Consider the following 56,268-nt stretch of genomic DNA (forward strand, 5'->3'; position numbering starts at 1 on the left):
GTAAGCTAGTAAGATCCCTGAAAGATGATCAGGTTGATAGGTTCGAGGTGGAAGCATGGTGACATGTGGAGCTGACGAATACTAATAGATCGAGGACTTAACCATATAATATGTAGCAAATGTTATCTAGTTTTGAAAGAATATAAAAAACTTGTTGACTTTCGAGGTCAAATGAGTTAAAATGATTCTTGTCTTAAATGAATACAGTCTGGTAATGATGGCAGAGAGGTCACACCCGTTCCCATACCGAACACGGAAGTTAAGCTCTCTAGCGCCGATGGTAGTTGGGACCTTGTCCCTGTGAGAGTAGGACGTTGCCAGGCAAAATGGAGGATTAGCTCAGCTGGGAGAGCACCTGCCTTACAAGCAGGGGGTCGGCGGTTCGATCCCGTCATCCTCCACCATATATGTCGGAGGGGTAGCGAAGTGGCTAAACGCGGCGGACTGTAAATCCGCTCCTTCGGGTTCGGCAGTTCGAATCTGCCCCCCTCCACCATTCTTAATTAATGGGCTATAGCCAAGCGGTAAGGCAACGGACTTTGACTCCGTCATGCGCTGGTTCGAATCCAGCTAGCCCAGCCATTAAGAGCCATTAGCTCAGTTGGTAGAGCATCTGACTTTTAATCAGAGGGTCGAAGGTTCGAGTCCTTCATGGCTCACCATTTTAATGAAATATGCGGGTGTGGCGGAATTGGCAGACGCACTAGACTTAGGATCTAGCGCCTTTGGCGTGGGGGTTCGACTCCCTTCACCCGCACTTTTAATAAAATAACTCATACATGTCTTGCGGAAGTAGTTCAGTGGTAGAATACAACCTTGCCAAGGTTGGGGTCGCGGGTTCGAATCCCGTCTTCCGCTCCAATTTTCAATATGACATGCCGGGGTGGCGGAACAGGCAGACGCACAGGACTTAAAATCCTGCGGTGGGTGACCACCGTGCGGGTTCGACCCCCGCCCTCGGCACCATATGCGCCCGTAGCTCAATTGGATAGAGCGTTTGACTACGGATCAAGAGGTTAGGGGTTCGACTCCTCTCGGGCGCGCTTTTATTAACGGGAAGTGGCTCAGCTTGGTAGAGCACCTGGTTTGGGACCAGGGGGTCGCAGGTTCAAATCCTGTCTTCCCGATATTCCCAAAAAACATGGGGCCTTAGCTCAGCTGGGAGAGCGCCTGCCTTGCACGCAGGAGGTCAGCGGTTCGATCCCGCTAGGCTCCACTTTATTTAATATATGTCTCGGAGGTATACCCAAGTTCGGCTGAAGGGATCGGTCTTGAAAACCGACAGGCGGTGAGAATCGCGCGGGGGTTCGAATCCCTCTACCTCCTCCATTTTTTCTTTAATGGTTTAGACATATAATAATAAAATATTTATTTTTTCCTTCATGGAGGTATACCCAAGTTCGGCTGAAGGGATCGGTCTTGAAAACCGACAGGCGGCGAGAGTCGCGCGGGGGTTCGAATCCCTCTACCTCCTCCATTTTTTAAAACTTTATATTGTCGCGGGGTGGAGCAGCACGGTAGCTCGTCGGGCTCATAACCCGAAGGTCGCAGGTTCAAATCCTGTCCCCGCAACCAAATGGTCCCGTGGTGTAGTGGTTAACATGCCTGCCTGTCACGCAGGAGATCGCCGGTTCGACCCCGGTCGGGACCGCCATTTATGTTGGCTCGGTAGCTCAGTCGGTAGAGCAGAGGACTGAAAATCCTCGTGTCGGCGGTTCGATTCCGTCCCGAGCCACCATTTTTTTATGCCGGCTTAGCTCAATTGGTAGAGCAACTGACTTGTAATCAGTAGGTTGGGGGTTCAAGTCCTCTAGCCGGCATCATTTAGGGGCATAGTTTAAAGGTAGAACTGAGGTCTCCAAAACCTCCAGTGTGGGTTCGATTCCTACTGCCCCTGTAAAGTATATGGGCCTATAGCTCAGCTGGTTAGAGCGCACGCCTGATAAGCGTGAGGTCGATGGTTCGAGTCCATTTAGGCCCACCATATATTATTCCGCAGTAGCTCAGTGGTAGAGCTATCGGCTGTTAACCGATCGGTCGTAGGTTCGAGTCCTACCTGCGGAGCCATGGCCCGTTGGTCAAGTGGTTAAGACACCGCCCTTTCACGGCGGTAACACGGGTTCGAATCCCGTACGGGTCATACAAAAAAGAGTCAGCATTATGCTGGCTCTTTTTTATTTTGTTAATCCTTTTTATTACGTTACTTTCCAGAAATAAATAAAGGAATTTTGGAAAAGCTATGGTATGTATAAAAAGGAGGAAATAAATAATGACACGAGTTAGAGACTTAATGAGTACCCATATTGTACATTGTACACCGCTAGACAATGTATATGAGGCAGCTGTTAAAATGAAGGAAGAATCAGTTGGATTAATTCCAGTTGTTGAAAATGAGCAAGTTGTTGGGCTTGTTACTGATCGTGATTTAGTCGTTCGAGGGATTGCTGAAAAACATCCTGGATCTAATAAAATTACAAATGTGATGACAACAAATATTATCTCAGTTTCTCCAAATGATTCTATTGAAAAAGCTACAGAGCTAATGGCACAGCATCAAATTAGACGATTACCAGTAGTTGATAGTGGTCAACTTATTGGCATGTTAGCACTAGGAGATTTAGCTATAAGGGAATCAGCAGATGATCAAGCTGGATTTGCCTTGAGTGAAATCTCAGAGCGTACAGAGTAAATTGAAACTTTAATTAACCGAGAGTTTAATGGTCACTCATAAAGAGCTAAATTATATATAAATTTCAGATACATTATTCTAGCATATATGGATTAAACTAATATGTTAGCGTGATGTATCTGAGACATTATATAATAAGGATACGGTTAATAATTTCGACATTTTTTTAAAATTTGTTATTCTTAATTTTTAATAAGAGAAAAGATGATATACTGATAGATATAAGTATTATGATAGATTTTGAATATAACAATATTAATTTTTAGTGGTGCGATAATAAATTAATATTTCCTACATAGATGAAAAGGGAAGGGGAATTATATGAAGGCTGTACAGGGCGATCCAAATTGGAATTTGGTTACAGATACATATATAGAACCAAATAATTTCGCTGAATTATTTTCTTTGCTTGTACCTTGTCACCCAAAAGGTGAGGGGAAAGAACGAACTATATTAGTATGGAAAGAGAAAGAATTTTATAAAGAAGAAAATTTAGCGGCATTTATCGTATATGGCATGAATAAAGCAAAGAAATTACCGCAGTTTCATAAAGATGAAATTCCAACTTTAGTGCGTATTCTTCGCTTATGCCAAGAGATTGGTTGGTATGAAGAGGCAAATGATTTTATGATAGCGCAAGGATTAGCTGAGTTTGTTCATACTTCATTGGAATATGAAACATGGGATCTTTTGACGCAATCAGTTGCTTTAAATTATTTAATTATTAAATATCGTATAGGTGAATTGACAGATAGGGATATTGAAATTTGGGATAGAGTTAAATTTAATGAGAAGTGTATAACCGATTGTAAACATTTATTATCTCATAAAGAAGTATTGGAATTTACATTCTTTTATATGTGCAAGAGAGCGAAATCATTATCAAAAGAGCAATTAAATAGTGATATGATGAGTTTAGCAATGTATTGTAATACTTTTGTATATGATTTGTATACACATGATTTATTACGGAAATATCGTAAGTGTACAGATTTCCTATCATATTATGGACCTAGTCAGGCAGTTTTAGCATGTCAAAGAGCTGTATTATCTCAAATTTCCGATCGCTTAGACCCATTAAAGACAACGCATGTAGATGATTATTTATATGTGATGAAAGAAATGATGGAGCATATGACGATAGGAGTAATGGATCGATACGGTCATTTTATTGGAAAGCTACTATCTTATGTGCCATTTTTCGAAATGATACAAGTTCCACAGCATGCATATTATTGTGAAGAATTACTGTATATTTGTAAGGGCATTGAATATAAAGAAGAAACACTACGCAATTATATATTTATACAATTACATGATTGTTTACCATCATTCTTTAGGCTATTTCTTAAAAATAAGCGTTATGCAACGATTCATGATATTCTTTTCTATTGGTGCGATGACGAACAACGAATGAGCTTAGAGAAAAAATATAATCTGAGCTTTATTTATGAAAAATATGCTTGTGGATAAACAATATTTTCGATATGAAAAATTAATATAAATTAAAAAGGATCTCCAGTTTATGTGAGATCCTTTTTTGTTAGTAAAACAAGGAGAAAGTGATTAAGACAAGAAACAACATTCCATATAGGAGAAGTTGTGCAGTATAACTTCCTTGTATACCAAAAAAAGTATTGGCTTTCTTATACAGATTCAATATGTATTGTATTGGAGTATCTTTGAAAGATTGGTACACAGTGTCTCCTCTTTCTAAGCTTCTTGTTCTTGTTTTTGTTTTTGGTTATAAGGGACATTAATATATCTAGCTACAAATAATAAAACAGCCATAAAGAATACTGGAAATACAGTAGATAAATAAAAGCCATTACTAATTATATTTGTTATGAGAGCACTCAAAAGAAAAATAGCATTATAAATATGGGCAATTTTTTGTTTTAGTTGCACTTGAAATGATTCCATCATAATTTCTAATGCAACAAAAGCAATAATAATAGATAAAAATACAATGTTTGTATTGTAAATGATTAAACAACAGATTAAACCTAAAAAGGCTACGTATTCAATTATAAGAGGTATATTGCGTGGCATACAATTTACCTAACTAAATATGGCAGTGGATTTACTGCATTTGTTTTTTCAAAATTCCATTCTCCATTATGTAATTCAAAATGAAGATGTTGCCCGTATGAATGACCTGTGTTTCCCATATGACCTATTAATTGTCCAGTTTGTACTTGATCACCAGCTTGTACAGTGCGATCCTTCATATGAGCATAAACAGTTGTATATAATTTCCCATTGATTTGATGCGCAATGAAAACAACATTGCCATAGCTAGCTGAATAATAAGATTTCACAACTTTACCTGCAGCAGCAGCTTGGATAGAGACGTTTCCTGGAGCGGCAATATCTATACCATAATGCATTTGTTCCCAGCGTATATCAAAGGTTGAGCTAATTCTTCCTTGAGCGGGGAATTTGAAAGCAACTGGAATTGATGAAGGCTGATCTGTTTTAGCTTGTGGTTGATTTTGTACTACATAGTGTTTTGCTACATATCCGTATCCTGTGCCAAAACGAATTTTATACCAAGTACCTACAGTTTCTACTACTTGTACTTGTGTACCGTTTTGTAATGAACCGAGTAGAGCGCTACTTGTACTAGCGGTGCTACGTACATTTAGATTAGGTGTTGCAACAGTATATTTTGTATTATTTTGAACGGTGATTCCTTTTACTAAGGGTTGTGAACCATTAGAGATGAATGCTTTTTGTACGTAACCTGTTTGGCCATTATGCGATATTTTATACCATTCGCCTTGATCTTCTTGAACGGTAATAAACTTGCCATTTGGTAATACATCTAAAATGGAAGATTCTAAATTAGGTTCAGAGCGAACGTTTAATGCATTAGCATTAACGATGTATTGATCATTAGAATGAAGTTTGTTTTTTAGTAAAATAGCATCTTTTTGTACATAACCTACTTTATTATGAACAGATACTTTATACCACTCATTAGTTGTTTTAAGGATGTTCACTTTTGTATTAAAGCGAATTGTATCAATTGATGTGCTTTTTACGTTATCTTCTGTATGTAATGCTACTTGATCGACTTTGACATACCCAGTTTTAATATTAGATAATTGTTCAGCGTTTGCTTTTTGTACATTTGTTTCACCCATAGAAGGAAGTAAAGAAGCAATCGCTACAGTAGTTGCTGTTAAAGCAGTAGCTTTCATATTCATGGAATAGAGACCTCCTCTAGTTGTATAGTTGTAATTTTATTATAGTATAAAGATATAATATAGTGGGTGTATTCACATAAATGTAATATGAAATCAATATAAAAATAAATTTTTTGAGGATAATGATTCCTTCTTATGCAATTAATTGGGGTTTTATTTTCTAAAATAGAATGTATGTATTGTATAAATTTGATATTCTGTTAATAATTAAGAAAATTAAAAAAGTTGATGATGTCTTATTAGGGTGTTATACTGACAGTGATAATTTTATAGTTTGCTAGGAGAGCTGGTGTTGCCAGCTGAGAGTAGGCCGTAAGCCTTTGATCCTTTTTATTACCTGATCTAGATTATGCTAGCGTAGGGAAGCAATTCGGACACTAACAATGAGTCCCCGTTTCTTTGCGTATAGAAACGGGGCTTTTTTATTTGAAAATTTCATATTGAAACCACTAGGGGTGCTTGATTTGCTGAGAGAGGAATAATCCTTAACCCTTACAACACCTGATCTAGGTAATACTAGCGAAGGGAAGTGGAACATCGAATAAATGTATAACTTTATTTGCTGTAACCACTTCTTATATATAGAAGTGGTTTTTTATTTAGATACATATATTGAAAGGGGATAGAGAAATGAAATTTTGCGATAGATTATTAGAAACTGTGCAACCGGTTTGGGAGATGAGTCATAATCATCCGTTTGTAGTAGGTATGGGAGATGGCACGTTAGAAAAAGATAAATTCCAGTATTATATTATTCAAGATTATTTATATCTGCTAGATTATGCAAAGTTATATGCGATTGGTGTTGTAAAAGCAACGAATCCACAAGTAATGGGAAAGTTCGCTGAACAAATTGATGGAATATTAAATGGCGAAATGACAATCCATAAACAATATGCAAAAAGACTTGGAATTTCTATAGAGGAGATAGAGTCTGCGAAACCATCTGCTAAAAATTTAGCTTATACAAATTACATGATGTCTGTATCTCAAAATGGCACACTTGCGGAATTAATAGCAGCGCTTCTTCCATGTATGTGGAGCTATTGGGAAATTGGAAAGCGTTTAAATGATATTCCTGGAGCAAGTGATCATGAGTTTTTTGGTGAGTGGATTCAAGGATATAGTTCGGAAGAATACGGTAATCTGTGTATTTGGTTAATAGATTTATTAAATGAAATGGCAGTGGGAAAGTCTGAGACAGAACTAGAAAGATTAGAGGAGATTTTCTTAAATTCCAGTCGATTTGAATATTTATTCTGGGATATGTCCTATCGTAAGGAGATGTGGGGATTTGAGGAGCAAGAACATACTACAGTTTCATAATGTTTCTTTTCATTACGATGAGAAACCAATCATCCATGAATTAAATGCTTCTATACATGAGAAAGAGTTTGTCAGTATTATCGGACCGAGTGGATGTGGGAAAAGTACTTTATTTCGCCTTATTACAGGTCTAGAAAAGGTAAGTACTGGACAGATAGAACTGACAGAAACAAAGCACCATCCTGTAGGATATATGCCGCAAAAAGATATGCTTTTGCCGTGGAGAACAATTATTGAGAATGCTGCCCTGCCGCTAGAGTGCCAAGGTGTACAGAAGAAAGAAGCAGAAGTAAAGGCAAAGGAACTGTTACATAAATTTGGTTTGCAAGGGTATGAGAAAAAATATCCGAAAGATTTATCTGGTGGTATGAGACAACGTGTATCTTTTATTCGAACTTTATTAACAGGCGGGGAAATATTGCTGTTAGATGAACCATTTAGTGCGTTGGATGCTTTAACGAAGACCTCTTTGCAAGAATGGTTGTTTGAACAATGGCAAGAGTGGGAAAAAACAATTTTATTCATTACTCATGATGTTGAAGAAGCGTTATTTCTTTCAAACCGAGTTTTAGTAGTGGAACAGCAGCCGATAACGACTTTGACTGAGCGGACTGTACCGCTTGATCATAACAGAACACGAAAAGATTTATATAAACCGGAAGTATTAGCGCTGAAAGATGAGCTTCTTAGTATGTTACAAAGGCAGGTACTTGTGTGATGAACCGATTGAAAGAATTAGTTCCTGCTATTACACTTTCTAGTATTTTACTAGCTGTGTGGGAAATAGGAGCAAGAATTGTAGATGAGATGTACATTTTACCGTCACCTTCTGCGATTGTAATGAAGATATGGAAACTAAAAGACATATTATTTACAGTTCATTTACCTGCAACGTTATACGTCGTTTTAATAGGTGTTGTTATCTCTATCGTATTAGGTGTAGGGCTAGCGATGTTAATGAATGCGAGTACATGGATGGAGAGAGCATTTTATCCATTATTAGTTGCTTCACAAACGATTCCGATTACTGCGCTTGCTCCGCTATTTGTTTTATGGTTTGGATACACAATTTGGAGTAAGGTTGTTGTCACAGTTTTAATTACGTTTTTCCCAATTGCGGTCAATACGTATGATGGACTGCGTAGTACGAAAAAAGAATGGGAGGAGCTCTTAGTTACATATGGAGCAACAAAAAGAGATATTTTTCTTAAATTAAAGTTGCCGTCTGCTCTTCCTTATTTTTTCTCAGCTTTAAAAATTGCAGTTCCGCTTAGTGTTATCGGAGCAGCAATTGGAGAATGGCTCGGTGCACAAGCTGGGCTTGGATATTTCAGTAAGAGAATGATGACGCAGTTAGATGAAGCTGGCGTATTTGCACCTATTGTATTGTTATCATTATTAGCTATTTTCTTCGTCGTAATTATTTCCATATTAGAAAAGAAATTCATTAGTTGGAGGAAGTATTCATGAAATTTTTAAAGCGCATCTTTGTGTTTACATTATTAATTGCAATGATTGCTGGATGTTCTAGTAATTCAGCATCAGATAAGAGTAAAAAAGAAAAAGAAATAACGGTCATGCTTGATTGGTACCCAAATGCGGTACATAGCTTTATTTATGCAGCAATTGAAAAAGGCTACTTTAAAGAAGAAGGTGTAAAGGTGAATATTAAATTCCCTTCCAATCCGACTGACCCATTAACTTTAGCAGCTGCAGGAAAAGTAACGGTTGGCCTATATTATCAACCAGATGTTGTTATGGCAAAAGCAAACGAACAAGTTCCAGTGAAATCAATTGGAGCTGTCGTACGTTCCCCATTAAATCATGTTGTATCACTGAAGTCAGCAGGCATTCAATCGCCAAAAGATTTAGAGGGGAAAACAGTGGGATATTCTGGAACACCTTTAAGTGAGATGTATTTAAAAACGATGGTAAAAGAAGCTGGTGGTAATCCAGATACAGTGAAAGTAGTCGATGTTGGCTTTGATTTAGTACCAGCATTAATTACGAAAAAAGTGGATGCGGTAACAGGGGCATACATTAACCATGAAGTACCTGTTATGCGTCATGAAGGTCATGAACCAGCGTACTTTAATCCAGCAGATTATGGTGTACCGAATTATCATGAGCTTGTATTTGTAACAGGTGATAAAACGTTGAAAAAAGATAAAGAAGCGTTGCAAGCCTTCTTACGTGGTACGAAAAAAGGCTATGATTTCATGAAGAAAAATCCAGATGAAGCATTAAATATTTTATTAAATCATCAAGAAAAAGAAAACTTCCCACTTGTGCCAGAAGTTGAAAAGGAAAGTATGAAAATTTTATTAGAGAAGATGGAAACGAAAGATGAGCCATTCTTATCAGATTCAAAAGAGTCTTGGGAGAAACAAAATAAGTGGCTGAAGGACAAAGGAATGACAAAAGAAACCGTCCCAGCCGATGAACTATTCGAAAATATTTTAAAGTAGGCGAATGAATATGAAAAATGAGCTCCACGTAATCTCAAATGGCCATATGCCATTCGAAGAGTTAGTGAATGTAGCGATGCAAATTGAGAGTGAGATTGATTATTTGCATATTCGTGAGCGTGAGAAGAGTACAAAGGAATTATATGAAGGTGTGGAAATTCTGTTAATGGAGGGCTTTCCGGCTTCTAAAATTGTCATAAACGATCGAATTGATATTGCAATTTTATTAAATATTCCTCGTGTTCAACTAGGATATCGAAGCACAGATGTAAAGTCAGTGAAAGAAAAGTTTTCTTATTTGCATGTCGGTTATTCTGTGCATTCGCTAGATGAAGCGATAGTAGCATTTAAAAATGGAGCGGATTCACTCGTTTATGGCCATGTATTTCCGACAGATTGTAAAAAAGGTATGCCAGCGAGAGGGCTTGAAGAAATTTCGGACATTGCAAGGAGCTTATCGATACCAATTATAGCTATTGGAGGGATTACTCCTGAGAATACAAAGGATATTCTGGCAAGTGAAGTAAGTGGAATTGCTGTTATGTCTGGAATTTTAAGTAGTAGTAACCCGTATAGCAAAGCGAAGTCTTATAAGGAATCAATAAGAAAGTGGGCGGAAAAACATGTGTGAGAAGTATGATGTAGCGATTATTGGTGGTGGTGTAATTGGTAGTTCAGTTGCACATTTTCTAGCAGAAAGAGGACATAAAGTAGCGATTGTAGAAAAGCAAAGAATTGCATCGGAAGCTTCGAAAGCAGCTGCTGGTTTACTTGGTGTTCAAGCAGAATGGGATGCGTATGATCCGCTATTTGAACTTGCTAGAGAAAGCCGAGCTATATTTCCACAACTTGCAGCAGTTTTACGTGAAAAGACGGGTATTGATATTGGATATGAAGAAAAAGGAATTTATCGTATTGCTCAAAATGCAGATGAGAAGGAAAGAATTCTTCACATTATGGATTGGCAGCAGAAAACAGGTGAAGATTCTTATTTTCTAACGGGAGACCATGTGCGGGAAAAAGAGCCATATCTATCCGAATCTATTATAGGAGCAGTATATTATCCGAAAGACGGTCATGTTATTGCACCAGAGCTTACGAAAGCATTTGCACATTCTGCGACAATTTCCGGTGCGGATATATATGAGCAAACAGAAGTATTTGATATCCGTATTGAAAATAATAAAGTGACTGGAGTTATTACAAGTGAAGGTATTGTCACATGTGAGAAAGTCGTTATTGCAGGAGGTTCATGGAGTACGCAGTTACTCAGTTATTTTCACCGTGATTGGGGTACATATCCAGTTAAAGGAGAAGTGGTTGCGGTAAAAAGTAGAAAACAACTTTTAAAAGCACCTATTTTTCAAGAAAGATTTTACATTACTCCAAAGCGCGGTGGACGTTACGTAATTGGGGCAACAATGAAGCCACATACGTTCAATAAAACTGTGCAGCCAGAAAGTATAACTTCTATATTAGAGCGTGCTTATACAATATTGCCAGCTTTAAAAGAAGCAGAATGGGAAAGCACGTGGGCAGGATTACGACCACAATCGAATCATGAAGCTCCTTATATGGGAGAGCATGAAGAAATAAAAGGTTTATATGCTTGCACGGGCCATTATCGAAACGGTATTTTATTAAGTCCTGTTTCTGGCCAATATATGGCTGATTTAATAGAAGGAAAGCAAGAGAATCATTTGCTAGATTCATTGCTTTCTAAAACGGTTTAGAAAGGGGATGGAAGTTTGAATTTGAAAATTAATGGTAATCAAATTGAAGTGCCAGAGAGTGTAAAAACAGTAGCCGAGCTACTTATACATTTAGAGCTAGATAACAGAATTGTTGTAGTAGAGCGTAATAAAGATATTTTACAAAAAGATGATCATACAGATACATCTGTTTTTGATGGAGACCAAATTGAGATTGTAACTTTCGTAGGAGGCGGTTGATTATGTTAAACATTGGACCATTTTCATTTCATTCTAGACTTTTATTAGGAACAGGTAAATTCCCTGATTTTGACGTGCAGCAAAAGGCAATTGACGTTTCTCAAGCTGAAATTTTAACGTTTGCAGTACGTCGTATGGATATCTTTGATGCAAAGCAACCTAATTTATTAGAGAAACTTGATGTGAAAAAATATACGTTATTACCAAATACAGCAGGGGCAAAAAACGCTGAAGAGGCTGTTCGTATTGCAAAATTAGCAAAAGCCTCTGGGCTTTGTGACATGATAAAGGTAGAAGTTATTGGTGATGATAGAACGTTATTACCTGATCCGGTAGAAACGTTAAAGGCATCTGAAATGTTACTAGAAGAAGGATTTATCGTACTTCCATATACATCTGATGATGTTGTATTAGCACGTAAATTACAAGAGCTTGGCGTGCATGCGATTATGCCAGGAGCATCACCAATCGGTTCAGGGCTTGGTATTGTAAATCCATTAAATTTGAGCTTCATTATTGAACAAGCGACAGTACCAGTTATCGTTGATGCCGGTATTGGTAGTCCAGCTGATGCGGCATTTGCAATGGAATTAGGAGCGGATGGTGTGTTATTAAATACGGCTGTGTCAGGAGCAAAAGATCCTATTAAAATGGCACAAGCAATGAAATTAAGTATTGAGGCAGGACGTTTAGGCTTTGAAGCAGGTCGTATTGCACGTAAGCGTTGTGCAACTGCAAGTAGTCCTTTAGAAGGAATGAGCGTAGTTGAATAATCGATATTCTCGCCAAGAACTATTTTCTCCAATTGGAGAAGAAGGACAGCAAAAGATAAGAGAAAAGCATGTGCTTATTATCGGTGCAGGTGCATTAGGTAGTGCAAATGCAGAGATGTTTGTAAGAGCAGGTGTTGGCAAGATAACAATTGTTGACCGTGATTATGTAGATTGGAGTAATTTACAAAGACAACAATTGTATGCAGAGAGCGACGTAAAGAATAATCTTCCAAAAGCTATAGCGGCTAAAAAACGTTTAGAAGAGATCAATAGTGATGTAACAATAGAAGCTCTCGTTCAAGATGTAACAGCTGAAGAGCTAGAAGAACTTGTTACAAATGTTGATGTAATTATTGATGCGACTGATAATTTTGAAACACGCTTTATTGTGAATGATATAGCACAAAAATATTCTATTCCATGGATTTACGGTGCATGTGTAGGTAGTTACGGTCTTTCTTACACAATCCTTCCTAGTAAAACACCATGTTTATCATGTTTATTACAGTCGATTCCGCTTGGCGGGGCAACATGTGATACAGCGGGTATTATATCACCTGCTGTATCTCTCGTCGTTTCTCATCAAGTAACAGAAGCTCTTAAACTGTTAGTAGAAGATTACGAATCACTGCGAGATGGACTTGTGTCATTTGATGTATGGAAGAATGAATATTCATGTATGAATGTGCAAAAGCTTCGTAAACACAATTGTCCTTCGTGCGGAGAGAATGCGATATACCCGTATTTAAATAAAGAAAACACATCGAAAACAGCAGTTTTATGCGGGAGAAATACAGTTCAAATTAGACCACCTCATAAAGAGGAAATAGATTTTGAAAGATATAAAGAGCTGCTGAATGATCGTGTGCAGGATTTAAATGTAAATCCATATTTATTATCATTTTCTGTGGAAGAAAAGAGATTAGTTGCTTTTAAAGATGGTCGTGTACTTGTACATGGAACGAAAGATATAAGCGAAGCAAAAACAATTTATCATCGCTATTTTGGATAGAAAAGGATGAGTGGGATGAAAATAAATAAAGCTTTAACAATTGCAGGATCTGATAGTGGCGGCGGTGCCGGCATTCAAGCAGATTTAAAAACATTCCAAGAGCTTGGTGTGTATGGAATGACGGCTATTACGGCAATTACTGCTCAAAACACGCTTGGCGTTCAAGGGGTATATCCAGTTTCGTTAGAAGGTATTACGGAACAGTTGAATTCAATTGGTACGGATTTAACACCAGATGCTGTGAAACTAGGAATGTTATTTAGCAGCGAAGTTATTCAAATTGTAGCAGAACATATTAATAAATTTGGCTGGAATAATATTGTACTAGATCCTGTTATGATTGCTAAGGGCGGTGCATCATTATTACAACAAGAAGCAGTGCAAGCATTAAAAGAATATTTATTACCAGTAGCAACTGTTATAACACCGAATGTCCCAGAAGCAGAAGTGTTAACTGGGATGGAGATTCATAATGTTGAAGATAGTAAGGAAGCTGCAAAAGTATTGCACGAATTAGGTGCTAAATATGTGCTTATGAAGGGCGGACATGCAGAATATCAAGGTAATGAAGTAATTGATTTCCTCTTTGATGGAGAAAAATTTATTGAGTTTAGAAGCGAGCGAATTCCTTCAAAGCAAACGCACGGAAGTGGGTGTACATTTGCTTCAGCGGTTACAGCAGGACTTGCGAAAGGATACTCAATTGAAGATGCTGTTCAAGAAGCAAAACGATTTATTAGTATAGCAATTGAAGAGCCATTGAATATTGGTAGTGGTCATGGACCGACGAATCATTTTGCATATAAAGTGAATAGAACGCGTGCATAGGTAAGTGAAAAGCCAGTTTTATAACTGGCTTTTTTTCTGTTTACTTTTTCAAAATACAGGAGTAATATATCAGCCAGAATACATTTTTTTGTAAACGCTGAGTCCAATTATATGGAGCGGAGGAACCAATTTGTGCAGTGTCACTCGGGGTGAATCTTTCAAGTTTGAAAGTAGGGCTACTCTCAAAGTCCGAATCCGACAGCTAACTTCGTAAGCGTCTTGAGAGAGGACGGTGCCATGATGGATACATCACTTCATAGATCTGATTAGTATAGGGGAATATCAATTTATGTTTGATTTCTTTTATACTAAGGAGGATGAGGTACATGGAACTAACACTTATTTGTGTTGGAGAAGAAAGTAAGGTAGATAGTTTAAGAGATCTAGTATCATTTCAACATGAGTTAATTATTTTTACAGCAAATGAAGAGATAGCGGCTGAAGTTAGGAATTGTGGGTTTGATTGGACTTATAGCTGCAGTAAGGAGCAGGACTTTACTAGTATTTTTGAGTGTATTAAGAAGGTGATTTTACTAGGGGATGAGCTTCCAATCGTTAGTTTTTTCACAGAACACATTCGCTTTTCTTTTCAAGCACCTATTACTGTTGTTACAAGGAATAAACGATATCCAGCGAGGCTCTATGAAACAATTGGAGCTAAGTTTGTCGTGTTTACAAATTGTGATAATATTTCTTTTTTATTTTTTGAATAGGGCGGGGGAAGAAATGATGAAGGTACTATTACTTGGAGATATAGCAAATCGTTGGGCAGTATCGGTAGAGCGAGTTCAAGAATTGGTTAAGATCGATCCCCTTTTTCCAGGGCCGTATATTATATTACCATCAAAAGATGCTTTGTATTTAGAGGTGGATATTACCGAGTATGAGCAGCTACATGCAGAATTGACACAAGTTTATATTCGTGGGAGAAATTTACGTGCATTTTTACGAGGAGAATAAAGGTTGAATAAAAAAGAGCGAATGCTGAGTGCAACAAGCTATGCACTTCATCTCATTCGCTCTTTTTATTTCATATTTAAAAGGTCATTTTTAAGAAAAGAGAAGAGAAATAAAGAAAATAGATGAAATAATAGTAATAATCTTCAATGTAAGCGTTTAAATGGATGTAAATATTATTATTTTCAGTAATTTAACCCTTTACAAGTGAAATATAGAGGAGTATATTTACTCTCATAAATCATTCATAAAATTTCCAAAAAAACCTAAAATCGCTGAGTTCCAGAAATGGAGCGGGGGAACCAATTTTGTGCATCGTCACTTGGGGTGAATCTTTCAGTTTTGAAAGTAGGGCTACTCTTTAGGCCCGAATCCGACAGCTAACCTCGTAAGCGTTTAGAGAGGAGGTTTACTTTTTGTTGTTCATTTTTTGAACACTGAGTAGAGCTCAGTGTTCTTTTTTAATATTCAAATGGTAAATTTTAACAAAAACAAAGCGAGGGATAGCTATGTTAGATGTTGTAATGGTCGGGATTTTTATTTTATTAGTTGCATCAATGGCAAGTCTTGCAAGTTGGTCAGATAAAGTTGTGAAAGAAGGAAAGCAATCATGATGATTGTCTTATCGGTTATTGTCGCAGCAATTACAGTGTATTTAGTGTATGCATTATTAAATCCAGAGAAGTTTTAATTAGGGGGAATCATTCATTATGATTTGGGTTGCAGTCATTATTACAATGCTCTTGTTTATTTTAGTAGCAAAGCCAATGGGAATTTATTTAGAAAAAGCTTTTCAAGGTAGCAAAATGCTAGATAAAGTATTCGGGCCTTTTGAAAAACTTATTTTTAAAATTACGGGTGTAAAAGAATACAATCAAACGTGGAAACAGTACGTATTATCATTAGTTTTACTCAACGGATTTATGATTGTTATTGTATATTTCATTTTCAGATTACAAGGTGTGTTGCCGCTAAATCCAGCGCATATTGAAGGGATGGAGCCTACGCTCGCTTTTAATACAGCGATTAGTTTTATGGCTGATACAAACTTACAGCATTATAGCGGTGAAAATGGTTTATCCTATTTATCACAATTAATCGGGATTACATTTTTAATGTTTGCGGCACCAGCAACGACATTGGCGCTCGTTATGGCTTTTATAAGAGGACTTGCTGGAAAAGAACTTGGTAACTTTTTCGTTGATTTTACGAGAGCGTTAACGAGAGTGTTTCTTCCTATCGCATTTATTGCGGCACTAGTTTTTGTCGCACTTGGCGTACCGCAAACGTTAGATGGAGCGGTTACAGCACAAACGATTGATGGGGCAAAACAAAGTATATTACGTGGACCTGTTGCATCATTCGTTTCCATTAAGGAACTTGGAAATAATGGCGGTGGATTTTTCGGAGCAAACTCTACGCATCCTTTTGAAAATCCAGGACAAATGAGTAATATTTTGCAAATGATGCTTATGATGTTATTACCAACAGCACTTCCATTTACGTACGGACGAATGGTAGGAAATAAAAAACAAGGTCGCATCCTTTTCGTTTCACTTTTTATGGTGTTTTTACTAGGATTTATAACAATTACGACATCTGAACTAAACGGGAATCCGGCATTAAATGGAATGGGTATCGAACATGTACAAGGAAGTACAGAAGGGAAAGAAGTACGATTTGGAACAGTATTTTCTTCACTATACGCAACGGTAACGACAGCTGCTGAAACAGGCGCCGTTAATACGATGCATGATACGTTAACACCAATTGGCGGTTTAGTTCCACTTGTAAATATGATGTTAAACACAGTATATGGCGGCGTTGGAGCAGGTTTTGTAAATATTATTATGTATGCAATTATTGCAGTGTTTATATCTGGGTTAATGGTTGGACGGACACCAGAGTTTTTAGGTAAAAAGATTGAAGGTAAGGAAATGAAATTAATTGCGGTCACGATTTTATTTCATCCATTGCTCATTTTAGGCTTTTCGGCATTAGCTCTTTCAACAAATTTAGGGACGGATGCTATTTCTCATTCCGGTTTCCACGGTTTAACGCAAGTTGTATATGAATATACATCGTCAGCTGCGAATAACGGATCTGGATTTGAAGGATTAGGAGATAATACACCGTTTTGGAATATTACGACTGGTTTAGTTATGTTTTTAGGACGTTACTTCAGTTTAATTACGATGCTAGCTGTGGCAGCTTCGTTGAAAGAAAAAACGGTAGTGCCAGAAACAGTCGGAACGTTCCGTACAGATAATAGTTTATTTGGTGGCATCTTCATCGGAACAATTGTAATTGTCGGTGCATTAACATTCTTCCCGATGTTAGTACTCGGACCAATTGCAGAATTTCTTACATTGAAGTAATGGAGGGTAAATGATGAGACCGGTAGTAGTAAAAGAAAAACAATTAAATGAGTCACAAATACATGCTGTAGAAGATGAAGTTAGACAAGCGAAAACGATGGATCGTGATATCGTAACACATGCGATGAAGCAATCCATTGCGAAATTGAATCCGAAAGTCATGATAAAGAATCCGATTATGTTCGTTGTGGAAATTGGATTTATCATTACGTTCATTTTATCTTTTCTTCCAAGTAGTTCTAGTAGTATACCAGGTTGGTTTAATATAACAGTTTCTCTCATTCTATTATTTACAGTTTTATTTGCGAATTTTGCAGAGGCATTAGCAGAAGGTCGTGGTAAAGCGCAAGCCGATTCTTTAAAGCAGTCGAAGAAAGATGTGTTTGCAAATGTTGTAAAAGAAAATGGAGACATTGTCCAAGTTTCAGCAACTGATCTTACAAAAGGTGACGTTGTTATCGTAAAACAAGGAGAAATGATTCCAAGTGATGGTGAAGTAATCAAAGGGTTAGCATCTGTAGATGAATCTGCAATTACAGGGGAATCAGCTCCTGTTATAAAAGAAGCAGGCGGTGATTTTTGTTCCGTAACAGGTGGAACGATGGTCGTAAGTGATGAAATTACAATTGTCATTACGAGTAATCCTGGTGAATCATTTATCGACAAAATGATTTCTTTAGTAGAAGGAGCTGCTCGTCAAAAAACGCCGAATGAGATTGCTTTAAATACAGTATTAACGAGCTTAACTCTTATTTTCTTGATCGTCGTTATGACGTTGCCGATTTTTACAAATTATTTAGGTTTTCAAATTGATACTGCTGTGCTAGTTGCATTATTAGTTTGTTTAATTCCAACGACAATTGGTGGGCTATTATCGGCAATTGGTATTGCTGGGATGGACCGGGTAACAAAATTTAACGTGTTAGCGATGTCAGGGAAAGCAGTAGAAGCTGCGGGCGATATTAATACAATTATTTTAGATAAAACAGGTACGATTACTTTTGGGAACCGAATGGCTCATACATTATTACCTGTAGGAAATGAAACGATTGAGCAAGTTGGAAAGTGGGCTGCTATTAGTTCTGTTTTAGATGAAACACCAGAAGGCCGATCTGTTATCGAGTATGTGCAGGGAAAATCTATATCATATAATAGAGAACTTGCAGAACAAGGTGAGTTTGTTCCGTTTAAAGCAGAAACGAGAATGAGTGGTGTTGATTTACAAGACGGAACGAAAGTGAGAAAAGGTGCTGTAGGTGCCGTTATTGAATGGGTTGAGTCACAAGGCGGAACAATTCCGAAAGATGTAAATCAAAAAGCAGACTTAATTTCAAAAGAGGGCGGAACACCACTTGTAGTTGCAGTAGATAATCGTATTTATGGCTTAATTTATTTAAAGGATACAGTAAAACCGGGTATGCGTGATCGTTTTGAACAGTTGCGCCAAATGGGGATTAAAACGGTTATGTGTACAGGTGATAATCCGTTAACAGCAGCAACGATTGCAAAAGAAGCAGGAGTAGATGAATTCGTTGCCGAGTGTAAACCAGAAGATAAGATTGCTGTTATTAAAGCAGAGCAAGATAAAGGGAAGCTTGTAGCGATGACAGGTGATGGTACAAATGATGCGCCGGCATTAGCACAGGCGGACGTTGGATTAGCGATGAATAGTGGTACGACAGCAGCGAAAGAAGCGGCGAACATGATTGATCTAGACTCGAATCCGACGAAAATTATTGAGGTTGTAGGAATCGGTAAGCAATTGTTAATGACGCGAGGTGCGTTAACGACGTTTAGTATTGCGAATGATATAGCGAAATATTTTGCAATCATTCCAGCAATGTTTACACTTGCGATTCCGCAAATGGAGGCATTGAACATTATGAAATTAACATCACCACTGTCAGCGATTTTATCAGCATTAATATTTAACGCTGTTATTATTCCATTACTCATTCCGTTAGCGATGAAAGGTATTGCATATAAACCGATGAGTTCTAATGCATTGCTTAGCCGAAACTTACTTATTTATGGGCTTGGCGGAGTTATCGTTCCGTTCATTGGAATTAAGGTAATTGATATGATTGTCGGCTTGTTTATATAAGGAAGAGGGGAAAAAGATGGAGAAGAAACAAAGTATACTATCACCAATTATCCGTATTACTTTTACATTTCTAGTGTTGTGTGGACTTGTATACCCACTTATTGTTACTGGTATTGCACAAGCAGTGATGAAGGATAATGCGGATGGAAGTCTAATATATAATGATAAAAATGAAGTGATTGGTTCTAAATTAATTGGTCAAAACTTCACGGATCCACGTTATTTTCAAGGGCGTGTTTCTAGTATTGAATATAAGGCTGAAGCATCTGGTTCAAATAACTATGCACCATCTAATCCAGATTTAGCAAAACGGGTAGAGAAAAGTATTGAAGAGTGGAAGAAACAAAATCCAACTGTTCCAGTTACAGAAGTGCCGATGGATTTAGTAACGAATTCAGGTTCAGGGCTAGATCCTGATATTAGTCCGAAGGGGGCGTCCGTACAGGTAGAGCGCATCTCGAAATTAACGAGAATCCCGAAAGAAACGCTGGATCAGTTGATTAAAGATCAAACAGAAGGTGCAGCACTTGGTTTATTTGGAGAAGATCGAGTGAACGTCTTAAAGCTAAATTTGGCATTACAGAAATTAATGAAATAGTAACAGTGCTACCTCAATCTAATGGATTGAGGTAGCGTTGTTTCGAATGAAAGGTAGTGTTTATTTTGTATGCAGATGATTATGAACCGAAGTTTCAAAGGCGAACGCCAGAGGAATATTTAGAATATATTCGTCAGCAAAATCGCGGAAAGTTAAAGCTATATGTAGGAGCAGCTCCAGGCGTAGGAAAAAGTTATAAAATGCTCTATGATGCTAGAGAGATGAAAAAGGATGGTACGGATATTGTAATTGGTTTAATTGAAACGCACGGGAGAAAAGAGACAGAAGACGCAATTGCTGATTTAGAACAAGTTTCTTTAAAAGAAATAGATTATAAAGGGAAAGTGTTTTATGAACTCGATGTGGAAGGAATTATAAAACGGGCACCGCAAGTCGTTGTTGTGGATGAACTTGCGCATAGTAATGTTCCTGGTTCTAAACATAAGAAACGTTATATGGATGTGCAGGAATTGTTAGAGGCTGGTATATCGGTATTATCAGCTTTTAATATTCAACATTTAGAAAGTGTTCATGATATTGTAGCTCAAATTACGAATGTAAAAGTAAGAGAACGAATTCCAGATTTTATTTTACAAAAAGCAAATGAAATTCAGCTCGTTGATGCAACGCCTGAGGTATTAAGGAAGAGACTAATAGACGGAAAGATATATAAAGAAGAAAAAATTCAGCAAAGCTTACAAAACTTCTTTACACTTAATAATTTAGGAGCACTTAGGGAATTATCACTTCGAGAAGTTGCCGATGATATGGACGAGAAAATTAGCCAAACAGTAATAGAACCAATTGGCGTAAAAGAAAAAATTCTCGTTTGTGTACAATACAGTTCAACAGCGGAGAAATTAATAAGACGGGGATGGCGCATGGCTGATCGGTTAAATGCTGAATTGTACGTATTAAACGTTGAGAGGGAAAATATAGATTCTATTTCAGCTGGAAAAAAGCAGACGATTGAAGAGTGGAAGTTGCTAACGAATCAATTTGATGCAAGCTTTGTATTAGAAGAAGCAAAAGGAAGAAAGCCAGCAGATGTTATTATTGAAGTGGCAAAAAGATTACAGGTGACGCAAATTTTACTTGGACAATCGGCAAGAACAAGGTGGGAAGAAATACGAAAAGGCTCTATTGTAAATGAAATTATGAGACAAACAAAATTTATTGATATTCATATTGTTGCGGATCAAAGAGGGTAAAATAGAGCTGACCTTTTTGGGGCCCTATTTTACTTTTTGTACAGCATGAAAGCGTAGCATTTTCATTGCATATAAGATTACAAGTAAAAACATAATTGCGCCTAGGAAGAAAATCCAAAAGTATTTTTGGTTAAATAAAAGAAATCCACCTATAAGTGGCCCTGTACCCATACCAAGATAGCGGATGAAGTTGTACATACCGATAGCTGTTGCGCGTTCTTGTACAAATTCTTCTGTTAATAAAGTAGTATGAGTTGGCATAGAAAGTCCCATACTAAAACCGTACAAAGATGTAACGATAATGATGAACGTGATATTGATGCTATATGTGAAAGAGAATAAAGTGACACATATAATATTGAAGAAACTTGTAATGAATAAAGCTTGCTTTGTTGTGAGGCGTTTTTGCAAAAACTTGTAGCAATAACTTCCTAGCATAATAGAAAGAGACATCGGTACAAACATAAGACCAATTTCACTTGCAGTTAAGTGAAATGAATTTGTTAAAATGCTCGGTAAAAAAACGAGGAAGCAAAAGTAAATACAAAATTGAATGAAGCCAATAAGAGTAATAGAAAATCCAGTTTTATTTTTTAAGATAAACCAGTAATTCTTTTTTGCTTGCGGTTGTTTACTTACAGTTGGTTTTGTTTCTGGAAGTAGTGAAATATTTATCGTTAATAAGAGAATGCCAAGTATAGATAAAAAGAGAAATACGGATACGTGGCCATTTATACTGCCTAGATAACCACCAATGAGAGGGCCGATCGCAGGTGCAAGAGCAAGTAACATTTGATACAGGCTCATTGCTTCTCCTCGTTCTTTTCCTTCAAATAAATCGCCGATAATCGTTGCTGCTACTACAGGTATAGCTGCTATTCCTATAGCTTGAACAGCTCTGAAAAATAGAAATACATATATGTTCGCTGAAAAAGCACATCCGATTGAACCAATTGTACTAATGATCAAACTAGGGATAAGGACAGATTTTCTCCCTCTTGTATCAATCAAAGGTCCATATATGAGCTGCATAATCGCAAGAACGAATGTGAAAAGGGAAACTGTTACATTTACAAGATAAAGAGAAGTGTGAAAAGAACCTTGAATCATGGGCAAGATAGGCGTGTAAATATTTTGAGCGAAGGAACCGAGTAAGGCACTCATACAGACGACATATAAAATGAAATGTATTTTGGATTTTTTCATTATGTTAACCTCCTTGTCATTTAGTTTCCTTGGAAACTAAATTTATTTTAACATGATTTTCTCACTTGTAAATATGAAAAAATGATTTTAAAATGGTATATAGTTAATTTGTTTCTTTAGAAACTCAGGAGGCGAACGGATTGGATTATGCAACGAAACAAATGGAAATACTTTCGGACATTCGTACACTTTTGCATAAAAAAGAAGAACATTTGAAAGGGCAAAATGAGAAATTTCTTCGTGAGACAGGTATAAGTGGTATGTCTTTATCTGAGTTACATGTGATCGAGTGTATCGGGAAAAATGGTTTGATGAATGTAACTGCTATTACGACAGAAATGGGAATGACGAAGGGTGCAATCTCTAAAATTTGTACAAAGTTGTTTCAAAAGAAATTCGTTGAGAAGATGCAAATGTTAGATAATCAAAAAGAAATCTTCTTCCGTTTAACGGAAAGCGGAAATGAAATATATAAAGCTCATGATAAATTACATAAACAAGCTGAAGAAAAGTGGCTGTTATTTTTAGATAGATATACGAAAGAAGAGCAAGATTTTATTCAAAGATTTATAAAGGATGTCTCCAACCATTTGGAAATATAATTGGAAGAAAAAACTCCTTTTTCTCAAGTCTTTTGAATATAATTTCTGAAAGAACTCATATATAATAGAAAAAGATACTTAACATGGTGAATAATTAAAGAGTCAATATATATAGAGGAGAGAGTAACATGCTTGAAAATACGGGGTTAGTATTAGAAGGCGGCGGTATGCGTGGTGTGTACACGGGCGGGATATTAGAATACTTTATGGAACAAGATTTATATTTTCCATATGTAATCGGTGTATCAGCTGGTGCTTGTCATGCAGCGTCGTATCTTTCCAGACAAAGAAATAGAAATAAAACAGTAAATATTGATTATGCATCACACCCAAAATACTTATCGTATAAAAATTTATGGAGAAAACGCCAGTTATTCGATATGGAGTTCATTTTTCATGAGATTCCAGAAAAGCATGTTCCGTTTGATTTTGAAACATACTTTAATAGCCAAGAGCGTTTCCTTGTAGGAACGACAGATTGTGAAACAGGACAGTCTGTTTATTTTGAAAAAGAAGGAACGAATGATGATGCACTAAATTTATTACAAGCATCTAGTTCATTGCCTTTCATTGCACCTGTAGTAAATTACCGTGGTAAGCAATTATTAGATGGCGGGATTTCGGATCCAATTCCAGTTCGTAAAGCACAGGAAGATGGTTTTAAAAAATCAGTCGTTATTTTAACGAGAAATCATGGTTACGCGAAGAAAAAATCAAAGTTTGGATGGGTTGCAGCGAAAGCTTATAAAAAATATCCGAACCTTGTTAACACGATGCTGAATCGTTATGAAGTGTATAATGAAACACTTCACTACATTGAAAAAGAAGAACAAGCTGGGAATTTATTTGTTATTCGTCCAGAAGTGCCGCTTCAAGTAGATCGTATGGAAAAAGATACAGCAAAACTACAAAATCTATATGAGCAAGGCTATGAAGATGCAAAGAGACAGTTTGCAGATTTGCAGGCGTTTTTGCAAAAATAATAATTAGGCTGTGGAGATGGAGTTCTCTGCAGTCTTTTTATTATTGGTTTCAATACCGAATATTGGTTATACACGTTTTTAGATTATGGTATAATATGGATAAAAGTATGTGAAGAGGTGATACATATGGAAAATGTATATAAAGGACTTAGACATACTGGATTTATTATGATGTTTATTTTTGGTAGCGTATTTTTACTTCGCTGGTTTATTCATGATGAAATGTTATTAGATCAACTTATTAGTTTTAGTGTGGGCATAGTAATGGTTATTTCATCAGTTTTCATTCAAAAGTGCAGTAAAGAATTAAAGGTAGAAGAGAAGTATTAAAAGGTTATAACCTTCTTCATATTTTGGAGGTGCCTTTATAGTTTGAATGATTGTTGTAAAAGAAAAGTAGAGCATCGGATTTCGATGCTCTACTTTTTTAATGTGGTAAGAATATTAATTGATAAGCAAACAAAATTCCAAATACATATACAAGTGGGTGAACAGCACGGAATTTACCTTTTGCTACTTTCATAAGTGGGTATGAAATAAATCCAAGTGCGATACCTGTTGCGATACTTGATGTAAGTGGCATGCTTAATATTACTAAGAATGCTGGGAATGCTTCATCAAATGCGTCCCAATCGATGTGACGAACTGAACCCATCATAAGACTACCAACGATAATTAATGATGGGGCAGTAATAGCTGATACACCAGAAACGGCACTTACTAATGGTCCAAAGAATGCTGCTAGTGCGAATAGAACAGCTACTGTAACAGTTGTTAAACCAGTACGACCACCAGCTGCAACGCCAGCAGAAGATTCAATGTAAGCTGTTGATGGTGTTGTTCCGAACATAGAACCGATTGTTGCCGAGAATGAGTCAGATAGAAGAGCTCGTCCAGATTTTGGAAGTTTCCCATCTTTCATAAATCCACCTTGTTGAGCTACCCCAAGTAATGTACCTGTTGTATCGAACAATGTAACAAGGAAGAATGAAAATACAACGCCGTACAATCCGTAGTTAATTACATCAGATACAGCAGTAATTGGATTTGAAACGATAATTCCTTCTGGTAATCCAGGCATTGATGTAACACCATTTGAGAATGTTAATTGTCCTGTGAAGAAAGCGATAATACCAGTTAATAGCATGCCGATAAATAGTGCGCCATTTACATTTAAAGACATAAGGATAATAGTAATTCCAAGTCCAGCTAATGCTAGTAGAACTGGAGCAGAGTGAAGATCACCAAGTCCAACTAAGTTTGCATCATTTTTTGTAACGATACCTGTTAAACGTAAACCGATAAAGGCGATAAATAGCCCGATACCAGCAGTAATTGCATGTTTTAAGTTTTCAGGAATTGCTTCCATTAATTTTGTACGGAAAGATGTAAATGATAGCAAAATTAAAATCATACCTGCTACGAATACAGCAGAGAATGCAATTGCGAAAGTCATGCCTTCATGTGCTTTTACAACAGAGTAAGAGAAGTAAGCATTTAATCCCATACCTGGCGCGATTGCGATTGGTAAGTTTGTAAAGATTGCCATAAATAATGTTCCGACAACAGCAGCAATAATTGTTGCTGTAAATGCTTGTTCAAATGGAACACCTGCATCCCCAAGGATGACAGGGTTTACGACAATGATATATGCCATTGTTAAGAAGGTAATAATACCTGCCATAATTTCAGTTTTAATAGAAGTTTTATGTTTTGAAAGGTTAAACATATAAACATCCTTTCTGTTTACGAATAATTTTCACAACAGTTATATATAATATTCGTTTTTTAACTATTTTGCAATAGTTTTGCATAAAAAGTTTACAACAATTCATATTTTGTGTCTTAAATTCGAATATTAATCGTAATATGATGTGCGAATTCCAGTTTTTATTATGCACATTATAAGAAAAAGGAGTTGAAAGAAGCTATGCCACAGCAAAAAAACTTTGTAACAATGCCGGCGCAACATCAAAATAAACAGCCTGGCATTGAATCATTAATGAATCCTCTACCGCAGTTTGAAGATCCCAATTATAAAGGAAGCGAAAAGTTAAAAGGAAAGAATGTATTAATTACAGGTGGAGATAGCGGAATTGGACGAGCTGTTTCCATCGCTTTTGCGAAAGAGGGAGCAAATATTGCGATTGCGTATTTAGATGAGGAGGGGGATGCTAATGAGACGAAGCAATATGTTGAGAAAGAAGGTGTAAAGTGTGTATTGTTGCCGGGTGATTTAAGTGATGAACAGCATTGTAAAGATGTTGTTCAAGAGACCGTCCAGCAGTTAGGTAGTTTACAGGTTTTGGTAAATAATGTCGCGCAGCAATATCCGCAGCAAGGCTTAGAGTATATTACAGCAGAACAGCTAGAGAAGACTTTTCGTATTAATATTTTTTCTTATTTTCACGTTGCGAAAGCCGCGCTTTCTCATTTAAAGCAAGGTGATGTCATTATAAATACAGCGTCTATCGTTGCATACGAAGGAAATGAAACTTTAATTGATTATTCCGCAACGAAAGGGGCAATCGTAGCTTTTACAAGGTCACTTTCCCAATCGTTAGTGCAAAAAGGGATTCGTGTAAATGGTGTTGCGCCAGGACCAATTTGGACACCACTTATTCCATCAAGCTTTGATGAGAAAAAAGTATCACAGTTTGGGAGCAATGTTCCGATGCAAAGACCTGGTCAACCATATGAATTAGCGCCAGCATATGTATATTTAGCGTCTAGTGATTCATCCTATGTTAGCGGACAAATGATACATGTAAATGGGGGAGTTATTGTAAATGGATAGTTTTCATTTATAAGAGCAAAGTAATGTTAATTCCACTTATTATAGTGAGCACTAGGGGGGATATAGCTGAAAAAGTCATGTTTCGTCATACTATTATTTTTCATCCTACCGGTTAGTGCTTTTGCTAATACAGATCATTTAATATTAGTAAATCTTACGACAAACCAGTTGTCTTTTTTTGAAAATGGAAATTACACAAAAACATTTCCAGTAACGACTGGAAGAGAGCGTACACCTACGCCTGAAGGTAACTTTTGTATTATAACTAAATTTAAAAATAAAGAATACCATCGAAAAAAAATACCTGGGGGTGCACCGAATAACCCTCTCGGTACGAGGTGGCTGGGACTAGATAAGAATGAATATGCGATTCACGGGACAAATCGGGAATGGACGATTGGAAGTAGGGAATCAAATGGTTGTATTCGCATGCATGACAGGGATATACAATGGTTATATGACCGAGTACAATTACAAACAAAAGTAATCATTTCTCGTTTTCATACGAGTCCCGAATATGAAGCGAATAAGCTTGGTTATCGCGTTGTGAGCTGGAATGGTCGAAAAATAGAAGAAGAACAAATTGGAGTACTTACGCTAGTAGACCGCGCGGATATATATTGGCAAGAACCAAATGGACAGTTAACGAAAGTGAAAACGGTATTGCCAAATGAAAGATATCCAGTGTACTCAAAACGAAAAGATGGAATATATTATATAGGAAACAATTCGTATATTATAGATGAAACAGGAGAGAAAATTCGTTACGAGCAAATTCCTTCTTCGATTTTAAGTAATATATATAAACGGAAATACAATGTTCCGTAATGGCTACCGTATTATAGACGGTAGCTTATTTATACTTGGAGTTTAACTGCAACTATTGTATTTTGCTGAATATAATACAGTACAGATAGGGGGCGGTTATATTATGAAAAGTGAATTTGCGTTTAAAGTTTTCTTAGTAACGACCTGTTTATTTATCGTGTATTTATATGCGTTTCTCGTCTTTTCTTTTTATGTTCCATATGTTGATTTAATATTGTTCTTCGGATTTATTTGGGCGTTTGTGAAAGCAAGGGAAGGAGAGAAGAGTATATATCGGCGCATTACCCTATGCGGGACGGCCGTTCTCGTTATTTTGTACTTTTTTATTATGCATGATTTTTGGAGAGGAATGTAAAAAAAGCATACGATTAATCGTATGCTTTTATATCTGTTAATGATGGAAGAGAGGCAATTGCACCGTAATTTGTACATGTGATAGCGCCTACTTTATTTGCAAAGGAGATAAACGCTGTTAAGTCTTTGAAATGATACGAAAGTGTATGTTCACTTTGGGCAATCTGATATAACATTGCTCCAACGAAAGCATCACCAGCACCAGTTGTATCGACTTGTTGAATGGAAATAGAAGAGACAATGGTTTGACCTTCATTTGTCGCAAGAAGGGTACCGTCTTTTCCAAGTGTAATAGCTACTACTTTTGCGCCATAATTTAATAATTTGAGTGCAGCTTGTTGTAAATCACTTTCTTTAGAGAGCATAGTAGCTTCCTCTTGACTTACTTTTACGAAGTGTGCATGTTTTATAAAGGTTAGACAATCTTGAGAGAATTGTTCTGTATTTGTAATGAGTGCACTTCGATAATTTGGATCAAAAGAAATAAAATGGCCGTTATCTTTCGCATATTGTAACAACTGGAAATACGTTTCTTTTAATGGGCTTGATAGTAAAGCTGTCGCTGAACCGAAATGTATTAAATCATTTGTTTGTATTTTTGATAAATCAATGCTATTGAATTGATATTCACCATCTGCACCACGCATAAAAGTAAAATCACGTTCGCCATCTTGATCGATGGATACGAATGCAAGTGTTGTTTGTTTATCTTTTATGAGCATGGATGTATCGACTTGCGCACGCTGTAAAGTTTGTTCAAGAAACTCACCAAATGGGTCGTTTCCTACTTGCCCCATAAATGTAGCGTGTCCACCTAATTTTGTAATCGCAGCAGCAACGTTAGCGGGTGCTCCACCAGCTTTTTTTTCGAAATCTGAACCGTTTACTAAAGAAACGTTAGTATTTCGGCACACAAAATCAATTAATAGTTCACCTATACAAAAGACATTTCTCATACAATCCCTCTTTTCAGTTTATATTGTGTGATGGTAAAGTTTAGTTTTGCATCTGAAAAGATTGCGATATGATGTTTCATGTCTTTTCGAGGAAAAACTCGGGACGTAAAGACTGTTGAACCATCGTATAAGAAAATTTCCACGATGCTTTTATCTACAAATATTTGTAGTTCTATCGTATCTTGAATATCGATTTTTTTACAGCGTTCAAATCCATATTCTCCGCCAAATTGATGGTAGAAGTTGCCCCTGTCTATAGAAATAGTACCTTGTTCCCGATTAAATGTAATGGGGAAACATTCCTCCTCATTGTGGAAGAGAGAAAGCCCAAAACGCTTTGCATCTTCTGTTTTAAGTGTAACAATTAATTCATAGGAGCCTTCATCATCAAGCGTTGATAATACATTTAATCCAGCTGTTATATCTCCTGAAATGTCTTTTTTTGTTGTTCGTAGTTTTGTTAATTCTGAAACTGGTTTTTGTTTTATGATGTTATCTTCTAATGTTAATTCACGTGGAAGTGTTAGGCAATGAGCCCACATATAATCATCAGAAGGATATGTGATTTCACTTGATCCTGCCCAAGCAAATAATAGGCGACGACTAGTAGCGTCTTCTAAAGTTTGAGGGGCATAAAAATCGAATCCTTTATCAGCTTCGTAATAGGAATCAATATGGAAATATAAATTTTTAATATCGAAATGACCTATAGCATAAACGACATTGTATACATTGTGAAAGTTTTCTCCGTCTTTTTCAATTCCTTGCGGTGAAAAGAGAAGTACATCTTTCCCTGATAATTGGAAGTAATCGGGGCATTCCCACATAAATCCAAATTCTTTTAAATTTGTTGTAATTTCGCCTTGGAAATGCCAATTGTATAGGTCTTGTGATTTGTATAGTAATAGAGTTCCTGTTGTATTTTCACGTTGGGCACCGAGTAACATATAGTACATATCATTATGTTTCCAGACTTTTGGATCACGTACATGTTTTGTATATCCGTCAGGAATTATATCAATAACAGGATTATTACTATATTTCGTCATCGTATATTGTGAATCCATTGTTGCCATACATTGTTTTGCATCACGGGAATCATCAGGATTTTTTATATTCCCTGTATAAAGTAAATGAAGAAGGCCATCTTTTACGATAGCACTACCAGAATATGCACCGTGTGATTCATAGCTTTCAGTAGGGATGATGGCTACAGGCATACGCTCCCAGTTAATAAGGTCTTTTGACTTCACATGTCCCCAATGCTTCATTCCATGAATGGGACCAAATGGATACCATTGATAAAAAACGTGATATTCATCATTGTAGTATGATACACCGTTAGGATCATTCATTAATCCAAATGGTGGATGGATATGATAAATTGGTTTCCATGAATCTTGGTTTGCAATTTCATATAAAGAATGTAATTCGTCTTTATTAGATTGCAGTATTGTTTTATATTTTGACATAGGTTTTCACCCCGTTATTATTTACTTTCTTTATATAAAATGAATGTGGCAACAAAAGCAGTGATAACTGCAATAGCGAAGCCAATTATATAGTGAATCATGTTCATCATGCCAAGAGGTGCAACAATTGTAAGCATCGGAATACCTGTTAAACCGTATGCGTTAGCTGCTACTTGCATCCAAACAACGTAAGCGCCTCCAATTGCGCCGCCAATAGCTGCTGCAATAAATGGTTTACCTAGTTTTAAATTGACACCAAAAATAGCTGGTTCTGTAATTCCTAAAAATGCTGAAGCTGCTGCCGGAATTGCAATTTCTTTCGTTTTTTTGTTTTTTGTTTTGAAATAGACAGCTAAAGTAGCGCCGCCCTGTGCAACGTTCGCCATTGACCAAATAGGGAGTAAGAAATTGACACCGATATCTTTATTTGCGAGTAAGCCTGCTTCAATAGCATGGAAGCTATGATGTAAGCCAGTAAGAACAATTGTTGAATATAGACCACCGAATATAAGACCAGCTACTGGTCCTGCAAATTGATAAATTGTATTTAAAAGGTACGTAATACCGTCACCGATTTTATATCCAATTGGTCCAATAATAATAAGTGATAAAAAGCCAGTTATAATAATTGTTAAGAATGGTGTAACTAATAAATCTAAAGAGTTCGGAACACGTTTTCGAAGTTCTTTTTCAATTGTACTCATAACGTATACGCATAATAAAATAGGTAAAACAGTACCTTGATAGCCAATCATATCAATATCCATGCCAAGGAAATGTAAAACAGTTGGTTTTGCATTTGAAAGAGTCCAAGGATTTGTTAAGCTTGGGTGAGTTAATATACCACCAACAACTGCCCCTAAGAAAATATTTCCACCAAATTCTTTAGCGGCACTTACTCCAATTAAAATAGGTAAAATAATGAAAGCTGCACTTGAGAACATATCAAGTAATTGGATAAGTGAGTGATCTCCAGGAACTAATTTAAACGCTTTCAACATTCCGAGTAGACCCATAAGTAAACCGCTTGCGACGATAGCTGGAATAATTGGAACGAAAATATTGGATAGTGTCTTTGCTAGGCGGGCGATAGGATTCATTTTTTTCTTAGGTATATCGTTTGATGTTGTAGAATCTAGTTCGGCTATTCCAATTAGTTTTGAGAATTCATCATATACTTTGTTTACTATGCCAGTTCCAAAAATAATTTGATATTGCTCGGTCGTTGCGAAAGCACCTTTTACTCCATCGATGTTTTCGATTTCTGCAGCGTTTATTTTCGTATCATCCTTTAATATAAGACGAAGGCGAGTCGCGCAATGTGTGGCACGAACAATGTTTTCCTTTCCACCAATGTTCTGTAATACTTGATTTGCAATTTGTTTCATATCCATAAAAATTCCCCCTTACTATAAATTTCTCTTGTGGAACCGGTTCCGCAATAAGTTAAAATAAAAAACAGGGAAATGATGTTGAAAATCCTGTTTTTAAAATGTGGAACCGGTTTTAATTTTATTATAGAGCGCCTTTATATTTTGTCAACGCTTTCTTGGATTTTTAATGTATAACGAGAGTGTAATATTTTTGGTATAGTTTTGTTTTCAACAAGCTGTGAAAGAGAAGTGGCAGCAAGCTTTCCAGCATACTCATAGTCAAACGCAATTGTCGTTAAGCTAGGGTGTACCATTTCTGAAATATCATATCCACCGAATCCTGTTACAGAAATATCACCTGGTACAGAAAGGGAGTGGGAGTGAATCACTTTCATTGCGCCAAGAGCGATGTTATCTGTAGCACATACGATAAGAGTTGGGCGATTATTATCTAAAATATGTTGTACTTGTTTCATGGCATCTTCTATGCGGAAAGTTGTTTCGTAATATGAAACGTTGCAAGCCGGTTCTAAATTTTCAATTGCTTTTTGAAAACCATTTTTTCGATTTATTCCAACAGAAATATCATCTTTTTCTATCCCTAAATAGGCAATATGTCGATGACCTTGTGATAACACGTATGCCCCTAACTCATAAGCTGCATCATAATCATCGTGAACGAGGCAATATTGATCTTTATATTCTTGCCCGACGAATAAAATAGGGATGTTTGAATTAGCCATAATTTTTTGATGTTCATTCGTTAATGTTTTTGTTAATAAAATAATGCCAGCTACTCTTTGTTTTATAAAGTTTTCCATAGCTTGTATTTCAGTTTCGGTTGTTTGATTTGCATTTGCTACAAGCATTTGATAGTTATTTTCCTGTAATGTTTTATCAATCCCGATAAGTGTTTTCATTGTAGCGAAGGAGTCTAATCGGGGGATGATGACACCAATTAAATTTGTTGTTTTTGCTTTTAAACTTTGAGCAAATGTATTGGGAGAGAAATTTGTTTCCTGAATAATACCTTCGATTTTAAGTTTTGTTTTATCACTTACATATCCGCCGTTTAAGTAACGAGAGACTGTGCTTTTTGCAACTCCAGCCAATTTGGCGATATCTGCAATTGTTTTAGCCATAGTATTTCACCTTCGTATTCATAAAAATGTTAACTTTATTATAGGGAGAATTAGAGATGACGTAAACAAGAAGAGGGAAAGAAAAAACCACCTCACGTATATGAGGTGGAATAATTGTTAATATCTAGGCTTAAATGTATGACAACAAGTCTCTACACTCGTTGCTACAGAACTTTCTAGCGTCTCGTTTGTTAAAACAGCAGCTGTATATGAATCATTTTCAGTTTGACCAGTTTCATCTGCATCAGGCTGAACGATGATCGCACTTGCTTGACAAAAGTTACCTTGTCCCCAAAAAGAACAGTTGGAAACAGAACATCTTACTTCTGGCATAAAACTCCCTCCTTATACATTAGTTTGGGATTTTACGCCCATTTCATGTGTAGAAGGAGTTTCCTTTTCTCGTTACTTTTTCGTTTGCTCAAGCCATTCTTTTAATTTGTCTTTCGGCTGTTCACCGCTAATACGGCTCACTTCTTTGCCATCTTTAAAATGAATGATTGTTGGTGTACCTTGAATTTTATATTCATCCCAAGGAGCATCTAATTTTTCAATATCCATAACTTTCATATCAACGTTCAAGTCTTTAGCCATTGGTACTACGACAGGAGATAATTTTTGACAATGAACGCAAGATGTTTGATAAAAGTATACTGTTTCTTCTTTTTTCTCTTTTAAGTTCTTTTGAAGATCTGAAAGAGAAATTTTATTTGTGTAGTAGTCAGAACCGTTTGTCTTACTTTCAGTAGGATTATCAATTTTTTGGCTAGTAGCATTTTTTTCTTCCATTTGTGTTACTGCAAAAATTGCCACGAACAAGGCGATAATAATACCACCAAATATAAGCATTTTTTTCATTCTTTCATCTCCTTATTTGTTTTTGATGACAATAAAGCTACAAACAGCGATTGTAATAAAGCCGATAAGTGCTAAAAACGGGATTGTCACAAAGCCGAACCAGTTTATGTATTCTCCCGTACATGGTACACGTCCACAAGCTGCCCCAGCAGCTGAAAATGCTGCGACTTTTTGAATTGCATAGTGATATAAAGAAATACAAGCGCCAATAGTTGCGATTGGTAAAGAATAACTTGTGATGCGATAGTCTTTTTTTGCTACAGCAATACCAAGCCATAAAACGAATGGATACATAAAAATGCGTTGATACCAACAAAGGACACAAGGCTCAAATTTCATGATTTCGGAAAAGTACAGACTTCCTAGTGTAGCAATAAAAGAAGCTCCCCATGCGGTAAGTAAAGCATATTCTTGCTTTTTTTCTCGTCCCATATTTTATACCTCTCTTATAATAGTTACATACTAAATTATAGTATGAAGTGGTATGGAAAAGAAAGAAAAAATATGTTTATCAATAAAAGTTTTATAAGAGGAAACTTTTATTAGTATTAATATTTTAAAAAAGCGCCATTCTCTGGAAGAGAATAGCGCTATATTTTACATTTGAATTTGTTCTACTTCTTCTACATGCGACTTTTGGGATGCGTGGTCAATATATTGAAATAGGAGCTGCAATTGTTTATCAACTTCTGGCAGTTCTTTACTGTATTGATAAGCGTGTAAAAAATGCTCAATACGCTTAGAAAATAATTGATCGTTCGTTTGAACCATGAGAACGAGTAATTTATCCCAATTACAGCAATACGTGTAATAGAGAGCTTTATCATAGTCGTTGTATGTTTGCACTGTGTACCCTCCTTACCGAGAGTTATATATAGTGTGTGATAAGTAAGGGGAAATACACTTGAAAGAATTTGTTAAGAAAAAAAGTGAATGAAAAGAAAAAACGAGGAGTTTCCTCGTTTTTTAAGCTTTTGGCATTGGCGTAGGTGTTGGTTTGCCATAACCTTCTTTGTATTTATTATCGATATAGTTACGAATTTCAAGCGTTGATTTTCCTTTTTGTTTCATGGAAGCAGATTCAACTGCGATTTCTAGGCAATTGACGCAAGTCGTTGCGTGGGAATCCCAAACAACTTCACCATTCTTTTTAATTTCACGAATAAAGCAGTTTTTATTATTTTTATGTCCTACACTTTCACCGCAACCACAATAGCATGGAATCCAATCTAATAGCTCTGCATTTTGTCCAGCGACGGTGTAGATATCTTTCATTTGTGGATCAAGCTTATCTAGGAAGGCCGGAAGTGTGTCGACTCCTTTTGTTTTCTCTTGAATGTCAGCTTGCTGAGTGTGCGATGCATGGTCATGTTCTTCTTTTTTTGATTCAGAAGATTTTTGGTCATTTGTACCAGTACTTCCGCATCCAGCAAGAATTAAACTTAGTACTGCAAGTAAAGAAAATACATACTTTTTCATTCGCTTGTCCCCTTTACAAATGTATTAATCAAATTGTATCAGAGATTACGGTGTATCGGTTGAAGATTTTTTTGACTGATTTTTGAAGCGCCATCTTAGCGAATGAAATAGAAATAAAATTGGGATATAAGCGTATACAATATATAAACCAGCTTGAGATAGTATGGTATTTAATGTGTTGATACTTTCACGGTTTGTGAAAAGCAGAGAAGCTGAAAATATGATGAAAATAAAAAACGGTAATGTAAATTTAAATGAAATATGAAAGGAGCGCTTCATCGTTTGACATGATGACCAAATAGTTAAGCAAAGGTTTGGTAAAATAATTAAAAACCAAACGAAAATAATAATATATTCAAAACGCTGAATAAAAGGAACTTTAATTATTTTTAACATCGTTAAAGTAGGCCAAATAGTACGGTTTAATTGTCCCTCGCTATAATACATAAAAGATACGATAGCTAAAATTACATAAATTAAGGTGCTAAAAGCAATTCCAGCATGGGCCCATCTTTTTAAGGATTTTCCTTTTTTAATAAATGGATAGAAGATTAAGATTGTCTCGAAACCAAGAAACTCTAACGCAGAGTGTTTTGCTGATATAAGCATGTCAAAAGGTGAATGTGTAAAAATAGGTAAAATATTGCGGAAATGTGCATATTTCATTGGATAAATTAAAAAGAATACAACGAAAATAGGTAGAACGACTCCCCAAAAACATATTCCGGTTACAGAGCGAAATCCACCCTTTATAATATAGCAAGTCACTAATAAAAACATAAAGGTTAGTTTCCATAACTTAATGGTAGGGAAAATCCAAACTTGTATTACTTCCATATATGTACGAAGAACAGTAAGGCAAAATAATAAGCAATAAAGAGTGAAAATTACAGAAAATATAGAGCCAATCCATTTTCCAAAGGTGGTTGTATGAATGCTAATTAAATCTCCGTCTTTTTCAAGCATTTTTAACATACAAAACAGTACAATATGAGTTGCAATCCCCGCAATAATAAGAGAAATCCAAGCATCATAACCTGCATTTTTCAAAATTACACGTTGATAGCCGAGAATTCCTATGCCGATTTGGAGAGAATGCAATAAAATAAATGCAAAATATGGAGAGACAGTTTTTGTCTTATTCATTGTATTCATTGCTCATTTCACCTCACTATTCCCCGATTCCAGATTGTACAATATTAAGATCTAAATTTATATCCACCGCTACGTTTTTATACATATTTCGAATTTGTTTTATATTCCATTTTCTCGTATGGCTTCTAATTTCATCTCGTATTCCTAAAGGGTCAATTTCCTTTTCTTGAAATTGTTTTATTAAATCTTCACAGTCTTTTTCAACATTTTGTTCAATTTGTTTTTTTATATAATTGATATTTGTTTTTTTTCTTAGATCAATCCAATTAGGAGAGTTTTTAATTAATCCATTTAATTTTAAATGAATTTTTACTTTTGGTATGTCGCCAGTTTGATCTATATCATACTTATTTTCTCCAGCTAAGTTTTGTATAACAACCATACCTTTATGCTTATCCTTTTTTATTACTGCTTCGTAACGTCCATTTTTCGTAGGATTAATAAGTAATTTTGCTAAAACAGAATGTCTTTTATCTGTATACATGACTACTTTATCGCCTTTTAAAAAGGCAAGTCCTTTGACAGCGATAGAATGATTATCGTCCATTTTAATATAAGGAACATAGGCATCACATACAGAAGAGTAATAATTATATAAAAAAATGTTTAATGTGGTTTGTGGGATGTTCTCATTTCTTATATTTTGCTCGAGTAAATCAGCGATATATAAAGACCCATTTTTTTTTCCGTAATTTAAAAGCTCTTCAGCCGATCCATCTACAATTGCTAGTTGTACATCACGCCCGATATTTGGGTCACGTTGTAAGTTAGTAATAATCTCTCCCATTCCGCGTTCTCCTAGAGCCTTTCCAAATAGGACAACACGCATTTGACCTACAACAACATTGTGAGGAGATTTCGCATTCAATCGTGAAGCAATTGTTTCAAGTGAACGGGCAGATGTTGTTTGAGTCTCTGGCTTAGACTTTACACCATGTGTGTACTCTGGGAATAGAATAGTTCCTTGGAATCTTTTGTTTTTTGTGATATCAAATCCAGCAATATGAATAATACGCTGTGCATCTACTATATACGTTTGTGTACAGCCAGTTTGTAAAACGAAGAAGATAATGATAAGGTGCAATAAAATTTTCTTCATTCATTCTCACCATCACGTTTTTGCTTCGATTTGTTTGGATTATAGCGCCATTTTGATTTTGGTCTAAGAAAAGAAGGTCTTTGAGCCGTTTGGCTAAATGGTAATCGAAGAAAACCTTCTGCTGTACCTAAACCACGAAATGGATATAAAGGTAATAAATAAGGTGATCCAAGTGATTTTAATTTAATTAAATGAGCTAAAATAAATACAAATCCGACAATAAGGCCTAATCCTCCAAATGCACCGGCTAAAAGAATAAGCGGAAAGCGTAATAAACGGATAGTAGAAGACATCTTTACAGTCGGTGTTGTGAAAGATGCAAGTGCGGATAAAGCAACTGCAATTAATAAAATTGTACTTGTTAAAGCTGCTTCAACAGATGCTTGTCCAATTACAATCCCCCCAACAATCCCAATCGTTTGTCCGACTTTCGTTGGTAAACGTGCTCCTGCTTCACGAAGCAATTCAATTGTAATTTCTAAAAAGAGTGCTTCTAGAATAGGAGGGAAAGGTACGTTAGCTCTCGAGAAAATAATAGGACCTAGTAAATCAGCAGGAATCATTTGATAATGATATGTTAAAGCCGCTGTATAAATAGCGGAGGAAAAAAGAGAAAATATAGCTCCGAAAAAACGAATAACACGAAAAAAAGATCCAATCATCCACGGTAAATAATAATCTTCTGGTGAAATGAAAAAATCCAGTAACGTTGTTGGTCCTGATAAAGCATATGGAGAGCCATCTGTTAAAATTAAAACTTCTCCGTTAATTAATGCAAATACAGCTCGATCTAATCGTTCTGTAGGTAATAGAACGGGAAAAGGTGAATTGCTATTATCACTAATAAATTGCTCAATCATAGTTGCATCAAATGGGACATCAAAGTCAATGTCTTCTAACCGTTGAATTGCGGTGTTGACAAATTGTTCATTTGTAATTCCTTCTATATAAGCAACTGCTACTTTCGTTTTTGATATAGATCCGACGGTAACTTCTTTAAAAATGAGTTGCTCCGTTACGATATTTCGGCGTAATAAGTGGATATTTGTATCAAGGTTTTCAACGAAACCGATTTTAGGCCCGATTACGCTATACTCATTTTCTGTATCGTTATATAATCGTTTTCCTAAAACAGTACTTTCGGCACGAATTAAAGCATATTGATCAGGATTCGAAGTGTTTTTTAAGCGTATTAAAATATATCCACCTAATAATTTTTCACGAATATCATCAATAGAAGGGGAGGTAATAATGTCTTCAATAGAGATGATATTATATAAATCAGAGATGTTTTGGATTTGTTCCGATTCCTTTTTTATAGGAGTTAAAATGAATTGTTTAATAATAAGTGCTTCCACGACAGATTTATAATAAAACAAGCACAACGTTTCATCTTTAAGTATGTTATAAGAGACAAAATCGCTTGATTCTTTCATGGTTTGTATAAATTCTGGAATAGAACAAAGTGTTTTTGTATTAGTCTTTTTTGATTTCTTAGATGATAAACCGAACATTTTCTCACCCCTAACTTACATCATTTACTTGTGTTAGTTTTTGGGAAAGACGGGAATTTATACTTAAAAATTGAAAGTTCATAAAGAAAAGGAAGAGTAGTGAATGTCTCTTCCTTTTTAGCTGTTTAATTTGTTTTTTGTTCTTTAATAGACTTCACTAATTTCATCATTTCCGCTCGTATATCTTCTCTTTTTACATTTAATTTTTCGGCAATTTGTTTCATGTCCATTCCATCTTTTTTCATCTTTAACACATCATCAAGAGGGGTATTGCTTTTTTGAGAGATGATTGTTAACACAGTAAGATGACGCAATTTGATGTTATATTCTTTCATTTTTTGCTTTAGCTGATCCGGTGTGGATTTTTGCATAGTTGCTAACTGTTGTAGCAGCGCTTGCTTTGTTTCTTTATTTATATGATGCTTTTTCAGCTTACTTGGATCTACACCGAAATGCTCGGCTGTTTTCTCCCAAGATTTATTTTGCTTATAGTAAGCTAAAACATCTTTAATTTCTTTTTTACTCATTCTTGCAATGTGAGCAGCTTTCCAAATTTCATGTTTGTTATAGCCGAGTTTTTCGAGCGACTGCATTTCTTCTTCTGAAATTGGTTTATGTTGATGGAATGTTACTTCTTTTGGCGTGGCAGCGGAAGCGGGGAAAGTAGATATCCCACATAATAATGCTGTCATAGTCATGCTTAATGCAATTTTTTTGTACATATAAATTCCTCCTAGATGGATAATGTGGAAAACTGTACATATATCATTTCCATAAAATGTGAAATACTTGTGAACAAGTTAAGTTTTTTTATTCACAGTATGGAATGACGTTTTTAGAAGTTTTCCAACATAAAACATTGATTAATAGTAAAAAACTAAGGTATAATCGAAATTGAAAATCAATATCAATACTAACGATAAACTTATACATATAGATAAAAATAAGGGAGAGAAAAATATGACTACATATACTTCCATCGCAAATGTGATTAAAGAAAGACGCTCTGTTCGTACATTTACAGACAAAGCAGTAGAAAAAGATTTATTAATTGAACTATTAAACGATGCAACATGGGCACCTAATCATAAGCACCGTGAACCATGGAATTGTAAACTATACATCGGAGAAGGCCGCAAGAAATTAGTAGATGCAGTATTAAACTCTTTCACAGAAGAAGAAAGAGCGAAACGCGGTAAAATTTTATCAGATCGTTTCTTAAGCACACCTGCACAAATCGTTGTGTATATAAATGAAGATCCACGTCAAATTCAGCGTGATGAAGATTACGCTGCAACATGTGCATTTATGCAAAATTTCCAACTTCTTGCTTGGGAACGCGGATTAGGATGTGTTTGGAAATCAGGCGGATTAAACTATAATCCATTATTTATAGAAGGAATCGGTTTAACAAGAGGCCAACGTATCGTTGGAATTCTTCATATCGGTTATTTTGATAAAGCGCCTGAAGGAAAAGCGCGTACTCCGATTACGGAGAAGATGGAGATTATTGAAGGTTAATAGATGAGACATTCTCGTTTTTGCGGGGGTGTCTTTTTATTATGCAATCAATCCTCATGAAAGCTTGTTCTCCATCATACACTTTCTTAAGGGAAAGTGTAAGGAGGGAAAATAATGAGAGCAAGTGACGATAAAGCACTGCAATATGCGATTGCGGAAATTACGGAAATTGCGACTGGATTTGGGCTTGATTTTTATCCGATGCGTTATGAAATATGTCCAGCGGAAATTATTTATACATTTGGTGCATATGGGATGCCAACAAGGTTTTCACATTGGAGTTTTGGAAAACAATTTTTCAGAATGAAATTACAATACGATTTAGGACTTAGTAAAATATACGAACTCGTTATTAACTCTGATCCATGTTACGCCTTTTTATTAGATACGAACTCGTTAATTCAAAACAAATTAATTGTAGCGCACGTTTTAGCACACTGTGATTTCTTCAAAAATAATATTCGTTTTTCAAATACGAAGCGGGATATGGTAGAAAGTATGTCGGCGACAGCTGAACGGGTGAAAGCATATGAGCATAAGTACGGAAAAGAAGAGGTAGAAACATTTTTAGATGCCGTACTTGCCATTCAAGAGCATATTGATCCCTCGCTTATGCGTCCGAAACTCACATGGAGTATCGATGATTTAGAAGAGGAAGAAATAGAAAAGAAAAAGGTGTCGCAATACGATGACTTATGGAATTTAGATAATCGCAATAAAAAACAGGAACGTTCCAATGTGCGTAAAAAGAAGAAAATCCCACCAAAGCCAGAGAAAGATTTACTTCTCTTTATTGAAGAATATAGCCGTGAGTTAGAAGATTGGCAGCGAGACATATTAACGATGATGCGTGAAGAAATGTTATATTTCTGGCCGCAGCTTGAAACAAAGATCATGAACGAAGGCTGGGCGTCCTTCTGGCATCAACGCATACTTCGCGAAATGGACTTAACATCTGATGAAGCCATCGAATTTGCGAAATTAAATGCAGGTGTTGTACAGCCATCAAAAACGAGCATTAATCCATACTACCTCGGTATTAAAATGTTTGAAGATATTGAAGAACGCTACAACAACCCGACAGAAGAAATGAAACGAAGAGGCGTCAAACCAGGATCTGGTCGTGACAAAATCTTTGAAGTGCGCGAAATCGAATGGGACGTATCGTTCTTAAGAAACTACTTAAATAAAGATCTCGTAATGAGAGAAGATATGTACTTATTCCAGCGCCAAGGAAAAGAATATAAAGTAATAGATAAAGAGTGGGAACATGTACGTGATCAGCTCGTAAATATGCGTACAAATGGCGGCTTCCCGTACTTAGTAGTAGAAGATGGAGACTACTTAAAGAACGGGGAATTATACATTAAACATAGTTACGAAGGAATCGAGCTTGATTTAAAATACTTAGAAAAGGTATTACCATACCTTCATCAGCTGTGGGGAAGAACAGTGCATATGGAGTCGATTGTGGAGAGTAAGGGCGTTGTGTTTTCTTATGATGGGAAGATGGTGCATCGGAAGTATGTGTGATGGAAAGAACGGACATAGAATGCTATGTCTGTTCTTTTTTTATTTGGAACAAGGTAAAATATGCTATTCTTGAAAAAAGGGAGTTACATAGAGAAATGGAGCGATTCAAATGAGCAAAATAGGGGTATGCAAGGTAGATGTTACGCCACCTGTCGGTATTGATTTTGTCGGTTATCATAGAGAGACAGGGATAAATAATATTGAAGAGCGTATTTATGGGACAGTTTTTGTATTTGAAAAAGATGAAATGAAAACTGTGTTTATAAGTATTGATAATATCGGGATGTTAGTAGAAGATACGAATATGATTCGTGAGCGAGTAGCAAGTAGGCTTCACGTACCATTTGAGCGAATAACAGTTGTTTATACACATACACATTCCGGTCCAGAGACGGTCGGTGATGATCGGCTAGTGCAGTCGTATAAAATGATTTTAGTAAATAATGTAGTGCACGGTGCGGTTACTGCGAATAACAACTTGAAGCGATGTGAAGTTGGCTGGGGTGTTACGAAAGGTGATATTGGGATAAATCGAAGAGAGAGAACATCTGATGGAAGAGCAAAGATGGGAACAAATATAGAGGGCGTTGTAGATAAAAGAATTGGGATGTTAGCAATAAGAAATGCTGAAACGAAGGAGCTATCTGGTATTGTAGTATTTTGTACTGCGCATCCGAATGTTTTAAAAGGTGATAGCGATGTATTATCAGCGGATTATCCTGGAATGACGAGGGAGGTTCTTGAGAGGATCGTAAACTGTCCTGTTATTATTGTGCAAGGAGCTGCTGGTAATGTAAATGCGAAATATCGCGGTTCAAGGGAAGCATTAAAGAAAATGGCTTACACACTTAGTGGGCATGTATTAACGATGTTGCCAACAGTTACATACAGCCCAATTGTAAATTTAAGAACAGTTTCGAGTACGATGCAAATGAAGTTGAAAGATATTCCTGGAATAAATGAGATACGAAGCATGGCTCAATTAGCAGAGAAACAGTGGGGCGTGAATACGGATGAATGGCTTACTATCGTTTTAGAAAAATATAAGCAAGGTATTCGGCAATTAAGTATTGATTTAGAAGTGCAAATGTTTCAAGTTAATGATGGTATGTTCTCAGGTATACCGATGGAACCTTTTTCGGAAACGGCATTAAAGGTGAAAGAGCGTCTTCAAAATGAACTAGCTTTCTTTGGTGGATATACGAACGGATATATTGGTTACTTACCAACGAAAGAAGAATTCGCATATGGTGGATATGAAGTGGAATTAAGCCCTATAGTGTATGGACCGGTTACGAATTTATTGATGCCACTGGAGGAAAATACTGCAGAGCTGATTGTGAAGAAGGTTACGGGTTTATGTAATAAAGTGAACCTTTAATGAGACAGATTTTTGAACGCAGAGTAAAGAATATGACTCATTGTTTGATTTTGTTAAGTCAACGTAATTAATAATGATTATCATTATTAATTACGTTGACTTCTGAAAAAAGAAAAACTAGAATTTATAAAGGGATCTTCAATTGTTCGCTATCATTTGTATAGGAGGTAAGTTATGTTGTATAGCTTTATTTCTATAAGATGTAGGTTGGCTCTTTATAGTTTTGGTGTTCTTTTTATTTTTTGTTGTATAGTATTTTTGGTGAATCAGAAGGTGTATGCAGAAGATGTACCGTGGACATCAGTTTCCAATGAGGGAGAACGTGTACTTTTTCAAGAACAATCTTTGTATAGTAATGATCGAAGGGGAGAAGATCTTGTTTCACCTTCATTTGAAGGGCGTAAACATGGTGGGGAAGATTGGGGATACTTATTAAGAGACAGTAATTTTAATTATCCATCTAATATCCTTACACATTCTATAATAGGAAGAGATGATCGAATTAGAGTTACTGATACAACTTTGTATCCTTATAGGGCTATAGTACACTTAGTAATTCAATTTAATGGACAAGAGGTTTATGGGTGTACAGGAGCGCTAATTAGTAAAGATACAGTATTTACAGCTGGGCACTGTGTTTACAATAAAAAGCTTGGTGGATGGGCAAAAAATGTTATTGTGACTCCTGGTAGAAATGGAAACCAAGCACCGTATTTGCCTTATAGTTGGACAAAGCTTTATTCAGTAAGTGGATGGACTGATGATGGAGATTCGGAATTTGATTATGGAGCCATTAAATTAAATGGATCTCCTGGAGATTATACAGGTTGGTTAGGGTATAGAACTACTAATGTAGAGTCTCCAAAGGGGTTACTTGCAGTAGTTCCAGGGTATCCATGTGATAAAGTAGGAAATGAAAAATATACTATGTGGAAAGATTATGGACCAATTGAAGGCACTAGTCCTAGAGTGTTAACATATAAGATGGACACTTATGGATGTCAAAGTGGAGCACCTGTATATCATGACTATTCTCGTACGGGTGTAACAATAATAGCTACCCATACAGTAGGAAGGAATTCTTGGAATTCTGGAAATCGGGTGACAGATGATGTTTTTAATAATCTTAAAAAATGGTCTGAATAAATATAATAAGTTTATATGGATTTTATGTTGTGTATTGGTCATAATCATAATGTCTAGTTCTATAGCAAATAATGAAAAGAAGTTTAGTAAGGTTGTTAATTCTATAACTTTTCACGTGAAAAATAAAGAAAAGCAGCCAATAAAAGATTTTGAAATTATACTTATGAAAGACGAGTCACCTGAACCCAGTAAAGAAATTGGGATCTCAATAGGGAGAACAAACGAAGAAGGAAAAGTTATTTGGAGGAATGTGAGAACGGGAAAATATATCGTCTTTTTGCCAAATAACGAGACGCAGATGGTTATGATTAATGACAGAGATGAAACGAAAAAAATAAACATATCATTGTAGAAAACGAATCCATTGGGATTTGTTTTCTTAGGTTGTGGCATTAAAAAATTTTACGTGGAATGGATCTAACTTTATGTGAAGAAGCTATTGATTTTGAAAATTTAAATACAGGTGTATTTCAGTTATTAAAAACACGTATTTATACATTGGTTTAATCGTACAGAAAGTTATAGAACTATACGTAAAAGAACTTGGAGATATCTAAGTTCTTTTTTATCTGGCTATTTGCCGGGCAGTAAGACCCCCACCTCAAAATTCAGCGGAAGCAAAGAAGTTAGGTGGGGGATCAACTGTCCGTAAAAGCCCGATTGGTGAGGGCTGATTAAAGTTTCACTTTATTTGTTTCAAATTTGTGAAAGAAAGCCATATATATTGAAATTAGTTTTTTTATATTCTATCATATACCCATACAGGTATAGGTTATTTGTGATGTGTTAGAAAATTAAATAATCAATAAGATGGAGGTTTGAAATATGTTCAGAAAAATAGTTGTAGTAGGCGGAGTTGCAGGCGGGGCATCAGTAGCTGCAAGGCTTCGTCGTTTAAGTGAGGAAGATGAAATTATTATGGTTGAGCGCGGTGAATACATTTCATTTGCAAACTGTGGATTGCCATATTATATTGGCGGTGTCATTACAGAAAGACAAAAGTTATTAGTACAAACTGTTGAAAGGATGTCAAAGCGTTTTAATTTAGATATACGTGTATTGAGTGAAGTGGTAAAGGTTAATAAAGAAGAGAAAACAATTACGATAAAGAATGTAACTACAAATGAAACATATAACGAGGAATATGATGTTTTGATTCTTTCACCAGGGGCGAAACCAATTGTTCCACCTATTCCGGGCATTGAAGAAGCGAAGGCGTTGTTTACGTTACGAAATGTACCTGATACAGATCGTATAAAAGCGTATATTGATGAGAAGAAACCACGTCATGCGACGGTTATTGGTGGAGGATTTATTGGAGTGGAAATGGTTGAGAATTTAAGAGAACGCGGGATTGAGGTTACTCTTGTAGAGATGGCAAATCAAGTGATGCCACCAATTGATTACGAAATGGCGGCATATGTACATGAGCATATGAAGGTGCACAATGTTGAGCTTGTTTTTGAAGATGGTGTAGATGCGTTAGAGGAGAATGGGACTGTTGTACGTTTAAAAAGTGGCTCAGTTATAAAAACAGATATGATTATTTTAGCAATTGGTGTACAACCAGAGAGTAGTTTAGCGAAAGATGCAGGATTAGCATTAGGAGTTAGAGGAACGATAAAGGTAAATGAGAAATTTCAAACATCTGACCCATATGTATATGCAATTGGTGATGCGATTGAAGTGAAAGATTTTGTTATAGAAACAGAAACGATGATTCCTTTAGCTTGGCCAGCTAATCGTCAAGGTCGCATGTTAGCAGATATTATCCATGGTCATACAGATTCTTTATATAAAGGTACGATGGGAACTTCTGTGGCTAAAGTTTTTGATTTAACAGTTGCTTCGACTGGAGTAAATGAGAAAATATTAAAACGATTAAATATACCCTATGAGGTAGTACATGTACAGGCAAATTCTCATGCAGGATACTATCCAAATGCTACGCCAGTGCTAATAAAATTAATTTTTAATAAAGATAGCGGAAAGATTTACGGAGCACAGGCTTTAGGACGTGACGGGGTAGATAAGCGTATAGATGTTATCGCGACGGCAATGAAGGCAAACTTAACAGTAATCGATTTACCGGATTTAGAATTATCATATGCCCCGCCGTATTCTTCTGCAAAAGATCCAGTAAACATGGTGGGGTATGCTGCAAGTAATATAGTAGATGGTTTTGTGGACACAGTGCAATGGCATGAAATAGATCACATTGTTGAAAATGGTGGGTACCTTATTGATGTTCGAGAGCCTAATGAACTAAAACAGGGAATGATTAAAGGCACTATTAATATTCCATTAGATGAATTACGTGATCGATTGGATGAAGTGCCAATGGACAAAGAAATATATATCACTTGTCAACTTGGTATGAGAGGGTATGTTGCAGCGCGTATGTTAATGGAAAAAGGATATAAGGTAAAGAATGTAGATGGTGGTTTTAAATTGTATGGGACAGTATTGCCAGAACGTGTTGTATATTGATATTTTTCATTTTCTACTTCAAGATTTAGTGGAAGATGAAAACCTATAGATTAAGGTTTTACTTTTTGTTTTGTGAACATATAAGGTGAAAATTAAAAATAGGGTTTACAAAATACCCTATAGGGTATAATATATTGTCATAGGTTATAAATAGTGACATAATGGTAATGAGGTGATTATACAATGGAATATAATCAAGACATGAAAAATAGATTAAAACGTATTGAAGGGCAAGTTCGCGGTGTGCTTCGTATGATGGAAGAAGGAAAAGATTGCCGAGAGGTTATTACACAGTTAACGGCATCTCGTTCTGCACTTGATCGTACAATTGGACTTGTTGTTGGGACAAATTTAGAGCAATGTTTGCGTGAGCAGTTTGAAAGCGGTAATGGTTCAAATGAAGAATTAATTAAAGAAGCTGTTCAATTACTTGTAAAAAGCCGATAATCTGTCAAACATAATTGTTGACAGATTTTCAAAAACACTTTAATATACCCGTACGGGTATATGTATGTAAATTATGGAGGAATCGACTATGAGTATAAAAGTGGATATGAATCTAGATTGTAAAGGTTTGGCTTGTCCGATGCCGATTGTAAAGACGAAGAAGGCGATGGAAGGATTGACGTCAGGGCAAGTGATTGAGGTTCAGGCAACAGATAAAGGGTCTATTGTGGATATACAAAGTTGGGCGAGTAAAGTAGGTCATCAATATATCGGGACGAAACATGAAGGTGATGTATTGATGCATTACGTTAGAAAAGCAAATGAGCATGAAATGAATGAAATAGTGAAATATCCTCATACAATTACGAATTCGGAAGTGGAAGAGATAGTATTAAGTGGTGAAGAGTGTATTGTAGTAGATGTTCGTGAAGCGGCGGAATTCGCTTTTGGTCATATTCCATCGGCTGTTTCCATACCGTTAGGAGAATTAGACGGTGCAGTGTTAGATCAAACGAAGCAAATTTATGTTGTTTGCCGAACTGGCAACCGTAGTGATGTAGCTTGCCACATGTTGAAAGAGAAAGGTTATGCAAATGTGAAAAATGTCATTCCAGGCATGTTAGAGTGGCAAGGGAATGTGGAAAAATAAAGTGAAACTTTAATCAGTGGGGTCTTACTGCCCATTAAAGCGGGATAAAATTTTTTAAACAAAAACATACCTATGGGGGTAATTAGATGAGTGTTAAAGCATTACAAGCAAAAGATGTTGCAGAGAAAGTTTTATTCGGGGAGTTGTTTATTTTAGATGTTCGTAATGAGACGGATTATGAAGATTGGAAAATTGAAGGAAAAGAAGTTACTTCAATAAATGTACCGTACTTTGATTTATTAGAGGGGGTAGATCATATTATCGGTGAACTACCTAAAGATAAAGATGTTTTAGTAGTATGTGCAAAAGAAGGATCTTCTATATTTGTGGCAGAGCAATTAACAGAGGCTGGATTAGAAAATATTTATTATTTATCTGGTGGTATGAAGGCTTGGAGTGAATATGTAAAGCCTATAAAAGTGGGAGATTTAAAAGATGGCGGAATTATGTATCAGTTTAACCGTCTTGGAAAAGGTTGCTTATCATATATGGTTATTTCAAACGGTGAAGCAGCAGTTATTGATGCAGTAAGAACAGTTGAAGCATACGAAGAGTTTGCGAAAGAGCATGGCGTTACGATTACGAATGTAATGGATACACATTTACATGCAGACCATATTTCTGGCGGACGTAAGTTAGCGGAAAAAGTAGGTGGTACGTATTGGTTGCCGCCAAAAGATGCAGAGGAAGTTGTGTTCTCATATAAACCGCTTGTTGAAGGATCTGTTATTACGGTTGGGGGTACTAAAATTGAAATTGACGCATTATACTCACCGGGGCATACGATTGGGAGTACGTCATTTATTGTAGATGATTCCTATTTATTATCAGGTGATATTTTATTTGTAGATTCAATTGGACGTCCAGACCTTGCTGGGAAAGCTGAAGATTGGGTAAGTGATTTACGTACTACTTTGTATAGCCGATATAAAGAACTATCTCAAAACTTAGTTGTGTTACCGGCTCATTATTCAAAAATAAGTGAAATGGACGAGAGTGGTATCGTTAGTGCTAAATTAAAAGATTTATTTGCGTATAATGCAGGATTAAATATTGAGGATGAGGGAGAGTTTCGTAAAGTTGTAACGGAGAATTTACCACCTCAGCCAAATGCTTACGAAGAAATTCGTCAAACGAATATGGGTAAAATTCATCCGAGTGCAGAGGAAGAACGTGAAATGGAGATTGGTCCAAATCGTTGTGCAGTTCATGAATAATAAAATAAATAAAACATGGAGGAATAGATGATGAATGTAAAACAAGTATTAGATGCGAAAGGATTAGCATGTCCAATACCGATTGTAAGAACGAAGAAAGCGATGGATACTTTACAAACTGGAGAAGTGTTAGAAATACAGGTAACGGATAAAGGATCAGTGAAAGATATTCCAGCGTGGGCAAATAAAACTGGTCATGACATCGTAAAGCATGTAGAAGAAGCTGATGTGCTGAAGTTTTGGATTAAGAAGGCGTAGTGAAGCAATAGTTTTGTAAATATAGAGAGGTTGGTTATATGAACACAATATTAAGTACGCTTTTCATTGTACTTGCTGCATGGTTTGTTATTTCACGATTTTTACCAGTGAAAGGTGTTCAAAATATAAATGGCAAAGAATTGAAAAGTATAGTGGGAAAAAAGGGGAAGTATTTTATTGATGTCCGTACAGTAGGTGAATATAGAGGGAATCATATGGAAGGCTTTCAAAATATCCCCCTAAATGATCTAGCAAGCAAGGCGAATCAATTAGATAAGAATAAGGAAGTAATCGTTATTTGCCAAAGTGGAATGAGAAGTAAGCAAGCAGCAAAGATATTGAAAAAACTAGGGTTTCAGCAAGTAATAAACGTTTCAGGTGGTATGAATAGTTTGTGAGGAGGGACTTTAAAATGAAAGAAATGACTACAAAAGAATTAGAAGAAAAATTGTTGCGTAAAGAAGTGGTAAATATTGTGGACGTACGTGAAGTAGAAGAAGTAGCTGAAGGGAAAATTCCAGAAGCATGTAATATTCCACTAGGACTATTAGAGTTTCGTATGCATGAATTAAATAAAAATCAGGAATATATTATCGTTTGTCGTTCAGGCGGGAGAAGTGCAAGAGCTGTTCAATTTTTAGAAAGTTACGGTTTTCGAGTAATCAATATGGTAGGCGGTATGTTAGCTTGGGAAGGAAAAGTAGAATAGGGAGAAACAATTTTTTATAAATAAAAAATACCCCTATAGGTAATTGGAGGGAGAACAATATGGAACAACAGAAGAAAACGACAATCGTGTTATTTAGCGGAGATTACGATAAAGCAATGGCTGCTTATATTATTGCAAATGGTGCAGCGGCGTATGATCAAGAGGTAACTATTTTTCATACTTTCTGGGGATTAAATGCTTTAAGGAAAGATGAACATGTGAATGTAAAGAAAACATTTATAGAAAAAGTATTTGGAAAAATGATGCCACGCGGTGCTGATAAGATGGGGTTATCTAAAATGAATTTTGCTGGTATGGGACCAAAGATGATTAAAGGCATTATGAAAAAACATAATGCAATGCCTTTGCCAGATTTAATTGATTTGGCAAAGGAACAGGGGATTAAACTTGTAGCTTGTCAAATGACAGTAGATTTATTAGGGTTAAAAGAGGAAGAGATTATGGAAGGGGTAGAGTTTGCAGGTGTAGGGGCATATTTAGCAGATGCTTCGGATGGGAATGTGAACTTATTCATTTAAATCACCTTCTTTTTAGAAGGAGGGGGATGTAAGGTGAGTTTAGTATTATTACTTTTTATAATTGGGTTTATAGGATCGTTTATATCAGGAATGGTTGGAATTGGCGGTGCAATTATTAACTATCCAATGATTTTATACATTCCAGTACTGTTAGGATTTACTGGCTATACGTCTCATGAAGTGAGCGGTATTACAGCGGTACAAGTATTCTTTGCAACTTTTGCAGGCGCATGGGCTTATCGGAAAAGTAATGATATGGATAAAACGTTAGTTGTGTATATGGGAGCTAGTATTTTAATAGGAAGTTTCATAGGGAGCTTTGGTGCTAACGTATTAGAGGAACATACGGTCAATGTTGTTTATGCAGCGTTAGCAACAATTGCTGCTATTATGATGTTCGTACCGAAACGAAATAACAGTGGTGAAGTGACATATAATAAATGGTTAGCAAGCTTGTTAGCGTTTATTGTAGGAGGAGCATCAGGCATTATAGGTGCTGGCGGTTCTTTCTTATTAGTACCGATTATGTTAGTTATTTTAAAATTGCCGATACGTACAACAATAGCAACATCTATCGCTATTACGTTTATTTCCTCAGTAGGGATTACGACTGGAAAAGTGATAACTGGTCAAGTAGTTGTAATTCCAGCTCTTATTATTGCGGTTGCAAGTATATTTGCTGCGCCACTTGGAGCACGAGTCGGGAAGAGGATAAATCAAAAAGCACTACAATATATGTTATCGATTTTAATTGTAGGCACCGCTGTTAAAATGTGGGTCGATATGCTATCAAAATAAAAGGATGGTGCTGCTTACAGCCCATCCTTTTATTTATTACCCGTAAACCCCACGGATTATAGTTTTAATTTATGCCCAAATAACTTTCATTAAGTTTTTATACTCGTCATTTGCTAATTTATATAGCATTCTTGTATGTTCAAAGACAAGTGCTGGATTAAAATTTGGTTCTGAGAATGCAAGAGATGTTGAAATATCAATTGCATTTTGCTTGTTTAATGTGAATTTTGCAAAGCGATAAGATGTATTTAATTCATTGATGACATGTAAAATATCATTTGTTGATGTTGCATCAGGCACGTGAGCAACATTGAAGCAGTATATATCCACCGTAGGATGTTCGTTTTGGAAAGCAGCGATAAGTTGAATTTTTGCGCCAGCTTCAGTCTCTAATCCTACTGAAAAATGAACAGAGCCATCATTTTCATCTATATTTTCTTCCATGTATATATCGTTGGATTTTAAGTAGTCTTTAAAATCTGAGATGTTATGTTTTACTGCAGCTTTCATATGTATGAGCCCCCTGATAATTGGAATAGATTGCTACTATTTATTATAATTTAAAAATATTAAAAAAGATAGTTAGAAAGTTCTGATTTTTGTATTTGGAAGAATAAAAGAAGCGGTTCTCTACCTCCATAGAGAACCGCTTCTATATTATTCATTGTCATTAGACGATGTTTCTGTACCTTCACTACTATTTTCATTTTTGCTTGATTTGTGCTCGTTCTTATTTTCAGACTTAGATTCTTTTGTCTTTTTCGAATCAGAGTCTGAGTCAGACTTTGTATATGCAGGTAGTCCAAGATGAGTACGAAGTTCATTTGTAACATTAGCTAATTCTTTTTTATCTGGATTGTAATAGTAAGTTCGACCACCACCAGCAGATTTGCTACAAGTATCGTCACCTTTTGCCATATAGCAATCATCACCTTGGATTTGTAATTTCTCAATTTCCGAATCCGATCCATATTTATAGAATGAAAGCATATCATCAAATGTTAAGTTTGTAACGAATTGTCCGTTAATATCATCAATGATGCTGCCAACTTTTGTTACAGAACCAACACTTGTTAGTTTCTTTAAAATAGCCTCGATAACGAGTTGTTGACGTTGTCCACGCATTGCATCACTATCGATGTGTCTTGTTCTAGCAAGAGCAAGAGCTTCTTCGCCATTTAACTTTTGAACACCTTTTTCTAGGTGAATTGCCTCAGCATTATCATTGCTATCTTGCTCAGTAAATTCAACTGGTACATCAACTTCAACACCGCCCAAGTCATCGACGATTTTTATAAATGATTTAAAGTTAAATTTCACAAAATAATCAACAGGAACATTCATTAATTTTTCAACTGCATCAATGCTTGCTTGTGGTCCACCATTTTTTCCATTTTTAGCAGAACCGAATGCATGAGCGTGTGTAATTTTATCTTTTTTCTTTTCTATTGGAATATAAGTATATGTGTCACGTGGGATACTTAATAGTTTAACAGTTTTGCTATCTTTATTAAATGTTGCAAGTAAAAGCGCGTCTGTTCTTATAGCTTCACCATATTCTTTTCCACGGACATCGCTTTCATCAACACCCATTATTAAAACAGAGACATTGTTTGTAATAGGTTTTACAGCCTTATCACGTAAATCAGATTTATCACCGCGTGCTAAATCGTGTGCGGCATTTCGAACAGCAGAAGATGCTTTATTTACTAAAAACCAAGTATAACCGCCGCCTATTAATAAAACGAATAGTATAGCGCTTATAATAATTTTTATTTTTTTCTTATTTTTTTTCGGTTTATTGCGTGTATTTTCTTGCAAAGATGGGTTTTGCTCCATTTCCTGTACTCCTTCATTTGGATTGAAATACGACACTCATATCCACTTATTATAATGAAATTTAGCGAAAAAAAACATTACAAATCATTTACATTTCGTAAAAATTCAATTTATTTATAAAAAGTCAGATTTTCTATATGTTATTTTTTAGATGTAGAATAAGTATAAGGGCTTTTAGTAGAAATGAAAATATATATTATGAGAAAGTGATAGGGAAGTAAGATTTGTTGAAATATAGCCAAGAAGAAATGAGTAAGCTTACTTATTTCTTCTATATAATAAAGAAGAATTTGACGGATAAAGGAGAGAGCATAATGAATCATACATCATTCCGAGCAATCATTGTGAACGAAAAGGAAAATCATCAGTTTGTAAGAAAAGTTGTTGAGAGAGAAGTAAGTAGTTTACCTGAGGGAGACGTATTCATACAAGTTCATTATTCTTCATTAAATTATAAAGATGCTCTTTCAGCTACTGGTAATAAAGGTGTTACGAGAACATATCCTCATACGCCAGGAATTGATGCAGCAGGAGTGGTTGTAAGTAGTAAAGATGCTACCATTAAGGCAGGAGATCAAGTCATTGTAACGGGATATGATTTAGGGATGAATACTTCTGGTGGTTTCGGAGAGTATATTCGCGTGCCATCATCTTGGATTGTCCCTTTACCAGAGGGAATGTCATTAAAGGAAAGTATGATGTACGGAACAGCAGGTTTTACAGCGGCTTTATCAGTATATAAGCTTATGAGAGCAGGTATAACCCCTAGTATGGGGGATGTTTTAGTAACGGGTGCTACAGGCGGCGTAGGGAGTGTAGCTGTAAGCATTTTAAGTAAGTTAGGGTTTAACGTAGTAGGAGCGACAGGGAAAATGGAAGAGGAAGATATGCTACTACGTCTAGGCGCGAAAAAAGTGATTCATCGCGCGGAATTGAATGATGAATCAGGAAGACCAATGTTAAAAGGGATATACGCGGGGGTTATCGATACTGTAGGTGGACGTATGTTAGAAACAGCTTTAAAAACAGTAAAGTATGGTGGTTGTGTAACGACATGCGGTAATGTGGCAGGTCAGCAATTACAAACAACGGTATATCCGTTTATTTTACGAGGCATAAGCCTTTTAGGGATAGATTCTGTGCAATGTCCAGCAGATGTGAGAAGTGATGTGTGGACGCTTTTAGCGAATGAATGGGGAAATAAAGAGTTACTATCTTATACAGAGGAATGTACATTAGAAGAACTAGAGAAGAAGTTTGCACTTATATTGCAAGGAAAGTTAAAAGGAAGAACAGTTGTTAAAATATAATGAAAAAAGAGACGCTTAAGTTAGCGTCTCTTTCTTATCATAATGATTGTTTTAAATTGATTTTACCTTGTTCACCTAAAACACCATCAGCAATATTTACAGCGTGATCACCAATGCGCTCTAAGTTACTTACCATATCAACGAAGATGATACTTGCATCACCTGAACAGCTACGTTCGTTCAGACGTAATACGTGACGTTTACGAAGAACACGTTCCATTTGATCGATTTTACGTTCTTTTGCAATAACAGTTTGAGCTAGTTCAGTATCGAAGTTTGTTAAAGCTTCAACTGAGTCTTGCAGTGTTGAAATAGTTAATTCTAGCATTTCGTTTAATTCAGCTAATGCTTCATCTGATAGTGAAACACGGTTTGAAATTTGGAAATCTACAAGTTCTACAAGGTTTTCTACATGATCACCGACACGTTCAATATCTCCAACAACACCTGCTAAAACGGAATGTTTTTCAGAATCCGTAGGTGAAAGTGGCTTTTCTGATAGTAAAACTAAATACTCGGTAATTTTTTTATCTAAATTGTTAATAGCTCCTTCTAATTGAGTAGCCATGTCAGCGTGTTTTTTATCTTGTGTGTTCAAAAATTGGTTTGCTTCTTTTAATCCATGTAATGAAAACTCAGCCATACGAATAATCTCTTTTTGTGCTTCTGTTAATGCGATAGCAGGAGATTGTTCAATAAAGATTGGATTTAAATGTTGCGGTTTGAAGTCAATAGCTGCATCTTCCCCGCGAATAATTTTTGTTACAATCCATGCTAATACTGCAATAAACGGAAATTGAATAATAGTATTCGTTACGTTAAACGTTCCATGTGCAAATGCAATTGTCATTTCTGGATTCAAGTTTAATGACGTTTGGAAGTATAGAATTAAATTTGTAAAAGGTATTAATAAAATTGTAAAGATGATTGTACCGACGATATTAAAGATAACGTGAACTAATGCTGCGCGTCTTGCAGCAATTGAAGTACCGATTGCTGCTAATACAGCTGTAATTGTTGTACCGATGTTATCACCAAACAATACAGGAAGGGCAGCTTGTAAATCGATTGCACCTTGACCGAATAGTTCTTGTAAAATACCGAT

61 protein-coding genes, 20 tRNA genes, 2 rRNA genes and 4 riboswitches (1 of these 87 only partly in view) are annotated in these 56,268 nt (G+C 36.0%); of the genes, 63 read left to right on the forward strand and 20 right to left on the reverse strand.

Going from position 1 to position 56,268, the window contains the following annotated elements; all coding sequences use genetic code 11:
* The 24 genes from CGQ22_RS27455 to CGQ22_RS27570 all read left to right on the forward strand — a co-directional run.
* A 23S ribosomal RNA gene (locus CGQ22_RS27455) occupies positions 1-105 on the forward strand; the annotation flags it as partial.
* A gap of 102 nt (positions 106-207) precedes the next feature.
* Positions 208-323: ribosomal RNA gene (gene rrf / locus CGQ22_RS27460) — 5S ribosomal RNA — on the forward strand.
* A gap of 5 nt (positions 324-328) precedes the next feature.
* Positions 329-404 (forward strand) — tRNA-Val (locus CGQ22_RS27465).
* Positions 405-412: 8 nt separating this feature from the next.
* Positions 413-496: transfer RNA gene (locus CGQ22_RS27470), tRNA-Tyr, on the forward strand.
* Positions 497-507: 11 nt separating this feature from the next.
* Positions 508-582: transfer RNA gene (locus CGQ22_RS27475), tRNA-Gln, on the forward strand.
* Between the two features lie 4 nt (positions 583-586).
* Positions 587-662: transfer RNA gene (locus CGQ22_RS27480), tRNA-Lys, on the forward strand.
* Positions 663-676: 14 nt separating this feature from the next.
* A tRNA-Leu gene (locus CGQ22_RS27485) sits at positions 677-757 on the forward strand.
* 29 nt (positions 758-786) lie between these two features.
* Positions 787-861: transfer RNA gene (locus CGQ22_RS27490), tRNA-Gly, on the forward strand.
* 16 nt (positions 862-877) lie between these two features.
* A tRNA-Leu gene (locus CGQ22_RS27495) sits at positions 878-966 on the forward strand.
* A 3-nt stretch (positions 967-969) separates the two neighbouring features.
* Positions 970-1,043: transfer RNA gene (locus CGQ22_RS27500), tRNA-Arg, on the forward strand.
* A gap of 10 nt (positions 1,044-1,053) precedes the next feature.
* Positions 1,054-1,127, forward strand: a tRNA-Pro gene (locus tag CGQ22_RS27505).
* Between the two features lie 16 nt (positions 1,128-1,143).
* Positions 1,144-1,216: transfer RNA gene (locus CGQ22_RS27510), tRNA-Ala, on the forward strand.
* A 20-nt stretch (positions 1,217-1,236) separates the two neighbouring features.
* Positions 1,237-1,329: transfer RNA gene (locus CGQ22_RS27515), tRNA-Ser, on the forward strand.
* A 55-nt stretch (positions 1,330-1,384) separates the two neighbouring features.
* Positions 1,385-1,477: transfer RNA gene (locus CGQ22_RS27520), tRNA-Ser, on the forward strand.
* A 21-nt stretch (positions 1,478-1,498) separates the two neighbouring features.
* A tRNA-Met gene (locus tag CGQ22_RS27525) sits at positions 1,499-1,575 on the forward strand.
* Positions 1,576-1,578: 3 nt separating this feature from the next.
* Positions 1,579-1,654 (forward strand) — tRNA-Asp (locus tag CGQ22_RS27530).
* An 8-nt stretch (positions 1,655-1,662) separates the two neighbouring features.
* Positions 1,663-1,738: transfer RNA gene (locus CGQ22_RS27535), tRNA-Phe, on the forward strand.
* 9 nt (positions 1,739-1,747) lie between these two features.
* Positions 1,748-1,820 (forward strand) — tRNA-Thr (locus tag CGQ22_RS27540).
* A gap of 6 nt (positions 1,821-1,826) precedes the next feature.
* A tRNA-Trp gene (locus CGQ22_RS27545) sits at positions 1,827-1,897 on the forward strand.
* Between the two features lie 10 nt (positions 1,898-1,907).
* Positions 1,908-1,984, forward strand: a tRNA-Ile gene (locus CGQ22_RS27550).
* 8 nt (positions 1,985-1,992) lie between these two features.
* Positions 1,993-2,067: transfer RNA gene (locus tag CGQ22_RS27555), tRNA-Asn, on the forward strand.
* 1 nt (position 2,068) lies between these two features.
* Positions 2,069-2,140 (forward strand) — tRNA-Glu (locus CGQ22_RS27560).
* A 129-nt stretch (positions 2,141-2,269) separates the two neighbouring features.
* On the forward strand, positions 2,270-2,689 hold the full coding sequence (locus tag CGQ22_RS27565) for a CBS domain-containing protein (RefSeq protein WP_000199011.1): 420 nt from the start codon (positions 2,270-2,272) through the stop codon (positions 2,687-2,689).
* A 321-nt stretch (positions 2,690-3,010) separates the two neighbouring features.
* Positions 3,011-4,162: a DUF3965 domain-containing protein gene (locus CGQ22_RS27570; protein ID WP_000648912.1), complete on the forward strand. Its 1,152-nt coding sequence runs from the start codon at positions 3,011-3,013 to the stop codon at positions 4,160-4,162.
* A gap of 240 nt (positions 4,163-4,402) precedes the next feature.
* Here CGQ22_RS27570 and CGQ22_RS27580 read toward each other — a convergent pair whose 3' ends face one another.
* Both CGQ22_RS27580 and CGQ22_RS27585 read right to left on the reverse strand, forming a co-directional pair.
* On the reverse strand, positions 4,403-4,741 hold the full coding sequence (locus CGQ22_RS27580; RefSeq protein WP_001137824.1) for a hypothetical protein: 339 nt from the start codon (positions 4,739-4,741) through the stop codon (positions 4,403-4,405).
* Positions 4,742-4,746: 5 nt separating this feature from the next.
* Entirely contained in the window at positions 4,747-5,901 is a 1,155-nt protein-coding gene (locus CGQ22_RS27585; protein WP_089149607.1) for an SH3 domain-containing protein, read from the reverse strand.
* A 269-nt stretch (positions 5,902-6,170) separates the two neighbouring features.
* Positions 6,171-6,282: riboswitch (TPP riboswitch) on the forward strand.
* A 60-nt stretch (positions 6,283-6,342) separates the two neighbouring features.
* A riboswitch (TPP riboswitch) is annotated at positions 6,343-6,446 on the forward strand.
* Positions 6,447-6,531: 85 nt separating this feature from the next.
* On the opposite strand from CGQ22_RS27585, the gene tenA reads away from it, so the two are divergent.
* The 18 genes from tenA to kdpDN all read left to right on the forward strand — a co-directional run bounded on the left by tenA (position 6,532) and on the right by kdpDN (position 21,508).
* Complete coding sequence (tenA, locus tag CGQ22_RS27590; protein ID WP_089149608.1) at positions 6,532-7,227, forward strand: thiaminase II; 696 nt, start codon at positions 6,532-6,534, stop codon at positions 7,225-7,227.
* Entirely contained in the window at positions 7,196-7,945 is a 750-nt protein-coding gene (locus tag CGQ22_RS27595) for an ABC transporter ATP-binding protein (protein ID WP_001256791.1), read from the forward strand. Before tenA ends, CGQ22_RS27595 begins: the two co-directional genes overlap by 32 nt.
* Complete coding sequence (locus CGQ22_RS27600; protein WP_089149609.1) at positions 7,945-8,697, forward strand: ABC transporter permease; 753 nt, start codon at positions 7,945-7,947, stop codon at positions 8,695-8,697. Before CGQ22_RS27595 ends, CGQ22_RS27600 begins: the two co-directional genes overlap by 1 nt.
* A complete protein-coding gene (locus tag CGQ22_RS27605; protein WP_089149610.1) occupies positions 8,694-9,695 on the forward strand; it encodes an ABC transporter substrate-binding protein in 1,002 nt (333 codons plus the stop codon). Before CGQ22_RS27600 ends, CGQ22_RS27605 begins: the two co-directional genes overlap by 4 nt.
* A gap of 10 nt (positions 9,696-9,705) precedes the next feature.
* Complete coding sequence (tenI, locus tag CGQ22_RS27610) at positions 9,706-10,326, forward strand: thiazole tautomerase TenI (RefSeq protein ID WP_089149611.1); 621 nt, start codon at positions 9,706-9,708, stop codon at positions 10,324-10,326.
* Positions 10,319-11,428, forward strand: a complete 1,110-nt coding sequence (gene thiO / locus CGQ22_RS27615; RefSeq protein WP_000333300.1) for a glycine oxidase ThiO — start codon at positions 10,319-10,321, stop codon at positions 11,426-11,428. Before tenI ends, thiO begins: the two co-directional genes overlap by 8 nt.
* Before the next feature lie 15 nt (positions 11,429-11,443).
* On the forward strand, positions 11,444-11,647 hold the full coding sequence (thiS, locus tag CGQ22_RS27620; RefSeq protein WP_001049504.1) for a sulfur carrier protein ThiS: 204 nt from the start codon (positions 11,444-11,446) through the stop codon (positions 11,645-11,647).
* Positions 11,648-11,649: 2 nt separating this feature from the next.
* Positions 11,650-12,420, forward strand: a complete 771-nt coding sequence (gene thiG, locus CGQ22_RS27625) for a thiazole synthase (RefSeq protein WP_089149612.1) — start codon at positions 11,650-11,652, stop codon at positions 12,418-12,420.
* Entirely contained in the window at positions 12,413-13,432 is a 1,020-nt protein-coding gene (thiF, locus tag CGQ22_RS27630; RefSeq protein WP_074594513.1) for a thiazole biosynthesis adenylyltransferase ThiF, read from the forward strand. Before thiG ends, thiF begins: the two co-directional genes overlap by 8 nt.
* A gap of 6 nt (positions 13,433-13,438) precedes the next feature.
* The gene (gene thiD / locus CGQ22_RS27635) at positions 13,439-14,260 is read left to right on the forward strand and encodes a bifunctional hydroxymethylpyrimidine kinase/phosphomethylpyrimidine kinase (protein WP_003300058.1); all 822 of its coding nucleotides are present in this window, start codon (positions 13,439-13,441) and stop codon (positions 14,258-14,260) included.
* 85 nt (positions 14,261-14,345) lie between these two features.
* Positions 14,346-14,493: riboswitch (cyclic di-AMP (ydaO/yuaA leader) on the forward strand.
* Between the two features lie 93 nt (positions 14,494-14,586).
* Positions 14,587-14,973 carry a hypothetical protein gene (locus CGQ22_RS27640; RefSeq protein WP_000424070.1) on the forward strand — a complete coding sequence of 129 codons (387 nt, stop codon included), beginning with the start codon at positions 14,587-14,589 and terminating at the stop codon, positions 14,971-14,973.
* Between the two features lie 13 nt (positions 14,974-14,986).
* Positions 14,987-15,220: a hypothetical protein gene (locus tag CGQ22_RS27645; protein WP_002163849.1), complete on the forward strand. Its 234-nt coding sequence runs from the start codon at positions 14,987-14,989 to the stop codon at positions 15,218-15,220.
* A gap of 260 nt (positions 15,221-15,480) precedes the next feature.
* Positions 15,481-15,626, forward strand: a riboswitch (cyclic di-AMP (ydaO/yuaA leader).
* A 100-nt stretch (positions 15,627-15,726) separates the two neighbouring features.
* The gene (locus CGQ22_RS27655; RefSeq protein ID WP_000887894.1) at positions 15,727-15,831 is read left to right on the forward strand and encodes a SipW-dependent-type signal peptide-containing protein; all 105 of its coding nucleotides are present in this window, start codon (positions 15,727-15,729) and stop codon (positions 15,829-15,831) included.
* A complete protein-coding gene (kdpF, locus tag CGQ22_RS27660; protein ID WP_223153441.1) occupies positions 15,831-15,908 on the forward strand; it encodes a K(+)-transporting ATPase subunit F in 78 nt (25 codons plus the stop codon). Before CGQ22_RS27655 ends, kdpF begins: the two co-directional genes overlap by 1 nt.
* Before the next feature lie 19 nt (positions 15,909-15,927).
* Complete coding sequence (gene kdpA, locus CGQ22_RS27665) at positions 15,928-17,595, forward strand: potassium-transporting ATPase subunit KdpA (RefSeq protein WP_089149613.1); 1,668 nt, start codon at positions 15,928-15,930, stop codon at positions 17,593-17,595.
* A 13-nt stretch (positions 17,596-17,608) separates the two neighbouring features.
* Positions 17,609-19,699: a potassium-transporting ATPase subunit KdpB gene (kdpB, locus tag CGQ22_RS27670; protein ID WP_001247994.1), complete on the forward strand. Its 2,091-nt coding sequence runs from the start codon at positions 17,609-17,611 to the stop codon at positions 19,697-19,699.
* 16 nt (positions 19,700-19,715) lie between these two features.
* On the forward strand, positions 19,716-20,297 hold the full coding sequence (kdpC, locus tag CGQ22_RS27675; protein ID WP_046946542.1) for a K(+)-transporting ATPase subunit C: 582 nt from the start codon (positions 19,716-19,718) through the stop codon (positions 20,295-20,297).
* A 56-nt stretch (positions 20,298-20,353) separates the two neighbouring features.
* Positions 20,354-21,508, forward strand: coding sequence for a KdpD-like non-kinase potassium sensor (gene kdpDN, locus CGQ22_RS27680; RefSeq protein ID WP_003300067.1), 1,155 nt, complete (start codon positions 20,354-20,356; stop codon positions 21,506-21,508).
* Between the two features lie 24 nt (positions 21,509-21,532).
* On the opposite strand, the gene CGQ22_RS27685 is transcribed toward kdpDN, so the two are convergent.
* Positions 21,533-22,714, reverse strand: coding sequence for an MFS transporter (locus CGQ22_RS27685; RefSeq protein ID WP_089149614.1), 1,182 nt, complete (start codon positions 22,712-22,714; stop codon positions 21,533-21,535).
* A 140-nt stretch (positions 22,715-22,854) separates the two neighbouring features.
* Here CGQ22_RS27685 and CGQ22_RS27690 point away from each other — a divergent pair, with 140 nt between their 5' ends.
* The 3 genes from CGQ22_RS27690 to CGQ22_RS27700 all read left to right on the forward strand — a co-directional run bounded on the left by CGQ22_RS27690 (position 22,855) and on the right by CGQ22_RS27700 (position 24,629).
* Positions 22,855-23,316 carry a MarR family transcriptional regulator gene (locus CGQ22_RS27690; RefSeq protein ID WP_000384217.1) on the forward strand — a complete coding sequence of 154 codons (462 nt, stop codon included), beginning with the start codon at positions 22,855-22,857 and terminating at the stop codon, positions 23,314-23,316.
* A gap of 128 nt (positions 23,317-23,444) precedes the next feature.
* Positions 23,445-24,299: a patatin-like phospholipase family protein gene (locus tag CGQ22_RS27695; RefSeq protein WP_000892695.1), complete on the forward strand. Its 855-nt coding sequence runs from the start codon at positions 23,445-23,447 to the stop codon at positions 24,297-24,299.
* Between the two features lie 126 nt (positions 24,300-24,425).
* Positions 24,426-24,629, forward strand: coding sequence for a hypothetical protein (locus tag CGQ22_RS27700; protein WP_046946545.1), 204 nt, complete (start codon positions 24,426-24,428; stop codon positions 24,627-24,629).
* Between the two features lie 97 nt (positions 24,630-24,726).
* On the opposite strand, the gene CGQ22_RS27705 is transcribed toward CGQ22_RS27700, so the two are convergent.
* Positions 24,727-26,028, reverse strand: a complete 1,302-nt coding sequence (locus tag CGQ22_RS27705; protein ID WP_089149615.1) for an NCS2 family permease — start codon at positions 26,026-26,028, stop codon at positions 24,727-24,729.
* A 201-nt stretch (positions 26,029-26,229) separates the two neighbouring features.
* Between CGQ22_RS27705 and CGQ22_RS27710 the strand changes: the two genes are divergently transcribed.
* The 3 genes from CGQ22_RS27710 (at position 26,230) to CGQ22_RS27720 (ending at position 28,279) form a co-directional block, all read left to right on the forward strand.
* Positions 26,230-27,096: an SDR family oxidoreductase gene (locus CGQ22_RS27710; protein ID WP_001136284.1), complete on the forward strand. Its 867-nt coding sequence runs from the start codon at positions 26,230-26,232 to the stop codon at positions 27,094-27,096.
* A gap of 66 nt (positions 27,097-27,162) precedes the next feature.
* Positions 27,163-27,924, forward strand: a complete 762-nt coding sequence (locus CGQ22_RS27715; protein WP_033669406.1) for a L,D-transpeptidase — start codon at positions 27,163-27,165, stop codon at positions 27,922-27,924.
* A gap of 103 nt (positions 27,925-28,027) precedes the next feature.
* Complete coding sequence (locus CGQ22_RS27720; RefSeq protein WP_000834195.1) at positions 28,028-28,279, forward strand: hypothetical protein; 252 nt, start codon at positions 28,028-28,030, stop codon at positions 28,277-28,279.
* A gap of 13 nt (positions 28,280-28,292) precedes the next feature.
* Here the strand turns inward: CGQ22_RS27720 and CGQ22_RS27725 are convergent, their stop codons facing one another.
* From CGQ22_RS27725 to CGQ22_RS27785, 13 genes are all read right to left on the reverse strand, one after another.
* Positions 28,293-29,234: a carbohydrate kinase family protein gene (locus CGQ22_RS27725; protein ID WP_001246642.1), complete on the reverse strand. Its 942-nt coding sequence runs from the start codon at positions 29,232-29,234 to the stop codon at positions 28,293-28,295.
* Positions 29,231-30,706, reverse strand: a complete 1,476-nt coding sequence (gene scrB / locus CGQ22_RS27730) for a beta-fructofuranosidase (protein WP_000049745.1) — start codon at positions 30,704-30,706, stop codon at positions 29,231-29,233. Before scrB ends, CGQ22_RS27725 begins: the two co-directional genes overlap by 4 nt.
* A gap of 17 nt (positions 30,707-30,723) precedes the next feature.
* Entirely contained in the window at positions 30,724-32,100 is a 1,377-nt protein-coding gene (locus CGQ22_RS27735; protein WP_000367316.1) for a sucrose-specific PTS transporter subunit IIBC, read from the reverse strand.
* Between the two features lie 134 nt (positions 32,101-32,234).
* Positions 32,235-33,221, reverse strand: a complete 987-nt coding sequence (locus tag CGQ22_RS27740) for a LacI family DNA-binding transcriptional regulator (protein WP_001140399.1) — start codon at positions 33,219-33,221, stop codon at positions 32,235-32,237.
* Between the two features lie 117 nt (positions 33,222-33,338).
* On the reverse strand, positions 33,339-33,554 hold the full coding sequence (locus CGQ22_RS27745) for a DUF1540 domain-containing protein (protein WP_001115482.1): 216 nt from the start codon (positions 33,552-33,554) through the stop codon (positions 33,339-33,341).
* Positions 33,555-33,626: 72 nt separating this feature from the next.
* A complete protein-coding gene (locus CGQ22_RS27750; RefSeq protein ID WP_000738451.1) occupies positions 33,627-34,079 on the reverse strand; it encodes a thioredoxin family protein in 453 nt (150 codons plus the stop codon).
* A 12-nt stretch (positions 34,080-34,091) separates the two neighbouring features.
* Positions 34,092-34,511, reverse strand: a complete 420-nt coding sequence (locus CGQ22_RS27755; protein ID WP_089149616.1) for a disulfide formation protein C — start codon at positions 34,509-34,511, stop codon at positions 34,092-34,094.
* Between the two features lie 165 nt (positions 34,512-34,676).
* Entirely contained in the window at positions 34,677-34,925 is a 249-nt protein-coding gene (locus tag CGQ22_RS27760) for a YhdB family protein (RefSeq protein ID WP_001195459.1), read from the reverse strand.
* A gap of 120 nt (positions 34,926-35,045) precedes the next feature.
* Positions 35,046-35,558 carry a PCYCGC domain-containing protein gene (locus CGQ22_RS27765; protein WP_000761025.1) on the reverse strand — a complete coding sequence of 171 codons (513 nt, stop codon included), beginning with the start codon at positions 35,556-35,558 and terminating at the stop codon, positions 35,046-35,048.
* Between the two features lie 45 nt (positions 35,559-35,603).
* On the reverse strand, positions 35,604-36,713 hold the full coding sequence (locus tag CGQ22_RS27770; protein ID WP_001095033.1) for a GerAB/ArcD/ProY family transporter: 1,110 nt from the start codon (positions 36,711-36,713) through the stop codon (positions 35,604-35,606).
* A gap of 16 nt (positions 36,714-36,729) precedes the next feature.
* Complete coding sequence (locus tag CGQ22_RS27775) at positions 36,730-37,812, reverse strand: Ger(x)C family spore germination protein (protein ID WP_000722250.1); 1,083 nt, start codon at positions 37,810-37,812, stop codon at positions 36,730-36,732.
* On the reverse strand, positions 37,809-39,326 hold the full coding sequence (locus CGQ22_RS27780) for a spore germination protein (protein ID WP_089149617.1): 1,518 nt from the start codon (positions 39,324-39,326) through the stop codon (positions 37,809-37,811). The genes CGQ22_RS27775 and CGQ22_RS27780 overlap by 4 nt, the downstream gene beginning before the upstream one ends.
* 125 nt (positions 39,327-39,451) lie before the next feature.
* Entirely contained in the window at positions 39,452-40,048 is a 597-nt protein-coding gene (locus CGQ22_RS27785) for a hypothetical protein (RefSeq protein ID WP_089149618.1), read from the reverse strand.
* Between the two features lie 238 nt (positions 40,049-40,286).
* Here CGQ22_RS27785 and CGQ22_RS27790 point away from each other — a divergent pair, with 238 nt between their 5' ends.
* From CGQ22_RS27790 to CGQ22_RS27855, 14 genes are all read left to right on the forward strand, one after another.
* Entirely contained in the window at positions 40,287-40,847 is a 561-nt protein-coding gene (locus CGQ22_RS27790) for a nitroreductase family protein (RefSeq protein WP_000214819.1), read from the forward strand.
* Positions 40,848-40,961: 114 nt separating this feature from the next.
* Positions 40,962-42,380: a stage V sporulation protein SpoVR gene (spoVR, locus tag CGQ22_RS27795; protein ID WP_001202720.1), complete on the forward strand. Its 1,419-nt coding sequence runs from the start codon at positions 40,962-40,964 to the stop codon at positions 42,378-42,380.
* A 109-nt stretch (positions 42,381-42,489) separates the two neighbouring features.
* Positions 42,490-43,761: a neutral/alkaline non-lysosomal ceramidase N-terminal domain-containing protein gene (locus tag CGQ22_RS27800; RefSeq protein ID WP_089149619.1), complete on the forward strand. Its 1,272-nt coding sequence runs from the start codon at positions 42,490-42,492 to the stop codon at positions 43,759-43,761.
* Between the two features lie 174 nt (positions 43,762-43,935).
* Complete coding sequence (locus CGQ22_RS27805; protein ID WP_002163850.1) at positions 43,936-44,907, forward strand: trypsin-like serine peptidase; 972 nt, start codon at positions 43,936-43,938, stop codon at positions 44,905-44,907.
* On the forward strand, positions 44,873-45,259 hold the full coding sequence (locus tag CGQ22_RS27810; RefSeq protein WP_000478581.1) for a DUF2606 family protein: 387 nt from the start codon (positions 44,873-44,875) through the stop codon (positions 45,257-45,259). The genes CGQ22_RS27805 and CGQ22_RS27810 overlap by 35 nt, the downstream gene beginning before the upstream one ends.
* 473 nt (positions 45,260-45,732) lie before the next feature.
* Positions 45,733-47,397: a CoA-disulfide reductase gene (gene cdr, locus CGQ22_RS27815; protein WP_000488696.1), complete on the forward strand. Its 1,665-nt coding sequence runs from the start codon at positions 45,733-45,735 to the stop codon at positions 47,395-47,397.
* Between the two features lie 183 nt (positions 47,398-47,580).
* Positions 47,581-47,844 (forward strand): metal-sensitive transcriptional regulator, encoded by a 264-nt coding sequence (locus tag CGQ22_RS27820; protein ID WP_000456206.1) that lies wholly within the window; start codon positions 47,581-47,583, stop codon positions 47,842-47,844.
* Between the two features lie 73 nt (positions 47,845-47,917).
* Positions 47,918-48,493, forward strand: coding sequence for a sulfurtransferase TusA family protein (locus CGQ22_RS27825; RefSeq protein ID WP_131250556.1), 576 nt, complete (start codon positions 47,918-47,920; stop codon positions 48,491-48,493).
* Positions 48,494-48,579: 86 nt separating this feature from the next.
* Positions 48,580-49,710: an MBL fold metallo-hydrolase gene (locus CGQ22_RS27830; protein WP_000111566.1), complete on the forward strand. Its 1,131-nt coding sequence runs from the start codon at positions 48,580-48,582 to the stop codon at positions 49,708-49,710.
* Between the two features lie 27 nt (positions 49,711-49,737).
* Positions 49,738-49,968, forward strand: coding sequence for a sulfurtransferase TusA family protein (locus tag CGQ22_RS27835; protein WP_002163852.1), 231 nt, complete (start codon positions 49,738-49,740; stop codon positions 49,966-49,968).
* Positions 49,969-50,006: 38 nt separating this feature from the next.
* Entirely contained in the window at positions 50,007-50,366 is a 360-nt protein-coding gene (locus CGQ22_RS27840; protein WP_001092316.1) for a rhodanese-like domain-containing protein, read from the forward strand.
* A gap of 14 nt (positions 50,367-50,380) precedes the next feature.
* A complete protein-coding gene (locus tag CGQ22_RS27845; protein ID WP_000661812.1) occupies positions 50,381-50,677 on the forward strand; it encodes a rhodanese-like domain-containing protein in 297 nt (98 codons plus the stop codon).
* A gap of 59 nt (positions 50,678-50,736) precedes the next feature.
* Positions 50,737-51,216, forward strand: a complete 480-nt coding sequence (locus tag CGQ22_RS27850) for a DsrE/DsrF/DrsH-like family protein (protein ID WP_000437741.1) — start codon at positions 50,737-50,739, stop codon at positions 51,214-51,216.
* Between the two features lie 33 nt (positions 51,217-51,249).
* Positions 51,250-52,014 carry a sulfite exporter TauE/SafE family protein gene (locus CGQ22_RS27855; protein WP_089149621.1) on the forward strand — a complete coding sequence of 255 codons (765 nt, stop codon included), beginning with the start codon at positions 51,250-51,252 and terminating at the stop codon, positions 52,012-52,014.
* A 69-nt stretch (positions 52,015-52,083) separates the two neighbouring features.
* Here CGQ22_RS27855 and CGQ22_RS27860 read toward each other — a convergent pair whose 3' ends face one another.
* On the reverse strand, positions 52,084-52,524 hold the full coding sequence (locus CGQ22_RS27860; protein ID WP_000642362.1) for a hypothetical protein: 441 nt from the start codon (positions 52,522-52,524) through the stop codon (positions 52,084-52,086).
* A gap of 147 nt (positions 52,525-52,671) precedes the next feature.
* Positions 52,672-53,853 carry an LCP family protein gene (locus CGQ22_RS27865; RefSeq protein WP_000437394.1) on the reverse strand — a complete coding sequence of 394 codons (1,182 nt, stop codon included), beginning with the start codon at positions 53,851-53,853 and terminating at the stop codon, positions 52,672-52,674.
* 314 nt (positions 53,854-54,167) lie between these two features.
* On the opposite strand from CGQ22_RS27865, the gene CGQ22_RS27870 reads away from it, so the two are divergent.
* The gene (locus tag CGQ22_RS27870) at positions 54,168-55,163 is read left to right on the forward strand and encodes a YhdH/YhfP family quinone oxidoreductase (protein WP_089149622.1); all 996 of its coding nucleotides are present in this window, start codon (positions 54,168-54,170) and stop codon (positions 55,161-55,163) included.
* 37 nt (positions 55,164-55,200) lie between these two features.
* Here CGQ22_RS27870 and CGQ22_RS27875 read toward each other — a convergent pair whose 3' ends face one another.
* A protein-coding gene (locus CGQ22_RS27875) for a Na/Pi cotransporter family protein (protein WP_000456252.1) crosses the window boundary here: on the reverse strand, positions 55,201-56,268 show its 3' portion. Its footprint extends 588 nt past the window's final position; 1,068 of the gene's 1,656 nt are visible here — the last part of the coding sequence; its start codon lies off the right edge, out of view; its stop codon occupies positions 55,201-55,203.

Source organism: Bacillus sp. M13(2017), from assembly GCF_002218325.1.
GTDB lineage: Bacteria > Bacillota > Bacilli > Bacillales > Bacillaceae_G > Bacillus_A > Bacillus_A thuringiensis_K.

Excerpts from the sequence above, each read along its gene's own strand:
- CGQ22_RS27565 (WP_000199011.1), top strand. The coding sequence starts at position 2,270 with ATGACACGAGTTAGAGACTTAATGAGTACCCATATTGTACATTGTACA.
- CGQ22_RS27570 (WP_000648912.1), top strand. The coding sequence starts at position 3,011 with ATGAAGGCTGTACAGGGCGATCCAAATTGGAATTTGGTTACAGATACA.
- CGQ22_RS27580 (WP_001137824.1), bottom strand. The coding sequence starts at position 4,741 with ATGCCACGCAATATACCTCTTATAATTGAATACGTAGCCTTTTTAGGT.
- CGQ22_RS27585 (WP_089149607.1), bottom strand. The coding sequence starts at position 5,901 with ATGAATATGAAAGCTACTGCTTTAACAGCAACTACTGTAGCGATTGCT.
- tenA (WP_089149608.1), top strand. The coding sequence starts at position 6,532 with ATGAAATTTTGCGATAGATTATTAGAAACTGTGCAACCGGTTTGGGAG.
- CGQ22_RS27600 (WP_089149609.1), top strand. The coding sequence starts at position 7,945 with ATGAACCGATTGAAAGAATTAGTTCCTGCTATTACACTTTCTAGTATT.
- CGQ22_RS27605 (WP_089149610.1), top strand. The coding sequence starts at position 8,694 with ATGAAATTTTTAAAGCGCATCTTTGTGTTTACATTATTAATTGCAATG.
- tenI (WP_089149611.1), top strand. The coding sequence starts at position 9,706 with ATGAAAAATGAGCTCCACGTAATCTCAAATGGCCATATGCCATTCGAA.
- thiO (WP_000333300.1), top strand. The coding sequence starts at position 10,319 with ATGTGTGAGAAGTATGATGTAGCGATTATTGGTGGTGGTGTAATTGGT.
- thiG (WP_089149612.1), top strand. The coding sequence starts at position 11,650 with ATGTTAAACATTGGACCATTTTCATTTCATTCTAGACTTTTATTAGGA.
- thiD (WP_003300058.1), top strand. The coding sequence starts at position 13,439 with ATGAGTGGGATGAAAATAAATAAAGCTTTAACAATTGCAGGATCTGAT.
- CGQ22_RS27640 (WP_000424070.1), top strand. The coding sequence starts at position 14,587 with ATGGAACTAACACTTATTTGTGTTGGAGAAGAAAGTAAGGTAGATAGT.
- CGQ22_RS27645 (WP_002163849.1), top strand. The coding sequence starts at position 14,987 with ATGATGAAGGTACTATTACTTGGAGATATAGCAAATCGTTGGGCAGTA.
- CGQ22_RS27655 (WP_000887894.1), top strand. The coding sequence starts at position 15,727 with ATGTTAGATGTTGTAATGGTCGGGATTTTTATTTTATTAGTTGCATCA.
- kdpF (WP_223153441.1), top strand. The coding sequence starts at position 15,831 with ATGATTGTCTTATCGGTTATTGTCGCAGCAATTACAGTGTATTTAGTG.
- kdpA (WP_089149613.1), top strand. The coding sequence starts at position 15,928 with ATGATTTGGGTTGCAGTCATTATTACAATGCTCTTGTTTATTTTAGTA.
- kdpB (WP_001247994.1), top strand. The coding sequence starts at position 17,609 with ATGAGACCGGTAGTAGTAAAAGAAAAACAATTAAATGAGTCACAAATA.
- kdpC (WP_046946542.1), top strand. The coding sequence starts at position 19,716 with ATGGAGAAGAAACAAAGTATACTATCACCAATTATCCGTATTACTTTT.
- CGQ22_RS27685 (WP_089149614.1), bottom strand. The coding sequence starts at position 22,714 with ATGAAAAAATCCAAAATACATTTCATTTTATATGTCGTCTGTATGAGT.
- CGQ22_RS27695 (WP_000892695.1), top strand. The coding sequence starts at position 23,445 with ATGCTTGAAAATACGGGGTTAGTATTAGAAGGCGGCGGTATGCGTGGT.
- CGQ22_RS27700 (WP_046946545.1), top strand. The coding sequence starts at position 24,426 with ATGGAAAATGTATATAAAGGACTTAGACATACTGGATTTATTATGATG.
- CGQ22_RS27705 (WP_089149615.1), bottom strand. The coding sequence starts at position 26,028 with ATGTTTAACCTTTCAAAACATAAAACTTCTATTAAAACTGAAATTATG.
- CGQ22_RS27710 (WP_001136284.1), top strand. The coding sequence starts at position 26,230 with ATGCCACAGCAAAAAAACTTTGTAACAATGCCGGCGCAACATCAAAAT.
- CGQ22_RS27720 (WP_000834195.1), top strand. The coding sequence starts at position 28,028 with ATGAAAAGTGAATTTGCGTTTAAAGTTTTCTTAGTAACGACCTGTTTA.
- CGQ22_RS27725 (WP_001246642.1), bottom strand. The coding sequence starts at position 29,234 with ATGAGAAATGTCTTTTGTATAGGTGAACTATTAATTGATTTTGTGTGC.
- scrB (WP_000049745.1), bottom strand. The coding sequence starts at position 30,706 with ATGTCAAAATATAAAACAATACTGCAATCTAATAAAGACGAATTACAT.
- CGQ22_RS27735 (WP_000367316.1), bottom strand. The coding sequence starts at position 32,100 with ATGGATATGAAACAAATTGCAAATCAAGTATTACAGAACATTGGTGGA.
- CGQ22_RS27740 (WP_001140399.1), bottom strand. The coding sequence starts at position 33,221 with ATGGCTAAAACAATTGCAGATATCGCCAAATTGGCTGGAGTTGCAAAA.
- CGQ22_RS27745 (WP_001115482.1), bottom strand. The coding sequence starts at position 33,554 with ATGCCAGAAGTAAGATGTTCTGTTTCCAACTGTTCTTTTTGGGGACAA.
- CGQ22_RS27750 (WP_000738451.1), bottom strand. The coding sequence starts at position 34,079 with ATGAAAAAAATGCTTATATTTGGTGGTATTATTATCGCCTTGTTCGTG.
- CGQ22_RS27755 (WP_089149616.1), bottom strand. The coding sequence starts at position 34,511 with ATGGGACGAGAAAAAAAGCAAGAATATGCTTTACTTACCGCATGGGGA.
- CGQ22_RS27765 (WP_000761025.1), bottom strand. The coding sequence starts at position 35,558 with ATGAAAAAGTATGTATTTTCTTTACTTGCAGTACTAAGTTTAATTCTT.
- CGQ22_RS27770 (WP_001095033.1), bottom strand. The coding sequence starts at position 36,713 with ATGAATACAATGAATAAGACAAAAACTGTCTCTCCATATTTTGCATTT.
- CGQ22_RS27775 (WP_000722250.1), bottom strand. The coding sequence starts at position 37,812 with ATGAAGAAAATTTTATTGCACCTTATCATTATCTTCTTCGTTTTACAA.
- CGQ22_RS27780 (WP_089149617.1), bottom strand. The coding sequence starts at position 39,326 with ATGTTCGGTTTATCATCTAAGAAATCAAAAAAGACTAATACAAAAACA.
- CGQ22_RS27785 (WP_089149618.1), bottom strand. The coding sequence starts at position 40,048 with ATGTACAAAAAAATTGCATTAAGCATGACTATGACAGCATTATTATGT.
- CGQ22_RS27790 (WP_000214819.1), top strand. The coding sequence starts at position 40,287 with ATGACTACATATACTTCCATCGCAAATGTGATTAAAGAAAGACGCTCT.
- spoVR (WP_001202720.1), top strand. The coding sequence starts at position 40,962 with ATGAGAGCAAGTGACGATAAAGCACTGCAATATGCGATTGCGGAAATT.
- CGQ22_RS27800 (WP_089149619.1), top strand. The coding sequence starts at position 42,490 with ATGAGCAAAATAGGGGTATGCAAGGTAGATGTTACGCCACCTGTCGGT.
- CGQ22_RS27805 (WP_002163850.1), top strand. The coding sequence starts at position 43,936 with ATGTTGTATAGCTTTATTTCTATAAGATGTAGGTTGGCTCTTTATAGT.
- CGQ22_RS27810 (WP_000478581.1), top strand. The coding sequence starts at position 44,873 with ATGTTTTTAATAATCTTAAAAAATGGTCTGAATAAATATAATAAGTTT.
- cdr (WP_000488696.1), top strand. The coding sequence starts at position 45,733 with ATGTTCAGAAAAATAGTTGTAGTAGGCGGAGTTGCAGGCGGGGCATCA.
- CGQ22_RS27820 (WP_000456206.1), top strand. The coding sequence starts at position 47,581 with ATGGAATATAATCAAGACATGAAAAATAGATTAAAACGTATTGAAGGG.
- CGQ22_RS27825 (WP_131250556.1), top strand. The coding sequence starts at position 47,918 with ATGGAGGAATCGACTATGAGTATAAAAGTGGATATGAATCTAGATTGT.
- CGQ22_RS27830 (WP_000111566.1), top strand. The coding sequence starts at position 48,580 with ATGAGTGTTAAAGCATTACAAGCAAAAGATGTTGCAGAGAAAGTTTTA.
- CGQ22_RS27835 (WP_002163852.1), top strand. The coding sequence starts at position 49,738 with ATGATGAATGTAAAACAAGTATTAGATGCGAAAGGATTAGCATGTCCA.
- CGQ22_RS27840 (WP_001092316.1), top strand. The coding sequence starts at position 50,007 with ATGAACACAATATTAAGTACGCTTTTCATTGTACTTGCTGCATGGTTT.
- CGQ22_RS27845 (WP_000661812.1), top strand. The coding sequence starts at position 50,381 with ATGAAAGAAATGACTACAAAAGAATTAGAAGAAAAATTGTTGCGTAAA.
- CGQ22_RS27850 (WP_000437741.1), top strand. The coding sequence starts at position 50,737 with ATGGAACAACAGAAGAAAACGACAATCGTGTTATTTAGCGGAGATTAC.
- CGQ22_RS27860 (WP_000642362.1), bottom strand. The coding sequence starts at position 52,524 with ATGAAAGCTGCAGTAAAACATAACATCTCAGATTTTAAAGACTACTTA.
- CGQ22_RS27865 (WP_000437394.1), bottom strand. The coding sequence starts at position 53,853 with ATGGAGCAAAACCCATCTTTGCAAGAAAATACACGCAATAAACCGAAA.
- CGQ22_RS27870 (WP_089149622.1), top strand. The coding sequence starts at position 54,168 with ATGAATCATACATCATTCCGAGCAATCATTGTGAACGAAAAGGAAAAT.